This window comes from Jiella pacifica (assembly GCF_010500815.1).
Taxonomy (GTDB): domain Bacteria; phylum Pseudomonadota; class Alphaproteobacteria; order Rhizobiales; family Rhizobiaceae; genus Jiella; species Jiella pacifica.
Genome location: NZ_JAAAMG010000017.1, coordinates 1 through 57,249, shown reverse-complemented (window position 1 = coordinate 57,249; position 57,249 = coordinate 1). Strand labels below are relative to the sequence as shown.

The 57,249-nt window shown below is 66.2% G+C and carries 51 protein-coding genes (1 of these 51 only partly in view); 23 read left to right on the top strand and 28 right to left on the bottom strand.

Annotation, left to right across the window (positions count from 1 at the left end; all coding sequences use genetic code 11):
• Window positions 1–42: the end of an EAL domain-containing protein gene (locus GTK09_RS18730; protein ID WP_163465014.1), read on the top strand. Its footprint begins 2,847 nt before the window's first position; the window shows 42 of its 2,889 coding nt (coding positions 2,848–2,889); the start codon falls outside the window, past its left edge; it ends in the stop codon at window positions 40–42.
• A 247-nt stretch (window positions 43–289) separates the two neighbouring features.
• On the opposite strand, the gene GTK09_RS18725 is transcribed toward GTK09_RS18730, so the two are convergent.
• Window positions 290–904, bottom strand: a complete 615-nt coding sequence (locus tag GTK09_RS18725) for a YqgE/AlgH family protein (protein WP_163464961.1) — start codon at window positions 902–904, stop codon at window positions 290–292.
• Between the two features lie 287 nt (window positions 905–1,191).
• Here GTK09_RS18725 and GTK09_RS18720 point away from each other — a divergent pair, with 287 nt between their 5' ends.
• Together GTK09_RS18720 and GTK09_RS18715 are read left to right on the top strand one after the other, a co-directional pair.
• Window positions 1,192–2,076, top strand: coding sequence for a protein-disulfide reductase DsbD domain-containing protein (locus GTK09_RS18720; protein ID WP_163464960.1), 885 nt, complete (start codon window positions 1,192–1,194; stop codon window positions 2,074–2,076).
• Between the two features lie 151 nt (window positions 2,077–2,227).
• A complete protein-coding gene (locus GTK09_RS18715; protein ID WP_163464959.1) occupies window positions 2,228–2,713 on the top strand; it encodes a peroxiredoxin in 486 nt (161 codons plus the stop codon).
• A gap of 383 nt (window positions 2,714–3,096) precedes the next feature.
• On the opposite strand, the gene GTK09_RS18710 is transcribed toward GTK09_RS18715, so the two are convergent.
• The 13 genes from GTK09_RS18710 to coxB form a co-directional block, all read right to left on the bottom strand.
• Window positions 3,097–4,134 (bottom strand): M42 family metallopeptidase, encoded by a 1,038-nt coding sequence (locus GTK09_RS18710; RefSeq protein WP_163464958.1) that lies wholly within the window; start codon window positions 4,132–4,134, stop codon window positions 3,097–3,099.
• A 338-nt stretch (window positions 4,135–4,472) separates the two neighbouring features.
• Complete coding sequence (locus GTK09_RS18705) at window positions 4,473–4,754, bottom strand: hypothetical protein (RefSeq protein WP_163464957.1); 282 nt, start codon at window positions 4,752–4,754, stop codon at window positions 4,473–4,475.
• Between the two features lie 16 nt (window positions 4,755–4,770).
• Entirely contained in the window at window positions 4,771–5,235 is a 465-nt protein-coding gene (rnhA, locus tag GTK09_RS18700; protein ID WP_163464956.1) for a ribonuclease HI, read from the bottom strand.
• Entirely contained in the window at window positions 5,232–6,221 is a 990-nt protein-coding gene (locus GTK09_RS18695; RefSeq protein WP_163464955.1) for a homoserine kinase, read from the bottom strand. Before GTK09_RS18695 ends, rnhA begins: the two co-directional genes overlap by 4 nt.
• A gap of 5 nt (window positions 6,222–6,226) precedes the next feature.
• On the bottom strand, window positions 6,227–7,228 hold the full coding sequence (gene ispH, locus GTK09_RS18690; protein ID WP_312869925.1) for a 4-hydroxy-3-methylbut-2-enyl diphosphate reductase: 1,002 nt from the start codon (window positions 7,226–7,228) through the stop codon (window positions 6,227–6,229).
• Window positions 7,229–7,334: 106 nt separating this feature from the next.
• Window positions 7,335–8,105: an SURF1 family protein gene (locus GTK09_RS18685; protein ID WP_163464954.1), complete on the bottom strand. Its 771-nt coding sequence runs from the start codon at window positions 8,103–8,105 to the stop codon at window positions 7,335–7,337.
• Window positions 8,106–8,166: 61 nt separating this feature from the next.
• Window positions 8,167–8,565: a DUF983 domain-containing protein gene (locus GTK09_RS18680; protein ID WP_163464953.1), complete on the bottom strand. Its 399-nt coding sequence runs from the start codon at window positions 8,563–8,565 to the stop codon at window positions 8,167–8,169.
• 100 nt (window positions 8,566–8,665) lie between these two features.
• On the bottom strand, window positions 8,666–9,544 hold the full coding sequence (locus GTK09_RS18675; RefSeq protein WP_163464952.1) for a cytochrome c oxidase subunit 3: 879 nt from the start codon (window positions 9,542–9,544) through the stop codon (window positions 8,666–8,668).
• 137 nt (window positions 9,545–9,681) lie between these two features.
• Window positions 9,682–10,320 (bottom strand): cytochrome c oxidase assembly protein, encoded by a 639-nt coding sequence (locus GTK09_RS18670; protein ID WP_163464951.1) that lies wholly within the window; start codon window positions 10,318–10,320, stop codon window positions 9,682–9,684.
• The gene (locus GTK09_RS27215) at window positions 10,317–10,454 is read right to left on the bottom strand and encodes a cytochrome c oxidase system small membrane protein (RefSeq protein WP_203561105.1); all 138 of its coding nucleotides are present in this window, start codon (window positions 10,452–10,454) and stop codon (window positions 10,317–10,319) included. The genes GTK09_RS18670 and GTK09_RS27215 overlap by 4 nt, the downstream gene beginning before the upstream one ends.
• Window positions 10,455–10,456: 2 nt before the next feature.
• Entirely contained in the window at window positions 10,457–11,392 is a 936-nt protein-coding gene (locus GTK09_RS18665; RefSeq protein WP_376768014.1) for a heme o synthase, read from the bottom strand.
• 192 nt (window positions 11,393–11,584) lie between these two features.
• Complete coding sequence (ctaD, locus tag GTK09_RS18660; RefSeq protein WP_163464950.1) at window positions 11,585–13,186, bottom strand: cytochrome c oxidase subunit I; 1,602 nt, start codon at window positions 13,184–13,186, stop codon at window positions 11,585–11,587.
• A 26-nt stretch (window positions 13,187–13,212) separates the two neighbouring features.
• Window positions 13,213–14,148 (bottom strand): cytochrome c oxidase subunit II, encoded by a 936-nt coding sequence (coxB, locus tag GTK09_RS18655; RefSeq protein WP_163465011.1) that lies wholly within the window; start codon window positions 14,146–14,148, stop codon window positions 13,213–13,215.
• A gap of 392 nt (window positions 14,149–14,540) precedes the next feature.
• Between coxB and GTK09_RS18650 the strand changes: the two genes are divergently transcribed.
• Complete coding sequence (locus GTK09_RS18650) at window positions 14,541–15,089, top strand: invasion associated locus B family protein (RefSeq protein ID WP_163464949.1); 549 nt, start codon at window positions 14,541–14,543, stop codon at window positions 15,087–15,089.
• 166 nt (window positions 15,090–15,255) lie between these two features.
• Window positions 15,256–16,674, top strand: coding sequence for a metalloprotease TldD (tldD, locus tag GTK09_RS18645; RefSeq protein WP_163464948.1), 1,419 nt, complete (start codon window positions 15,256–15,258; stop codon window positions 16,672–16,674).
• 178 nt (window positions 16,675–16,852) lie between these two features.
• Here tldD and GTK09_RS18640 read toward each other — a convergent pair whose 3' ends face one another.
• Window positions 16,853–18,130, bottom strand: coding sequence for a D-tagatose-bisphosphate aldolase, class II, non-catalytic subunit (locus tag GTK09_RS18640; protein WP_163464947.1), 1,278 nt, complete (start codon window positions 18,128–18,130; stop codon window positions 16,853–16,855).
• Window positions 18,131–18,223: 93 nt separating this feature from the next.
• Between GTK09_RS18640 and GTK09_RS18635 the strand changes: the two genes are divergently transcribed.
• From GTK09_RS18635 to GTK09_RS18605, 7 genes are read left to right on the top strand one after another with little or no spacing between them, the layout of a single operon-like run.
• Window positions 18,224–19,036: a DeoR/GlpR family DNA-binding transcription regulator gene (locus GTK09_RS18635; protein WP_376768013.1), complete on the top strand. Its 813-nt coding sequence runs from the start codon at window positions 18,224–18,226 to the stop codon at window positions 19,034–19,036.
• On the top strand, window positions 19,033–20,001 hold the full coding sequence (locus tag GTK09_RS18630; protein ID WP_163464945.1) for an N-acetylglucosamine kinase: 969 nt from the start codon (window positions 19,033–19,035) through the stop codon (window positions 19,999–20,001). The genes GTK09_RS18635 and GTK09_RS18630 overlap by 4 nt, the downstream gene beginning before the upstream one ends.
• Window positions 20,002–20,003: 2 nt before the next feature.
• Window positions 20,004–21,263 (top strand): ABC transporter substrate-binding protein, encoded by a 1,260-nt coding sequence (locus tag GTK09_RS18625; RefSeq protein WP_163464944.1) that lies wholly within the window; start codon window positions 20,004–20,006, stop codon window positions 21,261–21,263.
• 17 nt (window positions 21,264–21,280) lie between these two features.
• Window positions 21,281–22,189, top strand: a complete 909-nt coding sequence (locus GTK09_RS18620) for a carbohydrate ABC transporter permease (RefSeq protein ID WP_163464943.1) — start codon at window positions 21,281–21,283, stop codon at window positions 22,187–22,189.
• Window positions 22,189–23,073 carry a carbohydrate ABC transporter permease gene (locus GTK09_RS18615; RefSeq protein WP_163464942.1) on the top strand — a complete coding sequence of 295 codons (885 nt, stop codon included), beginning with the start codon at window positions 22,189–22,191 and terminating at the stop codon, window positions 23,071–23,073. Before GTK09_RS18620 ends, GTK09_RS18615 begins: the two co-directional genes overlap by 1 nt.
• A gap of 29 nt (window positions 23,074–23,102) precedes the next feature.
• On the top strand, window positions 23,103–24,056 hold the full coding sequence (locus GTK09_RS18610) for an SIS domain-containing protein (protein ID WP_163464941.1): 954 nt from the start codon (window positions 23,103–23,105) through the stop codon (window positions 24,054–24,056).
• A 56-nt stretch (window positions 24,057–24,112) separates the two neighbouring features.
• A complete protein-coding gene (locus GTK09_RS18605) occupies window positions 24,113–25,192 on the top strand; it encodes an ABC transporter ATP-binding protein (RefSeq protein ID WP_163464940.1) in 1,080 nt (359 codons plus the stop codon).
• 105 nt (window positions 25,193–25,297) lie between these two features.
• Here the strand turns inward: GTK09_RS18605 and GTK09_RS18600 are convergent, their stop codons facing one another.
• From GTK09_RS18600 to GTK09_RS18575, 6 genes are all read right to left on the bottom strand, one after another.
• Window positions 25,298–26,299 carry a GntR family transcriptional regulator gene (locus tag GTK09_RS18600; RefSeq protein WP_163464939.1) on the bottom strand — a complete coding sequence of 334 codons (1,002 nt, stop codon included), beginning with the start codon at window positions 26,297–26,299 and terminating at the stop codon, window positions 25,298–25,300.
• A gap of 8 nt (window positions 26,300–26,307) precedes the next feature.
• The gene (locus GTK09_RS18595) at window positions 26,308–27,621 is read right to left on the bottom strand and encodes a TRAP transporter large permease (RefSeq protein ID WP_163464938.1); all 1,314 of its coding nucleotides are present in this window, start codon (window positions 27,619–27,621) and stop codon (window positions 26,308–26,310) included.
• Window positions 27,611–28,165, bottom strand: a complete 555-nt coding sequence (locus GTK09_RS18590; protein ID WP_163464937.1) for a TRAP transporter small permease subunit — start codon at window positions 28,163–28,165, stop codon at window positions 27,611–27,613. Before GTK09_RS18590 ends, GTK09_RS18595 begins: the two co-directional genes overlap by 11 nt.
• 21 nt (window positions 28,166–28,186) lie before the next feature.
• Window positions 28,187–29,212 (bottom strand): TRAP transporter substrate-binding protein, encoded by a 1,026-nt coding sequence (locus tag GTK09_RS18585; protein WP_163464936.1) that lies wholly within the window; start codon window positions 29,210–29,212, stop codon window positions 28,187–28,189.
• Between the two features lie 124 nt (window positions 29,213–29,336).
• A complete protein-coding gene (locus GTK09_RS18580) occupies window positions 29,337–30,188 on the bottom strand; it encodes a fumarylacetoacetate hydrolase family protein (protein ID WP_163464935.1) in 852 nt (283 codons plus the stop codon).
• Window positions 30,189–30,210: 22 nt separating this feature from the next.
• Window positions 30,211–30,960, bottom strand: coding sequence for an SDR family NAD(P)-dependent oxidoreductase (locus tag GTK09_RS18575; protein WP_163464934.1), 750 nt, complete (start codon window positions 30,958–30,960; stop codon window positions 30,211–30,213).
• 248 nt (window positions 30,961–31,208) lie between these two features.
• On the opposite strand from GTK09_RS18575, the gene GTK09_RS18570 reads away from it, so the two are divergent.
• The 3 genes from GTK09_RS18570 to GTK09_RS18560 all read left to right on the top strand — a co-directional run bounded on the left by GTK09_RS18570 (window position 31,209) and on the right by GTK09_RS18560 (window position 34,162).
• Window positions 31,209–32,360: an alpha-hydroxy acid oxidase gene (locus GTK09_RS18570; RefSeq protein ID WP_203561102.1), complete on the top strand. Its 1,152-nt coding sequence runs from the start codon at window positions 31,209–31,211 to the stop codon at window positions 32,358–32,360.
• Window positions 32,361–32,383: 23 nt separating this feature from the next.
• Window positions 32,384–33,148, top strand: a complete 765-nt coding sequence (locus GTK09_RS18565) for an acetoacetate decarboxylase family protein (protein ID WP_163464933.1) — start codon at window positions 32,384–32,386, stop codon at window positions 33,146–33,148.
• Window positions 33,149–33,250: 102 nt separating this feature from the next.
• On the top strand, window positions 33,251–34,162 hold the full coding sequence (locus GTK09_RS18560; RefSeq protein WP_163464932.1) for an NAD-dependent epimerase/dehydratase family protein: 912 nt from the start codon (window positions 33,251–33,253) through the stop codon (window positions 34,160–34,162).
• A gap of 239 nt (window positions 34,163–34,401) precedes the next feature.
• Here GTK09_RS18560 and GTK09_RS18555 read toward each other — a convergent pair whose 3' ends face one another.
• Entirely contained in the window at window positions 34,402–35,649 is a 1,248-nt protein-coding gene (locus tag GTK09_RS18555; RefSeq protein ID WP_163464931.1) for a putative DNA modification/repair radical SAM protein, read from the bottom strand.
• A 255-nt stretch (window positions 35,650–35,904) separates the two neighbouring features.
• On the opposite strand from GTK09_RS18555, the gene GTK09_RS18550 reads away from it, so the two are divergent.
• Together GTK09_RS18550 and GTK09_RS18545 are read left to right on the top strand one after the other, a co-directional pair.
• On the top strand, window positions 35,905–36,357 hold the full coding sequence (locus tag GTK09_RS18550; protein WP_246217995.1) for a BA14K family protein: 453 nt from the start codon (window positions 35,905–35,907) through the stop codon (window positions 36,355–36,357).
• A 309-nt stretch (window positions 36,358–36,666) separates the two neighbouring features.
• Window positions 36,667–37,143: a BA14K family protein gene (locus GTK09_RS18545; RefSeq protein ID WP_163464930.1), complete on the top strand. Its 477-nt coding sequence runs from the start codon at window positions 36,667–36,669 to the stop codon at window positions 37,141–37,143.
• 117 nt (window positions 37,144–37,260) lie between these two features.
• On the opposite strand, the gene GTK09_RS18540 is transcribed toward GTK09_RS18545, so the two are convergent.
• The 3 genes from GTK09_RS18540 to GTK09_RS18530 all read right to left on the bottom strand — a co-directional run bounded on the left by GTK09_RS18540 (window position 37,261) and on the right by GTK09_RS18530 (window position 41,150).
• On the bottom strand, window positions 37,261–38,067 hold the full coding sequence (locus GTK09_RS18540) for an FAD binding domain-containing protein (protein WP_163464929.1): 807 nt from the start codon (window positions 38,065–38,067) through the stop codon (window positions 37,261–37,263).
• 136 nt (window positions 38,068–38,203) lie between these two features.
• Window positions 38,204–40,549 (bottom strand): xanthine dehydrogenase family protein molybdopterin-binding subunit, encoded by a 2,346-nt coding sequence (locus GTK09_RS18535; protein WP_163464928.1) that lies wholly within the window; start codon window positions 40,547–40,549, stop codon window positions 38,204–38,206.
• A gap of 112 nt (window positions 40,550–40,661) precedes the next feature.
• Window positions 40,662–41,150: a (2Fe-2S)-binding protein gene (locus GTK09_RS18530; protein ID WP_163464927.1), complete on the bottom strand. Its 489-nt coding sequence runs from the start codon at window positions 41,148–41,150 to the stop codon at window positions 40,662–40,664.
• A gap of 584 nt (window positions 41,151–41,734) precedes the next feature.
• On the opposite strand from GTK09_RS18530, the gene GTK09_RS18525 reads away from it, so the two are divergent.
• The 3 genes from GTK09_RS18525 (at window position 41,735) to GTK09_RS18515 (ending at window position 50,638) form a co-directional block, all read left to right on the top strand.
• Window positions 41,735–43,684: an autotransporter assembly complex protein TamA gene (locus GTK09_RS18525; protein WP_246217994.1), complete on the top strand. Its 1,950-nt coding sequence runs from the start codon at window positions 41,735–41,737 to the stop codon at window positions 43,682–43,684.
• Window positions 43,684–50,250, top strand: a complete 6,567-nt coding sequence (locus GTK09_RS18520) for a translocation/assembly module TamB domain-containing protein (RefSeq protein WP_163464926.1) — start codon at window positions 43,684–43,686, stop codon at window positions 50,248–50,250. Before GTK09_RS18525 ends, GTK09_RS18520 begins: the two co-directional genes overlap by 1 nt.
• Window positions 50,251–50,428: 178 nt before the next feature.
• The gene (locus GTK09_RS18515) at window positions 50,429–50,638 is read left to right on the top strand and encodes a type II toxin-antitoxin system VapB family antitoxin (protein ID WP_163464925.1); all 210 of its coding nucleotides are present in this window, start codon (window positions 50,429–50,431) and stop codon (window positions 50,636–50,638) included.
• A 556-nt stretch (window positions 50,639–51,194) separates the two neighbouring features.
• On the opposite strand, the gene GTK09_RS18510 is transcribed toward GTK09_RS18515, so the two are convergent.
• The gene (locus tag GTK09_RS18510; protein WP_163464924.1) at window positions 51,195–52,067 is read right to left on the bottom strand and encodes a D-alanyl-D-alanine carboxypeptidase family protein; all 873 of its coding nucleotides are present in this window, start codon (window positions 52,065–52,067) and stop codon (window positions 51,195–51,197) included.
• Between the two features lie 312 nt (window positions 52,068–52,379).
• Here GTK09_RS18510 and GTK09_RS18505 point away from each other — a divergent pair, with 312 nt between their 5' ends.
• Window positions 52,380–53,051 carry a DUF1045 domain-containing protein gene (locus GTK09_RS18505; protein ID WP_163464923.1) on the top strand — a complete coding sequence of 224 codons (672 nt, stop codon included), beginning with the start codon at window positions 52,380–52,382 and terminating at the stop codon, window positions 53,049–53,051.
• A 226-nt stretch (window positions 53,052–53,277) separates the two neighbouring features.
• On the opposite strand, the gene GTK09_RS18500 is transcribed toward GTK09_RS18505, so the two are convergent.
• Entirely contained in the window at window positions 53,278–54,234 is a 957-nt protein-coding gene (locus GTK09_RS18500; protein WP_163464922.1) for a hypothetical protein, read from the bottom strand.
• A 238-nt stretch (window positions 54,235–54,472) separates the two neighbouring features.
• Between GTK09_RS18500 and GTK09_RS18495 the strand changes: the two genes are divergently transcribed.
• Together GTK09_RS18495 and GTK09_RS18490 are read left to right on the top strand one after the other, a co-directional pair.
• A complete protein-coding gene (locus tag GTK09_RS18495; protein WP_163464921.1) occupies window positions 54,473–55,210 on the top strand; it encodes a response regulator transcription factor in 738 nt (245 codons plus the stop codon).
• Window positions 55,207–56,463, top strand: a complete 1,257-nt coding sequence (locus GTK09_RS18490; RefSeq protein WP_163464920.1) for an ATP-binding protein — start codon at window positions 55,207–55,209, stop codon at window positions 56,461–56,463. Before GTK09_RS18495 ends, GTK09_RS18490 begins: the two co-directional genes overlap by 4 nt.
• Window positions 56,464–56,731: 268 nt before the next feature.
• On the opposite strand, the gene GTK09_RS18485 is transcribed toward GTK09_RS18490, so the two are convergent.
• Window positions 56,732–57,249, bottom strand: a 518-nt coding sequence (locus GTK09_RS18485; RefSeq protein WP_163464919.1) for a transposase, incomplete at its 5' end; no start/stop codon positions are given.

Genomic DNA, 57,249 nt, shown 5'->3' with positions numbered 1-57,249 from the left:
CTTCTGGTCGACCGGGCGGCGAGCTTGAAGCGGGCGAGCTGAGAGGCGCGGGCGCGATTTGCCCATAAGGCGGCATAGAAGGCCGGTCGCCTTGAGTTCGCTCAAGCGCTTGATTTTAATGCGTTCCCTCACCCGCGGCGTCATCCTCGGGCTTGTCCCGAGGATCTACCGCCGCGTCGGGGATAAGCGCCTAAAACTTCAGACGTTCGGGCGTTCAGACAGCTGTCGTGATCGGGTTCGGCGAGCGGCCTCGACCAAATGTGTACGCGCCGGCGCGCGGCGACACCGCTCAGGCGTGCCCCGCCTCGCCCGCCAAAAACGCCGGCTCGATGCCGAGGAGGCCGAGGGCGCGCTTGTATTTGGCGTCGAGATCGGTGTCGAAGACGATGCCGAGATCGGCCTTGCAGGTCAGCCAGCCATTGGCGGCGATCTCGTCCTCCAACTGCCCCGGCGCCCAGCCGGAATAGCCGAGCGCCATGATCGCCGTCGTCGGGCCGATGCCCTCCGAAATCGCCCTGAGGATGTCGACCGTCGGGGTCAGCGCGATCTTGTCGGCGACATGGACGGTGGATTCGGAATCGTAGTCGTCCGAATGCAGGACGAAGCCCCGCCCCTTTTCCACCGGACCGCCGATGCAGACCGACACTTCACGCCCACCGGACGGCAGGCGGATGTCGTCCTCGCTCTCGACGATGCCGAGTTGGGTGAGGAGGGCCGGGAAGCTCATCGGCTGCGGCTTGTTGATGATGAAGCCCATCGCGCCATTCGGCGAATGGGCGCAGACATAGATGACGGTCCGGGCAAAGGGCTCGTCTGCGACCGCCGGCATGGCGATCAGAAAATGCCCCTCGAGCGAATGGGAGACGTCACCGTCGACGGGGTCGAGATCGAGATCGAGCTTCATTCTTCCTCACCGCGGAGTTTGCGACAGCGAAACCTCATGATGATGCGCCATCTCGGCGGCGACCGGTCCGGCCGGTAGAACCCCGAGCCGGTCCCGCTTCGCGCCGCGGGGTGATCCATGAGGAAACGTCGAGGCGACAACCTTTCTTCGATCGGACTTTCGGCACACCATCCGGAAACGAAAGTGGCATCCACCTCGAACTATGGCCAGAGCAGAATTGTCACGAGCTTTCCAAAATCGACAAAAAGCCGTTATCTCCCCTCTGGAACCACGAGAAGACGTCGGCTATGCAAATCCGTGAACTGGCCTTTGGCCATGCCCCTGCGGCAAATTCTTCCGACCTTGCCGCGACGGCGCGCCTGGCACTCGCCGGCCTCGCCGCGCTGTTCTGCGGCGGCCTCGGCCCAGTGCTGGCGGCGGAGGAGAACCCCGGCGTCTTTCGCAACGACGAGGTGACGCTGCGTCTCGTCCGGGCGAAGGAGCCGGTCGACGGCGCGATCAGGGCGGCGCTCCTGATCGATCTCGCCCCCGGCTGGAAGACCTACTGGAGGGATCCCGGTGCCTCGGGTGTCCCGCCACTGGTCGATCTGTCGAAGACCAGGGGGTTCCAGACGATCTACCAGCATTTCCCGCCGCCCCACCGCTTCGGCGAGGGGGTGACGCGGGCCAATGGCTATGAGGGCGACGTCGCCTTCGCCTTCGAGCTCGCCGTCGAGCCCGGCGAGGCGATCGACACCGTCGCAGCGTCGGTGTTTCTGGGCGTGTGCAAGGACATCTGCATTCCCGTCCAGGCAGAGCTCGTCGCCGAAGGCCCGGGCGCAACGGACGATGCGGCGGTTGCCGACGCCTTCGCCGCGCTTCCGGCAGAGGCGCTGGACGAAACCTTCGCGGTTTCGAGCAGCGACGACGGGAAGAGCCTGCGCGTCGCCGTCATGGCGCCGCGAGGAGCCGGCCAGGATGAGGCACCGGATCTTTTCGTCACCTCCGGCGACGGCTGGTATTTCGACGAGCCGGACAAGATCACCCGGGCGGACGGGCACATCCTCTTCGACGTGCCGATCGCCGAGCGTCCTGCCGGCGTCGAAGGCCCACCGGAGGCCGTCGACCTGCTCTTCACCAGCGGCAGCCAAGGGCTCACGGCGACTTACGTTCCGGTGGCGCCGACGGGCTGAGCCTGCTCCGCACGCTTTGGCCGGGACCGAAGTCCGGCGAGACCACCATTTCGCGCTGGACAGCATGGTCCGGCGCGCCACATCGCTCATCTGAAGTCGGCGGCCGGATGATCCGTCCGCCCTGGCCTTCCGCCCGAGGGGAGTATCGACCATGACCATCGCCATCGGCGACACCATTCCGAACGCCACCGTCAAGACCCGCACCGGCGACGGCCCGGCCGACCTTTCGACCGGCGACATCTTCTCCGGCAAGAAGGTCGTCTTGTTCGGCGTTCCCGGCGCCTTCACCCCGACCTGCTCGATGAACCACCTGCCGGGCTTCATCACCCACAACGACGAGTTCCGCCAGAAAGGCGTCGACACCATCGCTGTCGTCGCGGTCAACGACATCTTCGTCATGGGCGCCTGGGAGAAGTCGAGCGACGCCTCCGGCAAGATTCTCTTCCTCTCCGACGGCAACGGCGAGTTCACCAAGGCCCTCGGCCTCGACATCGACCTCTCGGTCGCGGGCCTCGGCGTCCGCTCGAAGCGCTATTCCATGCTGGTCGAGGACGGCGTGGTGAAGCAGCTCAACATCGAGGAGAGCCCCGGCCAGGCCGACAAGTCCAGCGCCGAGGCTTTGCTCGAGCAGATGTGAGGCTGCCGAGTCCAAGGCTTCGTCGTCCTCGTGCGTCAGCGCTGCAGCATTCACACATCTCGCCGGATCGCTCGATGCGGATGCTGACTTCCGCCCAATCAAACTGCTAAGGCGTTTGATATTTCAGGCACTTACATCACAGCGTCGTCATCCTCGGGCTTGTCCCGAGGATCTACTGCGGGTTGATTGTCAGGCGCTTTGAGGTCGAGGAGCTTTTCTGCGAGGATTCTGGTTTGAAAGCGGCAGCAGATCCTCGGCACAAGGCCGAGGATGACGCAATTTCAACGGTTTCTGCCGATTTCCGCTCCGCCCGCCTGAGCACGCGGCTTGGCTGCGACTGACTGCGGACTGCCTTCAGCGGCAGTGGAGCCAATGCCCGCCGCTCAATGCGTCGCGATGAACGCCGTCAGGATCTCGCGCGCCGCCTGAAGATCGCGCTTGTCGATCATTTCGGCCACGGTGTGGATGTAGCGCGTGCCGACGGCGATGCCGATCGCCCGCGCGCCGATGCCGGCCTGCTGGGCCGCTGCGCCGTCCTGGCCGCCTTTGGCGAGGATCGTGCGCTGGCAGGCGATATCGCGCTCTCGCGCCAGCGTCTCGATCTCCTTGACGAGACCGTAGTCGGCAATGAACGAGCCGTCCTTCATGTGCAGGCCGAAACCGGCGCCCTGAACCGTCGTGCGGTCCTTCTCGGGAACCCCCGGCGTGTCGCAGGCAAGCGTCGTGTCGACGCCGATGGCGATGTCCGGCGCGACGCCGAAGGAGGCGGTCTTGGCACCGCGCAGGCCGACCTCCTCCTGAGCCGTGAAGGCGACGGTCAGTTCGCAGTCGTGGGAATGGCCGTCTTCCACCAGCTTTCGCACGGCTTCCAGCCCGAGCCAGCAGGCGATGCGGTTGTCGAGGGCCTTGGAGACGATCTTCTCGCCCATCTCCTCGAAGGGCTCGTTCATCACGACATAGTCGCCGACCTGGATCCTGTCCTTCGCCGCCGCGCCGAGGCCGGTGTCAACGACGAACTCGTTCGGCTCCGGCATCTTCTTGCGCTCGTCCGGCGACTGGATGTGGATCGGCTTGCCCTCGGCGTTCATCACGCCCTTGATGTCACCCTCGTCGGTGCAGACGAGGACGCGGCGCGAGAACAGGTTGCGCGGGTCGAAGCCGCCCACCGGATCGACATGGACGAAGCCCTTGTCGGTGACGTGGGAGACGAGGAAGCCGATCTCGTCCATGTGGCAGAGGAGAAGAAGCTTCTCGGGCTTGTCGCCCCTGCCCTTTCGCCGGCAGATCAGCGAACCGAGGGCGTCGACGCGCATGTCGTCGAAGAGACCGGCCGCCTCCGCCTCGATCAGCGCGCGGACGCGGGTTTCGCGGCCGGGCACGCCGGGGGTCTCGCAGAGGCGTTTGAGAAGGTCGAGATTCATGGAAGGTCCTGTGATGTTTCCTTGGCGCCACCGCAGTGGAGTCGTCTGGTTCTAGCGGGATTTGATCGGGAAAATCGACATGGCATCAAACGTTCATCCGCAACGCTGCGCCGATTGAGCGCTGTAGTCATCATGTAACGGCTGAACGATCGCGATTTGCGAACAAGCGGTTAGAAGGGCAACGACGAAATCGGCGACGAGCCTCGAAATGCGGTCATCGGAAAGACGGATTTGTCATCGCTGCACTCAGCGCGAACTGCTGGCGAAGTAGATCGTGACGAGCCCGACAGCGAGGATGCCGAGCGGCGCCAGAAACATCAGCAGAAAATTGGGATCGGTCATTTCCGCAGCTCTCTCGTGAGATATGATCTCCCACAGAGATGTAAGGCGACGGACACCGCAAAGCAAACGACGCTGACGAGGCCGAGCTGCCATCCTGCGACCGGGAACTCTCCCGCAACGTACATCGAATGGAAGATCGGGGCGAACGCACCCACCGCGGAAAGACTGACAGCCAATCCATTCAAGAACGTCGCCGTAAGCTTGGCAGCCTCGATATCGGCATCGGTCGGCTGCTTCCGGCCTTCCTTTTCCAGGCCCTCATTCGTCGGCAGCGTCATCCCCGTTCGCCCTGCCTCAGCCGCCGCGCTTCCGCTTGAACGGCTCCATCCCCGCCCTTGCCAGTTCGTCGGCCCGTTCGTTCTCGGCGTGGCCGGCATGGCCGCGGACCCAGTGGAAGGTGACGTCGTGGCGGCCCTTTTCGGCTTCCAGCTGCTGCCAGAGCTCGACGTTCTTCACCGGCTTGCCGTCGGCCGTCCGCCAGCCCTTCTTCTTCCAGCCGAAGATCCACTTGGTGATGCCGTCGCGCATGTAGTTCGAGTCGGAATACAGATCGACGGCGCAGGCGCGGTTGAGCGCCTTCAGCGCGGAAATTGCCGCCAAAAGCTCCATGCGGTTGTTGGTGGTGTCCGCCTCGCCCCCCTTCAGCTCCTTCTCGTTTCCCTTGTAGCGCAGGATGGCGCCCCAGCCGCCGGGCCCCGGATTGCCCGAACAGGCGCCGTCGGTGAAGATCTCGACCCGCTCGCCGCCGCTGTCGCTCATGCCATTCCCTTCGTGACTGCCGCCTTCTCGAGCCCGTATTCCGAAGCCTCGCGCACGCCGCGGTGAAAGCGCAGTTTCTTCAGATATTCGCGCGGGTCCTTCTTGGTGACGAAGCTGTCGTCCGGCACGTTGAGCCAGTCATAGAGCCGGGTCAGCATGAAGCGCATCGCCGCGCCGCGGCAGAGCATCGGCAGGTTTTCGTATTCCGCCTCGTCGAGCGGGCGCACCGAGGCGTAGCCGGCGATCAGCGCCCGGCCCTTGGTGACGTTGTAGCTGCCGTCCTGTTCGAAGCACCAGGCCGAGAGCGTGATGGCAAGGTCATAGGCAAGGAGATCGTTGCAGGCGAAATAGAAGTCGATCAACCCGGAGAGTTCGCCGGCGAGGAAGAAGACGTTGTCGGGGAAGAGGTCGGCATGGATGACGCCTTTCGGTAGATGGCCCGGCCAGTTCGCCTCGAAGTCCGCCAGTTCGGCTTCGATCTCGGCGGAGAGGCCAGGCTCGACCTCGTCGGCCCGGCCCGCGCAGCTTTCATAGAGCGGGCGCCAGTCCGGCGGTGCGAGCCCGTTCGGACGGGTGAGCGGAAAATCCCGGGCGCTTTCGTGCATGCGGGCGAGCGCTACGCCGACGGCGCGGCAATGTTCCGGGCTCGGCCGCCGCGTCCACATGCCGTCGAGAAAGGTGAAGATCGCGGCAGGCCGCCCGGAAAGTTCGCCGAGGGCATTGCCGTCCCGGTCGTGGACCGGCAGCGGGCAGGACAGCCCCCGACCGGCGAGATGCTCCATCAGCCCGACGAAGAACGGCAGATCGCCGCGGTTCACCCGCTTTTCATACAGCGTCAGAATGTAGGTGCCGCCGGTGGTGCGCAGGAGGAAGTTGGAGTTCTCCACCCCCTCGGCGATCCCCTTGTAGCTCGACAGGCTGCCGAGATCATAGCGATCGAGGAATTCGGCGAGTTGCGGCTCGGTGACGTCGGTGTAGACGGCCACGGTGGTCAGGCCCCGCCATTGACGAAGGCCATGTCGGCCACCGTCAGGGGTGTGTCGCGGAGACTGCGCATCACCGGAAAATTCTCGGTCTCCTCGGCCGTCCGGACGAGTTCGATCGCCACGTCGAAGCGCTCTCTCAACGCGGCGATGATCGCGTCGACCAGCACCTCCGGCGCCGAGGCGCCAGCCGACATGCCGACGACGGGATGGTTGCCGCCCAACACTTCGAAGGGAATCTCCTGCGGCCCCTGGACGAGCACGCCCTTTGCCGAGCCGGCGCGTTCGGCCACCTCGACGAGCCGCTTGGAGTTCGACGAGTTGGGCGCCCCGACGATGAGGAAGAGGTCTGTCTGCGGCGCGGACGCCTTCACCGCCTCCTGGCGGTTGGTGGTCGCATAGCAGATCGATTCCGAGGACGGCGCGGTCATCGCCGGAAACTTCGCCTGAAGGGCGGCAACGATGTCGGCGGTATCGTCGAGTGACAGCGTCGTCTGGGTGACGAAGCCAAGGGCCGACGGATCTTCGGGCGCGAAGGCCGCGACGTCCGCGACGGTCTCGATCAGGCTGACGGTCCCGGGCTGAAGCTGGCCCATGGTGCCGACCACTTCCGGGTGGCCGCGATGGCCGATCAGGACGACGTGGCGGCCGCGCTTGACGTGCAGCATCGCCTGCTTATGGACCTTGGAGACCAGCGGGCAGGTCGCGTCGAGATAGAGCATTTCCCTTTCGCTGGCCGCCGCGGGGACAGACTTCGGCACGCCATGGGCGGAAAACACCACCGGCTGGCCGTCGTCGGGGATTTCGTCGAGTTCCCGGACGAACACCGCCCCCATCCCGCGCAGGCCGTCCACCACATATTTGTTATGGACGATCTCGTGTCGGACATAGACCGGCGCGCCGTATTTCTTCAGCGCCAGCACGACGATCTGGATCGCCCGGTCGACGCCGGCGCAAAAGCCGCGTGGCTCGCACAGGCGCAGGGTCAGCTTCGGCTTGGTCGGCGCGATAAAGGACACGATCTCTCCAACGTCGATGGGCGGATGCCCGTCCGCTTCGCTCCGCGGACGACGGCCCGAATGAAGGCATCCGACCTCGGCCTGTCAAGCCGGGCCGTCAGGCGGGGCGGCGATATCGCCTCGCCACCATCATTCCCGTCATCACCACGAGGGCGAGACCGATCCCGTACCAGGTGACGGCGTATTGCAGGTGGTCGTTGGGCAGCGAAACCACCGTCGTCCCGCCGACCGGCCAGCCGCCTTCGGCCCGGCCGGGACCCGCGTCGACGAAGAGCGGCAAGAGCCTCGTGCCCTCGGGCAGATCGACGCCGGCGGCCATCGCCGGAAGATCCTGCCAGAAGAAGATGTCCTTGGCGGGTTCGTTGTCCGGCGTGAAGTAGCCGGGCTTTTCCGATGGCGGGACTCGGGCAAGGCCGGTGACGGTGACGTCCCCCGAAGGCTGACCGGCGCGGCGCAAAGCCGGGTCGCGCAGGTCGTAGGGGACGAAACCGCGATTGACGAAGACGAGGTCTCCGGCCTCCGTGACCAGCGGCACATAGACGTTCCAGCCCGCCTGGCCCTCGAATGTCGACAGGAAATACCGCTCCTCCGCATTGAGGAACCGGCCCGTCAGAGTCACCGGCGTGTACTGGACCGCCTCCCCCGCCGCGAAGCGCCGCTCCAGCGTCGAAAGATCGATCGGCTCGGCATGGATGCGGCCCTCGATCTCCGCCATCAGGCTCTGCTTCCAGAAGAGCCGCTCGACCTGCCAGGTGCCGAGTGAGAACAGGATGGCGATGCCGAGGAGGCAAAAGGCAAGGGCGGTGAGGAAGCGGCCCCGGCTCATCGGTGCTTCGGCGAGTGCGCGCTCGGCTTCCTGATCAGGCATGTGCTCGTCTGAGCTCCGCCCTCGGCCAGAGCCGCCGGCCTTCCTTTCGCTGCCCGCCACCTCAGGCGCTCCCGTCGCCGTCGTCCGAGAGCCGGCCCTCGGCCGCGTGGTTCTTGTACTGCAGGCCGATCATCGTGCCCTTCAGAACCCGAAGCAGTGGCAGGCTGAGGATCAGGGTCAGGGGAACCCACAGGAGAAAATGCACCCAGAGCGGCGGCGCGAGCGAAACCTCCATCCACAGCGCCACGCCGCAGACGACGAAACCGATGATCAGGATCACGAAGACCGCCGGGCCGTCACCGGAATCGGCAAACTCGTAATCGAGGCCGCAGGCCGAACAGCGCTTCTGGAGCGTCAGGAAGCCCGCGAACAGCTTGCCCTCGCCGCAACGCGGGCAGCGGCCGCGCGTCGCCGCCTTCACGGGGTCGGCCTCGGCGTGAAGTGCGCGATCCTCGGCCATCAGACCATCCTTGAAAAACGCCGAAGGCGGCGCAACGCCGCCTTCGTGATCTTAGCTAGCGTCCGTCGGCCGAAGACCTCGCCGGAACATCCCTTGGGTCTCAGGCGTCGAAGACCGGTGCGCCCCAGCCGCCCCAGACATAGATGCAGAAGAACAGGAACAGCCAGACGACGTCGACGAAGTGCCAGTACCAGGCAGCGGCCTCGAAGCCGAAGTGCTTCTGCGGCGTGAACTGGCCGGCCATAGCCCGGATCAGACAGACGATCAGGAAGATCGTGCCGATGATCACGTGAAAGCCGTGGAAGCCCGTCGCCATGTAGAAGGTCGAGCCGTAGATCGAGCCCGAGAAGGCGAAGGGGGCGTGGGCATATTCGAAGTACTGGACGTAGGAGAAGATGACGCCGAGCACGACAGTGAGCGCCAAGCCGAGCTTCAGGCTCTTGCGGTCGTTGTGGAGCAGCGCGTGATGCGCCCAGGTGACCGTCGTGCCGGACAGAAGCAGGGTGATCGTGTTGAAGAGCGGCAGGTGCAGCGGGTCGAGCACCTCGATGCCGACAGGCGGCCACTGACCGCCGAGCACCTGGGTGCGGGCGGCCTGCACGGCCTCGTTCGGAAACAGGCTGGCATCGAAGAACGCCCAGAACCAGGCGACGAAGAACATCACCTCCGAGGCGATGAACATGATCATGCCGTAGCGCAGATGCATCGACACGACGGGAGTGTGGGCGCCCTCCTGACCCTCCTTCACCGTGTCCGACCACCAGGCGAACATGGTGTAGAGCACCACCGCCAAGCCGAGGAAAAAGATCCACGGCGTCGCGAGGTTGAGGCCGAGAAGGTTGAAGTCGAGGCCGCCATGCCAGCGCATGAAGCCGACGGCGCCGATCATCATGATCAACGCGCCCATCGAGGCGACGAACGGCCACGGGCTCGGATCGATGATGTGATAATCGTGTTTCTTCGCGTGCGCGTCCACCATGGCTCTCCCCGCTCAGTCCCCTTGTCGGCTAACCGGCCACTCGCCGACCCAGCCAGCCCTTGCTGCCGAGCCGGTCTGTATCGCACCGGCACGGCATACTCCAGCACTCTCGTCGGCGCGGCAAAGCCGCGCCGTATTCAACCCTCAACGCCCTTTGCCGTCTCGTCCTCGCTGCTCGGCGCGGTTGCCACCGGCGCCGGATCGTCGACGGGAAAGAAGGTGTAGGACAAAGTGATTGCCAGAAGATTCTTCAGTTCTTCCGAATCGGCCATGTCCGGATCGACATAGAAGACGATCGGCATTTCCACCTTTTCGCCCGGCTGCAGTGTCTGGTTCGAAAAGCAGAAGCAGGCGATCTTGTTGAAGTACAGCCCCGCAGCATCGGGCGTGACGTTGAACAGCGCCTGGCCGGTGATCGGGCGGTCCGACTTGTTCTCGACGTGGTAGGAAACCTGCGTCTTTTCGCCGAGATGGACACGCACTTCCCGCTGGTTCGGCCGGAAGGTCCAGGGCAGGCCCTCGGCGACGTTCCCGTCGAATCGCACCGTCACCTGCTTGTCGCTCACCGTCGTCGGCGCAGCTTCCGCCCGCTGGGTGGTGCCGCCATAACCGGTGACCTGGCAGAACAGTTGGTAGAGCGGCACCGAGGCGAAGGCCGCGCCGACCATGCCGGCGGCGAAGGCGGCGCAGGCCACGGCGATGATGATACCCCGCCTGCCGGCGTCGCGTTGCCGTGAGCCCGTCGGCTGTGGGGCTGAAGTGCTGTCCTCGGTCATGACGCCATCTTTGCCAGAGTGACGAGATAGAACACCACCACCAGCGCCACCAACACGACGCCAATGGCGATCGAGCGGTTGCGCCGCGCCTTCTGCTCGGCCTGTGTCAACCTGATGCGATCCTCACGCTCCACGATCAGCCTCCGACCGCCAGGGTGATCGCCGCATCGACGAGCAACATGGCGAAGAGACCGAAGAGATAGAGGATCGAGAAGCCGAAGAGCTTCTTGGCCGGGATCATCTTTTCGTCGCCATCGGCCATCTTCAGCACGGCGATGGCGTGGCGCAGGAAGTTGAGGCCGAGGAGGATCGAAACGACGCCATAGGCCGGGCCGGCATAGCCGAGGAAGAACGGGGCGGCGCCGACAGGCGCAAGCACGACGGAGTAGGCGAAGATCTGGATCCGGGTCGCCCGTTCCCCGGCGACGTTCGGCAGCATCGGCACGTTCGCCGTGCCGTAATCACGCAACTTGAACAGCGCCAGCGCCCAGAAATGCGGCGGCGTCCAGAGAAAGATGATGAGGAAGAGGATGGTCGATTCGAGCGACACCGTGCCGGTGGCAGCGGCATAGCCGATCATCGGCGGGAAGGCGCCCGCGGCGCCGCCGATGACGATGTTCTGCGGCGTGAAACGCTTCAGCCCCATCGTATAGATCACGGCGTAGAAGAAGATCGTGAAGGCGAGGAAGCCGGCCGCGAACCAGTTGGAGGCCAGGCCGAGGAGGCAGACGGAAAGCAGGGAGAGCGCCAGGCCGAAGGTCAGCGCCGCTTCGCCGCTGACCCGGCCGGTCGGCACCGGGCGCTTTGCCGTGCGGCTCATCAACGCGTCGATGTCGGCATCGTACCACATGTTGAGGGCACCAGCGGCGCCGGCTCCGACGGCAATCGCGAGGATCGAGATGATCGCCAGCGTCGGGTTCATCTGCGCCGGCGCGACGACGAGGCCGGTCACCGCCGTCAGGACGACGAGCGACATCACCCGCGGCTTCAGGAGGGCGATGAAATCCTTCGGCTCCGAAAGGCTGATCGCCTCGCGCGCTGCCATGGGAGCCTGGGTATCGATCAACGTCAAAGCGATCCTCGATCATCGTAGCCGGGGCGATGGCCCCGAAATCCGGCGCTACGCCGAGGTCGATCCCTCCGCGCCACCCCGGCTTTGCGTCGCAGACCTGACGCCGTCGGCGTCGATCCAGCCCGGGAGTCGGCCCTACCGCGAAGCGCACCCCGACGTGGGAGCGCGCCTCGGTTTTCTCTTTCTTGCGGATCAGCGGATCCGCGGCAGTTCTTCCCACTGATGGAAAGGCGGCGGTGACGGCAGCTGCCACTCGAGCGTCGTCGCACCCTCGCCCCAGGGGTTGGCTCCGGCGACGCGCTTCTTCGAGAAGGCTTCCCAGACACCATAGAGGAAGACCAGAACGGCGAAGCCGGAGATATAGGAGCCCATCGAGGAGACGAAGTTCCAGCCGGCAAAGGCGTCCGGATAGTCGACGTAGCGACGCGGCATGCCGGCGGCACCGAGGAAGTGCTGCGGGAAGAAGACGAGGTTCACGCCGACGAAGGTGAGCCAGAAGTGAACCTGCCCGACCCGCTCGTTGTACATGTAGCCGGTCATCTTCGGGAACCAGTAGTACCAGGCCGCGAAGATCGCGAAGACCGCGCCGAGCGACAGGACGTAATGGAAGTGGGCGACGACATAGTAGGTGTCGTGCAGCACCCGGTCCATGCCGGCATTGGCGAGCTTGACGCCCGTGACGCCGCCGACGGTGAACAGGAAGATGAAGCCCACGGCCCAGAGCATCGGCACCCGGAAGGAGATCGAGCCGCCCCACATCGTCGCGATCCAGGAGAAGATCTTGATGCCGGTGGGCACCGCGATCACCATCGTCGCGAAGACGAAATAGCGCTGCGTGTTGAGCGACAGGCCGGTGGTGTACATGTGGTGCGCCCACACGACGAAGCCGACGACGCCGATCGCCACCATCGCATAGGCCATGCCGAGATAGCCGAAGACCGGCTTCCTGGAGAAGGTCGAGATGATGTGGCTGATGATGCCGAAGGCCGGCAGGATCAGGATGTAGACCTCGGGGTGACCGAAGAACCAGAACAGGTGCTGGAACAGGATCGGATCACCGCCCCCGGACGGATCGAAGAAGGTCGTGCCGAAATTGCGGTCGGTCAGGAGCATGGTGATCGCGCCGGCGAGAACCGGCAGCGAGAGCAGAAGCAGGAAGGCAGTCACCAGCACCGACCAGGCGAACAGCGGCATCTTGTGCAGCGTCATGCCCGGGGCGCGCATGTTGAGGATGGTTGTGATGAAGTTGATCGCGCCGAGGATCGACGAGGCGCCGGCGATGTGCAGCGCGAAGATCGCCAGATCCACCGCCGGGCCGGGATGGCCGCTGGTCGACAGCGGCGGATACATGGTCCAGCCGGTGCCGGCGCCGTTGGCGCCCGCGCCACCGTCGACGAACATCGACAGGATCAGCAGCGGAAAGGCAGCGGCGAGCAGCCAGAAGGAAATGTTGTTCAGCCGCGGGAACGCCATGTCCGGCGCACCGATCATGATCGGCACCATCCAGTTGGCGAAACCGCCGATCAGCGCCGGCATGACCATGAAGAAGATCATGATCAGGCCGTGGCCGGTGGTGAAGACGTTGTAGACTTCGGGATTGCCGAAGATCTGGAGCCCCGGCTCCTGCAGCTCCATGCGCATCACGACCGACAGCGCGCCGCCGATGACGCCGGCGCAGATCGCGAAGATCAGATAGAGCGTGCCGATGTCCTTGTGGTTGGTCGAATAGACCCAACGCGTCCAGCCATGCGGCTTGTGATCGTCATGGGCCTCGTGGGCGGCACCATATGCCATGATCTTGTCCCTCTAACCCGAAAGTTTCAGCGCGACGCGACTTCGGCGCCGGTCTTGGCGGCGATCGCGGCGCTCAGCGCCTGATTGGCCCCTTCGACATCCGACGCGGCAGCCGCATACCAGGTAGCGAACTGCTCCTTGGAAACGACGCGCAACCCGATCGGCATGTTCGCATGATTGGTACCACAGAGCTCCGAGCACTGGCCGTAGAACATGCCTTCGCGCGTCGCCTCGAACCAGTATTCGTTGATCCGCCCGGGCACCGCGTCGACCTTCACGCCCATCGACGGCAAAGCGAAGGAATGGATCACGTCGCCGGAGGTGGAGAGGATACGGATCACCGTATCGACAGGCACGACCATCTCGTTGTCGACGGCCAGAAGCCGCGGATATTCGGAAAGATCGCCCTTCGCCGCGGCGGCGGCATTCTGGTCGGCGAGCGAGTCGGTCAGCTGCGCCAAGGGATAGGAACTGAACGACACCGGCTCGGCCTGCGCCTGCGGAGAGGTGTTGCTCGGCTGATATTCATAACCCCAATACCACTGGTAGCCGGTGGCCTTGACCGTCAGCTCCGGTTCGCTCGGCGGATTGTACTGGGCCGTGAGAAGCTGGAACGAAGGAATCGCCAGGAACAGAAGGACGATCACCGGAGCCAGCGTCCAGATCACCTCGATGGTGGTGTTGTGGCTGGTGCGCGACGGCGTCGGGTTCTTGTCGGCGCGGAACCGGTAGATGCACCACGCGAGCAGCGCGGCGACGAGAATGGTGATCGGAATGATGAAAGCGAGCGTATAGTCGCTGAACCAGTGGATCTGCTCCTCGATCGGCGACAGTGCCTCCTGGAGCGTGATCTGCCAGTTGTGCGGCTGGCCCGGCAGCACCGATGCCCCATCCTGTGCCATGACGGCGCCTGCCGACGAGAGCAATGCCGCCGCGGCAATGGTCGATCGTCTCACTTGCATGTTCTCCCCTCGCAGCACGTCCGGCACCGAAGTCCGCAGTGCCGACGCACTATGCCAACACGCGACCGGTTTCCCGTGTTGAATCGTCCTAAACTTCGGTGACCCGAACGCTTCAAACCACGAAACCCGGCAAACCGCAACTCCATATGCGCAGCGAAAGCTTGCGGCGAATTCGCCCGCCAGCGAGCCGAAACGTCTTGATTTCAAGAGCAAAGCCGGCGTTCGGCAATGACGCTCCGTGGTATGCCCGAAGCGGCGGGGGCTTTCGGTCGCAACGCCGGCATCGTAAGCTTGATCCGGCAGTAGGACGGGCGGTCGTCGTCGACCGTCGCCACCTTGACCCCGGCCGTGCTTCGGTTGAACCCATCCACGCAACTGATTCGGATTTCGACATGATCACAGCGCCGCGACCGCTCGCCCTCGCCGTCTGGACGGCAGCCTGCTTCGTCTTCCTCGCGAGCTCGTTGCTCGCCGGCCCCGCCGCGGCCCAGGCCGGCGCCACCGGCACCGTGAAGTCCCGGCATGGCAGCTGGGCGGTGGTCTGCGACCATCCCGCCGGGGCGAGCGACGATCAATGCGCGCTGCTCCAGAACGTCGTCTCCGACGAGCGGCCCGAGCTCAACCTGTCCGTCGTCGCGCTGAAGACGGCGGACGGCAAGGCTCGTATCCTCAGGGTGCTGGCTCCGCTCGGGGTACTCCTTCCCCTGCCCGACTACGGCCTTGGCCTGATCATCGACGGCAAGAGCGTTGGCCGCACCCAGTTCACCCGCTGCTTCGCCGACGGCTGCTACGCCGAAGTGCCCCTCGACGACACGCTCTTGAAGCTCATGACGGACGGCAAGGAGGCGGTGTTCACCTTCTTTCAGTCGGCCGAGCCGAACGGCGGCATCGGCATCTCGGTCGATCTGAAGGGATTTCGCGAAGGTTTCGACGCCTTGTGATCTGGGCGGCTCTTCGTCTTGGATCTACCGGATGCGCCGGCCGGGCTGACCAGGGCGAGACTCCGCCAGCCTGTCATTGGCACGGCGCCGGCCGGGACCCTATCTGGCAGAAAGACGACAGACGAAATTGCCGCGCGCTGAACCCGTGGCCGAGAAAGATGAGCCGATGTCCGCTTCCCTGCTCGAACGCTTCGACCTTTCCCGCGAAGGCGTCGAGGCCGTCCTCGCCGACACGCTGAACGGTGCCGACGACGGCGAGTTGTTCCTCGAATACCGCGAATCGGAATCGCTGGCCTTCGACAACGGCCGGCTGAAATCCGGCAACTTCTCGATCGACCAGGGCTTCGGCCTCAGAGCCGTCGCCGGCGAAGCGGTCGGTTACGCCCATGCCGGCGACTTTTCGGCCTCGGCCCTGAAGCGCGCCGCCGACGCCGTCGCCGCGGTGAAGACCGGCCACAGCGGCACCGTCGCCGAGCCCCCTGCCGGTACCAACGCCAAGCTCTATGGCGACGAGAATCCCATCCCCTCGCCCGGCTTCGAGGCCAAGGTGAAGCTGCTCACCGAGATCGACGCCTATCTCCGCGCCAAGGGCGACGACGTCCGCCAGGTCTCCGCCACCCTCGGCGCCACCTGGCAGACCGTCGAGATCCTCCGGGCCGACGGGCGGCTGGTGAAGGACGTCCGCCCCCTCGTCAGGGTCAACGTCTCGGTGGTCTGCGGCAAGGGCGATCGCCAGGAGAGCGGCTCCTACGGCGCCGGCGGCCGGCGCGGCTTCGGCGAGTTCCTCGCCGACGGCTCATGGCAGCACATCGCCGACGAGGCGCTGCGCCAGGCGCGGGTCAATCTCGAGGCGGTGCCGGCGCCGGCCGGCAGCTTCGACATCGTTCTCGGCGCCGGCTGGCCGGGGGTGATGCTGCACGAGGCGGTCGGCCATGGGCTGGAAGGCGACTTCAACCGCAAGAAGACCTCCGCCTTCGCCGGCCTGATGGGCCAACAGGTGGCCGCCAAGGGCGTCACCGTCATCGACGACGGCACCATCGCCGAGCGGCGCGGCTCGCTGACCATCGACGACGAGGGCACGCCGACCAACCGCACCGTACTCATCGAGGACGGCAAGCTCGTCGGCTACATGCAGGACCGGCAGAACGCCCGGCTGATGGGCATGGCCGCAACCGGCAACGGCCGGCGCCAATCCTACGCCCATGTCCCGATGCCGCGCATGACCAACACGATGATGCTTGAGGGCCCACATACCAAGGAAGAGATCCTCGGCTCGGTGAAGGACGGCATCTATGCCGTCTCCTTCGGCGGCGGCCAGGTCGACATCACCAGCGGAAAATTCGTCTTCGGCTGCACCGAGGCCTACCGGATCCGCAACGGCAAGATCGCCGAGCCGCTGAAGGGCGCCATGCTGATCGGCAACGGCCCGGAGGCGATGCACCGCGTCTCGATGGTCGGCAACGACGTTGCCCTGGACACCGGCATCGGCATGTGTGGCAAGGCCGGCCAGGGCGTCCCCGTCGGCGTCGGCCAGCCGCATTTGCGGATGGATCAGGTGACGGTGGGGGGAACCGAGGCGGGTTGAGAGGCACCAAGCAGCCGACGAAGCTGCCTACTGCCTCCGAAGCTCCGCGCCCTGGACGGTCGGTCCGTTAGCTGTGGGGCATTCCCGGATGCCGACATTCGGCCAGTTGCGGCTCGATCCGTGGCTTCACCGACACACGAAAGCCGGTGTCGGTTATGGATGGCCGCATGGACGCCGATCAGACGTGACTGACGGCGCGATTGTATTGTCCGATCACCTGTCTGATTGAGTGAGTGACGAGCGCTTGGGGATGCGCTGGGCAGTTGCCGTCCCTGACGTCCCGATAGAGCCAGCTCAGATACTGGCTGATCAGCGTCTTGGGTATTGGCTGCGAGCCGAACCGTGCGATCAGCCGCTCGACGGCTCGTTGCGCTTCCGGATGTGGCCAGTAGTAACGGATCCGGTCGCTATAGCTGTAGTGCCGCTGCCGGCGCATCTCCGCCTCGTCGCCATGATAATGGCCCCGCCAGTTCTGTGGGTCGGCCAGCATCAGCCGTTCCATCGCCGTCCGCAGGCCTTCATCCTCGGGCACGCCATGAAGCGCGGCGCTGATGGCGTCGAGGCCATAGAGCGCTTCGCGCAGGGCGAAGGTCAGGCCGGGTCCGACCTTGAGGATTGCAAATCCATCCCCAACCAGCTCGGCGAGGGCGCTCTCCGGCTGATAGTCCGTCGAATGAGCCTCGAAAACGAACTGCAGCAGGGTCTTAAGCGAGGCGGCGAGCGACCGCGCCGCCGCCCGGTCGTAGACGTGGACGCTTTCCGACCCGAACTCGACACCCGGTTGGACGACGAGCCCGACCGCCCGGTCGAAGGCGGCCGCCATCCCGGCCTCCGCAAAGGCAGCGCGATGCACCTCCACCGTCTGCAGGACCGCTTCGGGCGGGGTCGGCTGCAGCGATGACAGCGTCTCGGTGGCGCCGCCCGGCGTCGGGACCTCCGTGCCGATGACATAGCGCGGCACCGCGCCGCAGCGCTCCGCTGCCGCCTCGGCGGCCCGGGCAAGCCGCGCCGCCCGCACCGCCGTCACCTCGTCAGGCAGCGCCGCAGCCTCGCCGGCGCAGCCCATGCTCGTGTCGAGATGGATCTTGGAAAAGCCGGCTTCGACATAGGCGCCAACCATGACCTCGGCCCGCCGCAGCGCGTCTTCCGCGGGAAGATGCTTCCAGGGGTTCGGCCCGAGATGATCGCCGCCGAAGATGATCCTCGACGTGTCGAACCCCGTCCGTCCGGCGATCGCCTCGACGAAATGCCGGAAGTCCGACGGCGTCATGCCGGTATAGCCGCCGTCCTGGTTCACCTGATTGCAGGTCGCCTCGATCAGCACCGGCCAATTGCCCTCCGCGGCCTCGAGAAGCGCCGCTTCGACGACGCGCGGATGGGCCGAGCAGATCGAGACGATGCCTTCACCTCGCGTCCGGTTGGCGTCTGGCAAATTGGCAAGGATGTCCGCAGTCATCGCATTCTCCGGTTCGGCCTATGGCGACGATCAATCAATACCAATCAAAAAAATGATTGACAATGATCATAATGGCTGTGAACTTGATGCAACTTGAATGGAGCCCCATTGATGAAGCGCGACCGGCTCTCGGCGATCAGGCAGATCCTCTATAGTTCCGGCAGCTCCTCCATCGAGGAGATCGCCGAAGCGGTGGGGGCATCTCCCGCGACCGTGCGCCGCGATCTCGTGACGCTGGAGTCGGCCGGGGCGATCACCCGGACCCGCGGCGGCGCCCGCATCGCCGACAGCGCCGGGATCGAGGTCGCGTTCCAGCATCGCGAGCAGCAGAACCTCGCCGCCAAACGCGCGATCGCCGAGGCGGCCTTCGAGACGCTTGCGCCCCATTGCTCGCTCTTCCTCGATGCCGGCACGACGGCGCTGCAACTGGCGCGCTGCATCCGCCTCAATCCGATGCCGCTCTCGGTGTTCACCAACTGCCTGGTGACCGCTCAGCACCTGATGGACGTTGCGGGCATCAAGGTGACGGTGATCGGCGGGGTATTGCGGACGGAAAACGCCTCGATGGTCGGAAGCCTCGCCGAGGAATTGCTCGACCGGCTGTGGTTCGACCACCTGTTCCTGGGCGCCGGCGCGATCGCCGAGGATCTGAGCATCTACAGTCTTGACGAGGCTGAAGCGCGGCTCAACGAAAAGATGCTCACGCGGGCGACGCTGAAGACGCTTTTGGTCGATCACTCGAAGTTCGGCCGCAGGCTCACCTACCGCGTTGCGGCGCTCGCGCCTGAGATCGAGATCATCACGGACGACGGGCTCGAGGCTTCCTGGCGCCAGCGCCTCGCGGATATCGGCTGCGCACCGCGCATCGTGGCGGTTCCCAAGGGCGCAAGCGAGGGCTTGGAATGAGCCTGGTCCTCGGCCTCGACAGCGGCGGGACGAAGACGCTCGCAGCGCTCGCCGACGAGAGCGGCCGGGTGGTCTCGCTCATCGGTCGCGCGAGCCTCGATCCTTCGGCCGGGGACGGATGGAAGTCCACTCTGGCCAAGCTTCTCAAGGACATTCCCGAGCTGCCGTCGGTGCGGTCTGCGGTGTTCGGGCTGCCGTTTCACGGCGAGATCGATGCCATCTCGGCCGAGCAGATCCGGGTCGCGCGCGACTTGATGCCGATCGATCCGGTCGTCGACAACGACGTGCGCATCGCCTTCGACGGAGCCTTTGCGGGCGAGGCGGGCGCGCTGATCCTGGCAGGGACTGGCTCGATGGCCTGGGCCAGTCTCGCAGGGCCGGGCGATCCGCATGTGCGGGTCGGCGGCTGGGGCGACGCCTTCGGCGACGAGGGCAGCGCCTACTGGATCGGACGCGAGGCCCTAGCCGCGACGTCCCGCGAACTCGACGGGCGCTCCCCGACGACTGGCTTCTCGCAGGCCGTCTTGTGCCGTCTCGGAGTCACGCCTTCTGGCTTGCTGGCCTGGTGCTACGGCATGGCGAGCCGCCGCGGGGCCTTCGCGTCCCTGGCCGTGCTGGTGTCCGAACTCGCCGACGTCGGCGACACGACGGCCCGAACGATCCTCGACGAGGCGGCAACGGATCTGGCCGACGCCCTCATCGCCGCCTGGCGCCAGGCCGCCGGCGAGCGGCCGCTTCGCTGGAGCTGTGCCGGTGGTGCGACGGCAAGCTCGTTTCTCATGCAATGCCTGCGCCAGCGGGTGGGGTGCGAACCGGCCCGCCGCCGGCTGCCGCCGATCGGCGGTGCGCTTCTTCGGGCGGCGGTCGACGCCGGCTGGGCGGTCGGCCCGGCCTTTCTGAAGCGCCTCGACCGCTCGCTGAGCGAATTTCCGACATCCACCGAAATCGACAACCAGGAGGCATGAAGATGAAGAGACGTAATTTCCTGTCACTCATGGCGGCCGCCAACGCCGCGTTCATCGTTCCCTCGCTGACGCGGGCTTTCGCCGCTTCCGGCGATACGCTGACGGTGCTGCTGCCGCCCTGGGGCACCATCCCCAAGCAGATGACCGATCGCTTCGCCAAGGAGACCGGCATCACGCTGAACATCCAGACCATGGGCTGGGACGACATCCGCACCAAGATCGTCACCTCCATGGTCGCCCAGACGGCACCGGCGCAGGCGACGGAAGTCGACTGGTCCTGGGTTGGCCAGTTCGGTGCGGCGGGATGGTACGCGCCACTCGACGAGATCTCGGCCGACACCGTCGCCGACATCCCGACGGCGGAGATCTTCAAATATGACGGCAAGCTCCTGGCGCTGCCCTACAACAACGATTTCCGCATCCTGATCTACAACAAGGCCCATCTCGAAAAGGCCGGCATCAAGGCGGCTCCGAAGAGCCCCGAAGAGCTGATGGACCAGGCCAAGGCCATCAAGTCCGCCGGCGTCGTCGACTATCCGATCGGCCTGCCGATGTCGGCGACGGAAGGCACCGCGACCGCCTGGTACCTCCTCACCATGGCCTTCGGCGGCGATCTCTTCGACGCGGACTTCAAGCCGCTGTTCACCGACAAGGATTCCGGCGGCTACAAGGCTCTGCAGTTCGAGGCGGAGGCCCTGAAGGCCGGCCTGATCGACCCGGCGGCGACAGGCCTGAAGGACGTCGAGATCCAGGAGCTGTTCAAGAGCGGCAGCGTCACCTTCGACGTCGCCGGCTGGGCGGGCAATCTCGCCGTCTACTCAGACAAGGACAAGTCCAAGGTCTCCGGAGACGTCGACGCCGCGCTGATGCCGTCGACGAGCGGCAAATCGCGCACCTTCGGCCTGCCGGAGGCGATCGGCGTGCCGACGTCGGCGGACAATCACGAGGCCGCCGTGACGTTCATCGAATGGATGGCGAAGCCCGAGAACGAGATCGAGATCTACAACACGCTCGGCGACCTGCCGCCGCGGCTGAGCGTTCTCGAGCAGCTCAACGAGGAGGGCAAGCTGTTTGCCGGCGACAAGCTCCTGGCTCAGGCGAAGACCGTCGAGCCCCTGTTCAAGCAGGGCACGCCGGGCTGGTATCCGGAGTTCTCCAGCGCCGTCGCCAGCGCCATCAATCAGGTGGCGAAGGAGCAGATTTCGGTGGACGAGGCCGTCGCCCAGATGGCCGACCGGGCCGAAGCCGCGAAGAACCGCTGAGAAAGGGCGTCGGCCGCATGGCAACGGAACAATCGACAGCCGGGCGGCTGGGCTTCGGCAACGGCGAGGCGGCCCTCGGGCTCGCCTTCGTCGTGCCGATCGTGGTGATCATGGGGGGCCTGGTGTTCATGCCCCTCGTCACGACGATCGTCGACAGCCTGTATCGCGTCGATCCGATGCGGGCCGGCGAGCCCTTCGTCGGCCTGAAGAACTACACCGACCTTGCGGCCGACTCCAACGTCCAGACGGCCTGGGCGAACACGCTCGCCTATGTCGCCATGGCGGTAATCCTCGAGACGGTGGGCGGTCTTGCCGCCGCGCTGCTGCTCAATTCGGTCCGCCATGGCCGGCAGTGGCTGCTGGCGGCAGTCGTCCTGCCCTGGTGTCTGCCCCCCGTCGTCAACGCCATCGTCTGGATGTGGATCTACAATCCGAGCTACGGCCTCCTCAACCACGCGTTGATGTCGCTCGGCGTCATCGACACGCCGCAGGTCTGGTTCAACGACCGGGGGACCGGGCTCTTCCTCATCACGCTCGTCCATGTCTGGCGGATGATGCCGCTGACGGCGATCATCCTTCTCGCGGCGCTGCAGAGCATCCCGAAGGAGCTCTACGAGGCTGCGAAACTCGACGGAGCCGGCGCCGTCAAATCCTTCCAGATGGTGACGCTGCCGCTGATCTCCGGGGGCCTCGCGATCGCGCTCAGCCAGTCGACGGTCTTTGCCTTCAATCTCTTCGACGAAGCGTGGATCATGGGCGGATCGGGCCTCGGAACGCGGTCGGTGATCATCCAGGTCTATATGTCGGCCTTCCAGAACCTGCGGTTTTCCTACGGCATGGCCCTGTCGCTCCTGGCGATGATCGCCTCGCTGGTCGTCTCCCTGATCTACGTCCTTAGGGTCTATCGCGAGACGAGGATGGATTGATGAGCGCTCAGACACCTGATCGCGGCGGTCTCCTCCGCCTGCTGGCCAAGGCCTTCGCCATCCTCGTCCTGGTGCTGTGGTCGCTCGGTCCCATCTACTGGGCGCTGGCGACCAGCCTGACGCGGCCCGACGAGCTGGTTTCGCGCACGCCGCACTTCTTCCCGCCGAACGTGACCTTCCAGCATTATGCCCGGCTCTTCGGCGGATCGAGTGTTTCGCAGGGCAACACCGTGCAATCGGTCTGGCCGGAGTTCTCCGCCGCGCTTTTGAACAGCCTCGTCACCTCGGTCGGCGCGACGATCCTCACCGTCGCGATCGCCGCCTTCGGCGCCTATGCCTTCGTGCGCCTGCGCTTTCCCGGCCGCAACATCCTCTTCATCCTCGTCGTGGCGACGATGGCGATCCCCGCCTATACGGTGATGATCCCGCTCTACCGGCTGATGATCCAGCTCGGCCTGATCGACACCTATGTCGGCATCACGCTGATCTACACCTCGGCCTTTCTGCCCCTGGCGCTCTGGCTGATGCGCACGGTCTACCAAGCCATGCCCATCGCGCTCGAAGAGGCCGCCTGGCTCGACGGCGCGGGCCGGATCTATACCCTCGTGCGGATCGTCCTGCCGCTTGCAGCCCCGGGGCTGATCGCCGCCGCGCTGCTGACGTTCCTCAATGCCTGGGGCCAGTTCATTGTGCCGCTGGTGTTCTCGCCGACACTCGCGACCAAGCCGCTCACCGTCCTCATCCCGGAATTCGTCACCCGCAACTATGTCGACTACGGGCTGATGAACGCCGCCGGCATTCTGGCGATCATTCCGCCGATCGTCCTGGTCATCTTCCTGAACCGCTATCTCGTCAGCGGGCTGATGGCCGGCGCCCAAAAATAACAATCAGAAAACTCGATAAGGAGCAGGTGATGAGTGTCACCGAGCGCGTCATCCACGAACAGTTCCCGTTCTGGAAAAAGGCCCTGGCATTGGAACTGCCGGAACTTGGGAACCGGACGATCGTATTCGTCGGCTGCGGCACCTCCTACTACCTGGCGCAGACGCTCGCCGCCGCCTTCAATTTGAACGGAAAGACCGCTCTCGCCGTCGCAGGCGCCGAATGGATCCTGCATCGGGCCGCCTATGTCGGGAACCGGACGGATCTGACCGTCGTCGGCCTGTCGCGGAGCGGTGAATCCACCGAGACGGTGCGGGCCCTTCGCGAGAGCGCGGCTGCCGGCATGGACACGCTGGCGATCACCTGCGCCGAAGACAGCGCCGTGACCAGAGCGGCCGCCAAGTCGGTCTTCATCGAAACCCATGCGGAAGAGGGGGTCGTCATGACGTCCTCGGCCAGCCTGATGCTGCTCGCCGGCTTGCGGATGGCGGGCGTTGATCTCGACGAAAGCGTCATCACCGACGCGAAAACTGCCCTTCAGAAGATCGAGGCGGACGGCCCGCGCCTGATCGATGGCCGCTCGCACTTCGTCTATCTCGGCGCGGCGGCGCTCTACGGGATCGCCGCCGAAGGTGCGCTAAAGCTGCAGGAGATGAGCCTCAGCTACTCGCAATTCTTCCACCCGCTCGAGTACCGGCACGGCCCCATCAGCCTCGTCGATGATCACACGCTGGTGGTGCTGCTCTACACGCCGGCAACGCGCGAAGAGGAAGAGCGCGTCGCCCGCGACGTTTCGGACAAGGGCGCTGCGGTGATCGGCTTCGGCGGAGCGGGCGATCTGAGCATTCCCGTCGGCGGCGAGGGCCTTGCCCGCGCACTGGTGATGCTCCCGGCCCTGCAGCTCTTCGGCGAGCAGGTCGCGGCGACGAAGAACATCGACACGACGGCGCCGCGGCACCTGACCAAGGTCGTCACGCTCGCCTGAACGGCCGCCGCGATCCTGCGGATAGCTGCAACCACCCACTACCCCGGAGGGCGCCGATGGCCACCGTCGAAATCAGTCGCCTCAAAAAGGCCTATGGCAAGGTCGAGGTCATCCACGACGTCGACCTGTCGATTGCCGAAGGCGAATTCGTCTCGCTGATCGGCGCGTCGGGCTGCGGCAAATCCACCCTGTTGCGGATGATCGCCGGGCTCGAGCCGATCACCGGCGGCGAGATCTCGCTCGACGGACGGGTCATCAATGCCGTCGCGCCGAAGGACCGGGACATCGCCATGGTCTTTCAGAACTACGCGCTCTATCCGCATCTGACCGTGGCCGAGAACATGGGTTTCAGCCTGCGCCTCAGAAACGTGGCGAAGGCCGACATCGCGCCCGCCGTTCGCCAGGCCGCCGACCTGCTCGGCCTGGCGCCGTATCTCGGCCGCTATCCCAAGGAGCTATCGGGCGGCCAACGCCAGCGCGTCGCGATGGGCCGCGCGATCGTCCGGCAGCCCCAGGTCTTCCTATTCGACGAGCCGCTCTCCAATCTCGACGCCAAGCTGCGCGTCCAGATGCGCAGCGAAATCCGCACGCTGCAAAAACGTCTCGGAACGACCCTGATCTACGTGACCCACGACCAGATCGAGGCGATGACCATGTCCGACAAGGTGGTGGTGCTCAACGCCGGGCGCATTGAGCAGGTGGGAGCGCCGCTCGACGTCTACGATCGTCCGGCGAATGTCTTCGTCGCCTCCTTCATCGGTTCCCCCGCGATGAACATGTTCGACGCGACGCTCGAAACCTCGGGCGGCAAGAGCGTGGTCCGGATCGATGACCTCGTCGTCCCGCTGCCGGTTCGAAGCGCTGCCACGGCGGGTACGAAGGTCGTCTTCGGTGTCAGACCCGAGCATCTCGAACTCGCCTCGGACGGCGACGGGTCCGCACGCTTCCCGTTTCATGTCGACCTGGTCGAGCCGACGGGCGCAGAGCTGCAGATGCACGGTCGGATCGGCTCGACACCCGCCGTCGCGACCTTCCGCGGACGGCCGGGTGTGCGCGAGGGAGACCTCATCCATCTCACCGCCGATCCTCGCGATTTCCACCTGTTCGACAAGTCGAGCGGAGAGCGCCTGGTTTAGATATCCGGTTGCGAACTCCCACAATCCCGGTTTTCCGCGGAGAGGAAGGTCTGGAGAGGAATGGCGGGTTTGCTCCAGCACACTTCCCGTTCAGGCGAATGACGGTCAGGCCCGAGAAATACTCAGATAGCTCGGCATCTTCGAGTGTGCGGCCTTGGCGGCGATCTCGAAACGCTGCAGCCAGCGCCCCTGCGCGACCTTCAGGTGGTCCACGAGATATTGCGCGGCCTTCTCCGGTTGCCCTTCGAGGAGGCATTGCAGGATGTGCAGATGCTCTTTCAGCGCGTCCTCGATCAGCTCCATCGGGATCGCCAGGAGCGGGTCGGTGAGATAGCGGGTCGGCACGAAGAGGACCTGTGTGCGCTGCAAGGCCGCGAGAATCTCGGAGTTCGGACAGAAGGAGAGCAGCGTCCCATGGAGATAGACCTCCACCCGGTCGAACTCGGCGCTGGCAATCGGTGAACGGCTCAGGACATCGACCGTATGCTCATGGGCGCGGTCGATCTCCCCGGTCGGCATCAGCGGGTAGGCCTGCAGCAGAGCCTGCGGCTCGAGGATCCAGCGCAACTCGTAGAGATAGCCGATCCGCTCGGGCGTCACTTCGTGGGCGTGCCAATGACCGGCACGGTCCTTCCCGACGAGGCCGACGCCGCTCATTCGCGCCAGGACATCGCGCGTGACCGTGCGGCTGACACCGAAATGCTCCCCCAGCGTCTGCTCGTTGATCCGCACCGAGCCGAAGAGGACGCGCATCGCGATCTCCTTCTCGAGCTCGGTATACATGCGCTCCCATTGGCGCGTGGTGTCGAGGGGCAGGCTGTCGAGCCCGGCGGGCTCGCCCGGCCGCGGGGACGCCATGGCACTGACGATGGTGTAGCCTTGGCCGCCCTCGATCTCCTCCAGAAGCCCGTCATGGCAGAGGTCCATCAGCGCGGCACGTGCCGGCGAGCGGCTGACGGAGAAAGCCTTGGCGACCTGTGTCTCCATCAATCGTTCGCCGCCCTTGATGCGGCCGTTCTCGATCATCGTCTTCAGCAGCGTGTAGATCCGCTGGCTGAGCGAACGACCCCTTGCTTGACCTCGGAAGGTTGCGGTTCTTTCCGTCATGAACCCGATCAGCCCATCATCGCTGGCAGGAACTGGGTCAGCTGAGGGAACAACAGCACGATGGCAAGGCCCAGGACCTGAAGCAGCACGAATGGAACGACCGATCGGAAGATTTCCCCAAGCGTCACATCCGGCGGCGCCACGGCCTTCAGATAGAAGGCTGCCGGGCCGAAGGGCGGCGTCAGATAGGAGATCTGCATGTTCATCGTGAACAAGATGCCGAACCAGATCGGATCGTAGCCCAGCTCCCTGATGATCGGAACGAAGATCGGCATGGTGAGCAAGGTGATGCCGATCCAGTCGATGAAGGCGCCAAGAACGATCAGGATCAGCATCATCACCACGACGATGCCGAGCGGCGGCAGCGGAAGGTCGGTGATCATTCCCTGAAGGAACGAGGTCCCTCCCCCGAGCGTGTAGATGCCGACGAGCGCCGATGCGCCGAAGAACACCCAGGTCAGCATCGCGACCGTGCTGCCCGTCTGCTTGAGGACGTCGCCCATCATGCCGAACGAAAACTTGCCGTTGACGAAGACCAGGATAAGCGCACCGAGAACGCCGATGCCGGCCGTCTCCGTCGGCGTCGCGATCCCGGTGTAGAGCGAGCCGAGCACCACGCCGATGAGGAGAAGTGGCAGGATCAGCGCCCTGCCGAGGGCGACCTTTTCGCCGATCGGCATGTCGAGATCGGCCGCATCGGCGAGCGGACCCTTCTCGGGATGGAGGTAGCAGATCACCACCACATAAGCGATGTAGAGACCGGCAAGCAGCAGCCCAGGCAGCACCGCGGCGAGGAAGAGCTCGCCGATCGAGACCTGCGCCACCAGCCCGTAGACGATCAGGACGATGCTCGGCGGCAACAGCGTGCCGAGCGAACCGCCGCTGCAGATGACGCCGAGCGCGAGCCCGCGGTCGTATTTGCGCGCCAGCATCGCCGGCAGGCAGACGAGGCCGAGGACGACGATCTCGGCGCCGATGATGCCGACCATCGCCGCGAGGATGGTCGAGGTCAGAAGCGTGCCGACGGCGAGACCGCCCCGAAGCCTCCCCGACCAGACATGCAGGGCATGGAACAGGCGCTCGACGATGCCGGCCTTTTCGAGAAGGCAGCCCATCAGCACGAACATCGGCACGGCGATCAGGGCGTAATTGCCCATCAGCGTCAGCATCCGGCTCGGAATGAGGTAGAGCGCGTTCGGCCCGAAGGTCGAGAGCGTCAGGATGACGGCGGTCAGACCGGTCGCAAACGCGAGCGGCATGCCGGTGACGAGCAGGACGAGGAGAAGGCCCAGCGTCAGAAGGCTCAGCCACTCACCACTCATGGGAAAGCCTCCCGACGGCGAGTTTCAGGCGGCTGATACATTCGAGGATCATCAACGTGGCGCCGCAGGGGATCGCCGCCTTCATGATCATCGGAGCGTGGGAGTTCCATCCGCCACCCGACGTCTCACCGCTGCGGATGGCCGGAAGCGCCTGCTTGGCGCCGTAGTAGGCGACGACGGCGAGAAAGATCATCGACAGCACGATGGCCACGACGTCGAGAACCATCTGCGCCCTCTGGGGCAGCGTCTGGTAGATCACGTCGATCCGCACATGCTTGTCCTCGCCGAGGACATATGCGCCGGCGAGAACGTAGTGCACGGCGGCGATCGCGATGACGAGTTCCAGCCCCCAGACCGTAGGCGCCTGGAAGAAATATCGCATCGCGACATCGTAAACCGTGATGACGAAGACTGCGAAGTAAGCGGCTATGGAGCCGTACTCGCCGAGCTTTCGGTTGAAGAGGCTGATATATTCCACCGCGGCGACCTTGGATGATGCGAGTTCGAGGTTCGAAAGGCCGGCTCGCCGAAGCGAACGGGCCAACGAGGGATTGCCTCGCGAAGATTACTCGTCGATCAGGCCGATCTTCTTCATGTAGGCGAGCTGGCTATCGAGAGCCTTCTGGGCGAACGGGCTGCGCGTGGCGTAAGCCTTCCAGACGTCGATGGCCGCGGCGCGGAACGCCTTCTTGTCCTCGTCGCTCCAGTCGATGAGGGTGACGCCCTCCGCCCGCAGCTTCTCGGCAGCTTCGGCGTCCTTCTTTGCCATGGTCTCGGCCATGTCGTCGGCGAAGGCGCGCACCGCCTCCTTCAGCGTCTTCTGCAGTTCGGGCGTGAGCCCATCCCAGACTTCCTTGCGGATCGCGACGTCGGCGATCGACATCGAATGGACGCTCGGATAGATCGCGTATTTCGCGATGTCGTGGAAGCCGAGTTCCTCGTTCATCGACAGCGTGCCCCAGTCGGCGCCGTCGACCACGCCCTTGTCGAGCGCGCTGTAGACTTCGGTGCCCGCCATCTCGATCGGAACCGCGCCGAAGCTCGCGAAGACGTCCGAGAACATGCCCTTCGACATCCTGAGCTTCATGCCCTTGAAGTCGCTCGGATGCTCGACGGGCTTGAGCAGAGGCAGCGATTCCGCGCCCCAGGTGGTAACGCCGATCGGATAGAGACCGAACGGCTCGTAGGCCTCCTGAAGGAGCTCCAGGCCACCATTGTCGTAGTGATAATCGAGGAGCTGCTGGGTCGTCTGGTAGGCGCCGACGAGACCGCCGAGGATCGCGAAGCCGGGCTCGCGGCCGGTCCAGTAGGCTGGCGCGTTGTGTTCGCCGTCGAGGACGCCCATCTGCACCGCTTCGAGGGTCTCGGCAGTTCCGACGACCGCGTCGGCCGGCAGGGCGCGGATCTTGATCTGGCCGTCGGTCCGTTTGGCGACGTCCTCGGCAAAGCGCTCGAAGCTCTGCTGCGTGGCGGTGCCGGCCTGCCACAGGCTCTGGATCGACCAGTTGTAGTCCTGCGCCACGGCAGGTCCCGCGAGCGGAGCGGCGGCGATCAGTGCGGCGGCCGCGATGGTCCTCAAGGCTTTCGTCATTTCGTTTCCTCCTCTTGGTCAGATTGCGACCGCCATGTCGCTCCCGGCGGCCGTTGCATTTCGTTGGAACCGCAAGTGGCGAGGCCCCGCTCCTGCCGGTGCCCGACTCCCTCACATGAGCCCATCACATGGGCGGGGTCGCCACCACGGTCTGCCGTTGCTGCCCGAGCCCAGCGATGCCGAGTTCGACGACGTCGCCGGGCTTCAGCCAGACGGGCTCGGGCTTGATGCCCATCCCGACGCCGGGCGGGGTGCCGGTGGCGATCACGTCGCCGGGCAGCAGCGTCATGCAGCGGCTGAGATCGGCGATGAGCGCGGCAACGGGGAAGACCATCTTGTCGGTATTGCCGGTCTGCATCCGCACGCCGTTGACGTCGAGCCACAGGTCCAGCTTCCCCGGATCGACGATCTCGTCCGGCGTCACCAGCCAGGGGCCGATCGGGCCGAAGGTGTCGCAACCCTTGCCCTTCGCCCACTGCGTCGTCTCCATCTGGAAGGCACGCTCGGAAACGTCGTTGAGGACGCAGTAGCCGGCGATGAAGTCCGCAGCCCGCTCCTCGGAGACGTTGCGGGCCGTGCGGCCGATCACCACGCCGAGTTCGACCTCCCAGTCGAGTTTCGTCGAGCCGACAGGCTGCAGGGTGTCGTCATTGGGGCCGCAGATCGCCGACGGCGCCTTCAGGAACACGATAGGCCGCTGCGGAAGCGGCATCCCGGCCTCGGCGGCATGGTCGGAATAGTTGAGCCCGATGCAGATATATTTGGAGATCCCCTCCCAGGGCACGCCGAGCCGACCGGGCGCCGTAACCACGGGGAACTCGGCCAGGTCGAGACCTGCAAGTTCGTCGAGGAGCCCGCCCTCGAACTTCGCGGAATCGAGAGCATGGACCTTTCCCGAAAGGTCCCGGACCGCGCCATCGGCGTCGATCGCGCCGACCTTTTCCTTGCCGGGCTCGCCGAATCGCAAGAGTTTCATCGCAAAAGTCCTCGTTCGTTCATCAAATCAGCGTGGAGCCGCCATCGACGACGAAGGCGGCGCCGTTGACGTGACGTGCCTCGGGCGACGCCAGGAAGGCGATCGTCGATGCGATATCCTCGGGACGCGCGAGCGCGGCAGGGTTTGCCCGTCGCACGCCGCCCTCGCTCCGGCGCTCGATACTCTCGATCATCCGCCCCGCGATCGGCCCAGGAAGCACCGCGTTCACGCGCACGCCGCTCCCACCGACGTCGAGCGCGGCAACCTTCGTCAGGCCGAGGACGGCGTGCTTGCTCGCGACATAGCCGGCGAGCCCGCCGCGCCCGCGGATCGCCGAGGTGGAGGCGACATTGACGACGCTGCCGCCGCCGCGGGCGATCATCCGCGGCAGGACGGCCTGCATGGCGAGGAAGACGCCTTTGACGTTGACCGCCATGACGCGATCGAACGTGTCCTCCGGATAGGTGCCGATCGGCTCGACGGCGCCTTCGATGCCGGCGCTGCTGACCAGGATCGTCACTTTTCCAAGGGCGCTCTCGACCGTGTCGATCGCGGCCGCGAGCGTTTCGGCGCGGGTCACGTCGACCGCCAGGGCGAGGCCGCGCCCGCCATTCGCCTCGATCTCGGCCAGCGTCCGCCGAGCCGCGTCGAGGCTCGTGTCGAGCAGCGCCACCGCGATGCCGCCTGCCGCAAACCGAAGCGCAGTGGCGCGGCCGAGATCGCCGCCCCCGCCGGTGACGACCGCTATGGCTGGATCGCCCTGCAGCTGCATCCTCTCCTCCCGTCGCCGCATCCACCCTGCGGCAATAATGTATTTTGCATATCCTGTACGCTGGCGGCGGCGCCGTCAAGTCCATCCTTTTTCGATGGTGTGGAGCCCTACAGTGCCTACCGGAGATGAGGCTAAGGGCATTCCTAACAGACAGGTTGTGGTCTCGGTTTTGCCGTCGCTTGACAGTGCGCCAAAACGTACTTTAGATCCAAAAGACATTCGAAATGCAGAACTGGCGATGACTGCCCATGAATATCGACCGAACCGTCACAGCGGTTGAGGACTTGAGGATCCTGGCGCGCCGCCGCGTACCGCGCATGTTCTACGACTATGTCGATTGCGGCTCCTGGAGCGAGGCGACCTATCGGGCGAACTCCCGCGACATGGCGGAGTGGAATTTCAGGCAGCGCGTCGCGGTCAACATCGAGGGGCGATCGAGCGAAACCACGCTGCTGGGTGAACCCGTCGCCATGCCGCTGGCCCTCGCCCCGGCTGGGCTTGCCGGAATGCAATGCGCCGACGGAGAGATTCTCGCCGCCCGGGCCGCCGCGGCGTTCGGCGTTCCCTTCACCATGTCGACGATGAGCGTGTGTTCCATCGAAGATGTGGCGGCGGCGACCAAGCGCCCCTTCTGGTTCCAGCTCTACATGATGAAGGACCGCACCTTCATGGGCGATCTGATCGATCGCGCCAAGGCGGCCGGGTGCTCGGCGCTCGTCCTTACCCTCGACCTGCAGGTCCAGGGACAACGCCACAAGGACATCAAGAACGGCCTGTCGACCCCGCCCAAGCTGACCCTCGCCAATCTCGCCAACCTCATGACCAAACCGCGCTGGTGCTGGGGCATGCTGCGCACCAAACGGCGCAGCTTCGGCAACATCGTCGGCCATGCGCCGGATATCGACGACACCAGCTCGATGGCGCTCTGGGTCAGCGAGCAGTTCGACCAGACGCTCGACTGGGCGGCCGTCGATTGGGTGAAGGCGCGCTGGGGCGGCAAGCTGATCCTCAAGGGCATCATGGACCCCGAGGACGCGCGCCATGCCGTGTCTGCCGGCGCCGATGCCATCGTCGTCTCCAACCATGGTGGCCGCCAACTCGACGGAGCGCCCGCCAGCATCCACGCTCTGCCCGCCATCGTCGACGCCGTGGGCAATGAGACGGAGGTCCATTTCGACAGCGGCGTGCGCTCCGGCCAGGATGTCTTCCGGGCGCTCGCGCTCGGTGCCAAGGCGGCGCATATCGGCCGGGCCTACATGTACGGTCTCGGCGCCCTCGGCGAGGATGGCGTCGCGCGCTGCCTCAGCATCATCAGGAAAGAGCTCGATCTCACCATGGCCTTGTGCGGCGTGCGCAAGGTCGAGGAGATCACCCGCGACACGCTCGTGCCGCGAAACTGAGACGTCGAAGAAGGAGGAACGCTATGTTCGGCAATTTCAAGCTTTACCCCAAGAGCGGGGTGAACCCCCACCATTCCCCGGCCTATCCGCTCGAATGGGACTGCACGCTGCGCACCGTCGAGGTGGTGACTCGTGTCGACCCGGCAAAGATCGATGCCATGCTCGAGGGAAGCGGTTTCGAGCGCATCAACGATCGCGTCGCCTTTCGCTTCATGCTGTCGCCCGGCCACACGCTCTCGGTGCACAAGGGCGCGATGTTCGACCTGATGATCACCGTCGCGGTGCGTTATCAGGATCTGTTCACCCAGACCCATATCTACATGTATTGCAGCGATCCGATCGGCATGGTCGCCGGGCGCGAGCTGTTCGGCTACACCAAGAAGGATTGCACCTACCAGTTCGACGAGGACGCCTTCGGCGCAACCCGCGGCTGGGTCAATCGCCGCGGCTTCCAGCTCGCCGAATTCACCTTCAAGCCGGATGATTCGGCTCCCATCGTGCGTCTCGTCGACGGCGACGAGCAGCCGGGCGGCGAAATCCACGTGCGCCGCCTGCCCCATCCCGAGCGCCCCGAGCCGGCCTATGAGGACGTCGTCTACCGTCTAACGCCGCTCGAATACTCCGCTCCGCTCGCCGGCAAGGTCGACCTCAAGCTCTACCCGTCGGAATTCGACCCGATCGCAGACCTCGAGCCCGAGGTCCTCGGCGCCCATTTCATGGCATCGCGGGTCTATGCCGGCGGCTTCGAGCTCGAGGATCGCCGCCTCTTGAAGCGTCTGACGCCCTGATCGAACGGTGGAGCGTCCTGCGTCCAATTTGGAGACGCGAACGACGCTCCGGTTCCTTGGCTCGATGGATCGCGCGCCAATGCACGAAGAGGACGACGGCGGATGAAGGTTCTGGTGTTCGGCGCGGGGGGCTTCGTTGGCCGCCGGCTCGTCGAGGTCCTCACGGAGGCTGAGATTGCGGTCGTCGGCGCCGATGTCGCCGCGGCTCGCGATCCGGTGTCCCCATCCCTTCACGCGATCGATGTGGGCGACCGCGAGGCCGTGGCCTCGCTGGTCGCCGAGACGCGGCCAAACGTGATCGTGAACCTTGCCTATGTCACCGGCGACGCCATCGAGGCCGATCTCGACCGCTCGACGCGGATCAACGTCAACGGTCATCTTCACGTTCTCGATGCCGCGCGCAGCTCGGGGGTCGGCCGCGTCGTCTATTCGAGCTCGATCGCCGCCTACGGCCCCGACCAGTCCGGCTATGGCGATCGCGCGATAACCGAAGCCGATTCCTGCCCGCTCGAAGAACACGGCACGACCTATGGCGCGATGAAGGCCTTCAACGACTTTATCGCCCTGCGCATACGCGCGGAGGGCGCGGTCGAGACCTGCGGCGTGCGCCTCAGCATCGTCTTCGGCCCCGGTCGCCGCCACGGCTTCACGGCCTGGACTTCGCATATGCTCGATCCAGCCCGCGAAGATGCGATCGAGGCCCCGCTTGCCCCGGACGATCCGTTGAGCCTCATCTCGGCCGGAGATGCCGCCCGCCTTCTCGCACTTGCGGTCCGCAGCCCGGCCACGCTGCCGCCGGTTCTGAATTCAGGCGGCTATCGCGTCGCTGCACGGGTGCTCGCCGACGAAATAGCGAAGCTCAACCCGCGCGCGCGCTTCACCTTCAGCGATTCGCCTGTGCCGCCACTCTTCGTCGACCACGTCTCGGGCGCTCTTGCCGAAAAGGCTCTCGGCTTCCGACTCCAGCCTCTTTCCGCCGCGCTGAGGGCGGAAATGGCCAAACATCCGCTTTAACCTCAGCCGCGCCCGCAACGACTTTCTGGATTTCGGTTTCCGACTGGTCCTGCTGGTAAGGCCTTCCCAATCTCGGCAGATCCAGTTGCTGGCCCGAGGGAAGCTCGGCATAGCCGGGGGGCCAACAGGATCGGGAGGTCCGCAGACAGGGCGCGCGTTGCCCCGGCAAGCTCGGCCCCGTTCATCCGGGGAATCGAAACCGTCCCTGGGTTGATTCCAGGCGAACCCTCCCTCCTCCTTCAGAAAAGCTCCAGCTGGCGTCCCTGGCGCTTTGCCTTCGGCGCGAGGCTCTGCTTCAGCCCCTCCCCGTCGGTCAGCCCGCCGGGCGACCAGTCGAGCGCGACGACGAAGGGGCGGACCTTGTCGATCGACTGGCAGAGGCGGGCGAGGTCGGCCAGCCGCAGCGTCCGGTGCCGGCGAGTCGAAAGGATGCGCTTCACCGCCCTCGTGCCGAGGCCGGGTACGCGCAGCAGCATCTCGCGCTCGGCGCGGTTGACGTCGACGGGAAAGCTCGCGCGGTTCTTCAGCGCCCAGGCGAGCTTCGGATCGAGCGACAGGTCGAGCATGCCGCCCTCTCCGCCGGAGACGATCTCGGCGCGCTGGAAGCCATAGAAGCGCATCAGCCAGTCGGCCTGGTAGAGGCGGTGCTCGCGCATCAGCGGCGGCTTGGCGAGCGGCAGGCGGCTTGAGGAATCCGGGATCGGCGAAAAGGCCGAATAATAGACCCGGCTGAGACGGTAGTTGCCGTAGAGGTTTTCCGAGCGGGTGAGGACGTCGTCGTCGTTCGAGGCATCGGCGCCGACGATCATCTGGGTCGACTGGCCGCCGGCGGAAAATCGCTCCGGCTTCGTCCGGTCGCGCTTCTCGCCCCTGTGTTCCTCGATCTTCGCCCTCAGATGGCCCATCGCACGGCGGATGTCGCGCGCGTCCTTCTCCGGCGCGAGAGCCGAAAGCGTCGCGTCGGTCGGCAGTTCGATGTTGACCGACAGCCGGTCGGCGAAGCGCCCCGCCTCCTCCAGCAGCGCCGGCGAAGCGTCGGGAATGGTCTTCAGATGGATGTATCCGGAGAAGTTCTCCTCCAGCCGCAGCTTCCTCGCCACCCGCACCATTTCCTCCATCGTATAGTCCGAGCTGCGGATGATGCCCGAGGAGAGGAACAGCCCTTCGATGTAGTTGCGGCGGTAGAAGTTCATGGTCAGCGCCACGACCTCCTCGACCGAGAACCGTGCTCGGCCGACGTTCGAGGAAGAGCGGTTGATGCAGTAAACGCAGTCGTAGATGCAGAAATTGGTCAGGAGGATCTTGAGAAGCGAGATGCAGCGCCCGTCCGGTGCATAGGCATGGCAGATGCCGGAGCCCTCCGTCGAGCCGATGCCCTTCGATTTGACGGAATTGCGCCCCGCCGCCCCGCTGGAAGCGCAGGAGGCGTCGTATTTCGCGGCGTCGGACAGGACGGCGAGCTTGGTGCGGAGATCGAGCGTGGGCATCCGGTCCACATAACGTTCACGGAACGTTCGCGCCAGCCGCAGAAGCTGATTTCTCCCGTTACCTTTTGTCGCGCCACCTGTCCCGGCCCGCTAAGTTGCGGATTCTCAATCTGTTTTGATTGGACGATGAACCAAAAGCCATAACGGCGCGTTATATTCGTCACGGGGACGATCCGACGGCGAGAGCTTGCAGGGTGTCGATCTCGTTCTTGGAAAGTTTGACATTGCGACACGCCCTTCGACTAGGAGCATCTCATGCGTAAACTCATATCGATGGCCTTGGCGGCCGTTCTGGCGCTCGGCACCCTCAGCACCACCACCGTCAGTGCCAGCGCCGATCCGCTGTGGCGGAGCCACAATGGTGGCCATCACTGGAATCGTGGCCACCGCTGGAACGGCCCGCGCCATTTTCGCGGCGGGCGTCACTATCGCGGGGGTCGCTATTATCGCGGCGGCCGCTACTACGGCCGGCGTCATCACGATAACGGCGCGGCGATCGGGGCTGGCATTGCGGGTCTTGCGATCGGTGCGATCGTCGGCGGTGCGCTCGCCGACCGCGGTGGCCCGGTCCCGGTTCAGCGGGTCTATCCGAATCGCGGCTATGGCGGCGGACACATCGCGCGCTGCGAGGCCCGCTACCGATCCTATGACAGGCGGACGGACACCTTCCTCGGCTATGACGGCTATCGTCACCGCTGCAAGTACTGATCGTCCAGCCTTGCGCTGCCGAGACATCGAAGAGGCTTGGCGGTCGGTCCGCCGGGCCTCTTTTCACATGTTCCGACCGCCGCCCCGATGCGGAGGTCGGTTGACGCATTCAGACGCATCATCAAGCAACGGATTATCGCAAACGTGACCGCCCCCTGGCGCAACCAGACGGGGGCAGAAGAGTTTGATCGGACAGCCAGGCCAACAGCCCATCAAGGGCGATAGCCTGACGAAGGGACAGACGGGCTCCCTCGACCATTCCCGAACAGGGATTTCGGCCGCTCGGCCCGGAGCGATCGGAGAATGACCATGAACAGATTCGTTTCCGCGGCTCTTGCAGCCGTCATTGCAGCTGGCGCCGTGAGCGCTGGAACGTCGGCGGCAAGCGCCGATCCATGGCGCCATGGTGGCGGATACCACCATGGTGGTGGCTGGAACCATGGCGGCGGCTGGTACCACGGCGGCGGTTATCGCCACGATCACTATCGTGGCGGTTGGCATCATCATGACAATGGCGCGGCCGTGGCGGCCGGAATCGGCGGCCTCGCTCTCGGCGCGATCGTCGGCAGCGCCCTTGCCTCCCCCGGCTATGACGAGCCGGCCTATTACGATCGACCGGTGCCGGTAGAGCGGGTCTATCCGGTCCGGCGGGCCTACCGGGTCGAACCGCGCTCGGTCTATTACGGCAACCACGCCACGGTCTGCGCCGAGCACTACAAGTCCTACGACCCGAGGACGGACACGTTCCTCGGCTATGACGGCTACCGTCACCGCTGCAATCTCTGACGGACAGAGGCAGCGTCTCGAACTGCGAAGGCCGGTGGATCGCTCCACCGGCCTTCGTCATTTGATGCAGGTTTTTTCGACCGCGGTCGGCCGACAATCGCGCGCCGAAGCAAGGCCTCAGTGGCTGTGCGCCTTCTTCACCGCCCGCTTGGTGACGACTTTCACGAGGTTCGCCCGATAGGCCGACGAGCCGTGGATGTCGGAAACCATGTCGCCTTCCGGCACGGTCAGTCCATCGACGGCTTCGGGCGCAAAATTGCCCGACAGCGCCTGTTCGCCGTCGCTCCAGCGGAAGGCTCCGCTGGCGCCAGCCCCGGTGACGCCGACCTTCACGCCGTCGGCGCGCTTGGCGACGAAGACGCCGCACATGGCGTAGCGCGAGGCCGGATTGCGGAACTTCTCATAGGCGCACTGGTCCGGCGCATCGAAGGAGACAGCGGTGACGATCTCGCCCTCGTCCAGCGCCGTCTCGAACAAACCCTGGAAGAACTCGTCGGCCGGGATCTCCCGCTTGTCGGTATGGATCGTCCCGCCGAGCGCCAAAAGCGCCGCCGGATAGTCGGCCGCCGGATCGAAATTGGCGACCGAACCGCCGACCGTTCCCATGTGGCGCACCGCCGGGTCGCCGATCAGCCCGGCAAGCGCCGCGAAGCCGGGGCAGACGGACTTGATCTCTTCATTCGTCGCCACCTCGGCATGGGTGGTACCGCCGCCGATGCGGATCGACCGGCCATTCACCGAAATGCCCTTGAGTTCGCCGACATGGCGCAGGTCGATCAGCGCCTCGGGCGCGGCCAGCCGCTGCTTCATGGTCGGGATCAGCGTCATGCCGCCCGACAGATATTTCGCCTCGTCGCCCTTTTCCGCGGCGAGCTGCGTTGCCTCTGCCAGCGAGGACGGGCGGTGGTAGCTTGTCTCGTACATGGGTTCTCTTCTCCCTCGGGCGCCGGGCTAGCGGTCCTTCGCCAGCCGCGCGGCGCGATCGTCGAAAATGTCGAGCCGGACGAACCGGCACCGCCGGCCGCGCCCCGAAGGACACGGCCGATCGTCATCGTCAGGCCTAGCGGACGGCGTTCAGTGCCTTCCAGACCTTTTCGGGCGTTGCCGGCATGGTCAGGTCGTTGTTGCCGATCGCGTCGGTGATGGCGTTGATCACCGCCGGCGGCGAGCCGATGGCGCCGGCCTCGCCGCAGCCCTTCATGCCGAGCGGGTTGCCCGGGCAGAGGGTCTCGGTGGTGGACACCTTGAAGTTCGGCAGGTCCCAGGCCCGCGGCATGGCATAGTCCATGTAGGACGCCGTCGTCAGCTGGCCGCTGTCGTCGTAATGGGTGCTCTCCAGAATGGCCTGGCCGATGCCCTGGGCAAGCCCGCCATGAACCTGGCCCTCGACGATCATCGGATTGATCACCCGGCCGAAATCGTCGGCGGCGACGAACTGGATGATCTCGGTGGTCCCGGTTTCGGGATCGACCTCGACCTCGCAGATGTAGCAGCCGGCCGGGAAGGTGAAGTTGGTCGGGTCGTAGAACGCCCCCTCCTTCAGCCCCGGCTCCATGCCGTCCGGCAGATTGTGGCCGGTATAGGCGCCGAGGCAGACCTCGTGCCAGCCGAGCTTCTTGTCGGTTCCGGCGACCTTCACCTCGCCGTTCTCGATGACGATGTCGCCTTCGTCGGCCTCGAGCACGTGGGCGGCGATCTTCTTGGCCTTCGCCTCGACTTTGTCCAAGGCCTTGTGGATCGCCGACATGCCGACGGCGCCGGAGCGCGAGCCGTAGGTGCCCATGCCGAACTGCACCTTGTCGGTGTCGCCATGGATGACCTGGACGTTGTCGACAGGCAGGCCGAAGCGTTCGGCGACGAGCTGGGCGAAGGTCGTTTCGTGGCCCTGGCCGTGGCTGTGCGAGCCGGTGAGGATCTCGATCGTACCGACCGGATTGACCCTGACTTCCGCCGATTCCCACAGGCCGACGCCGGCGCCGAGGGAGCCGACAGCCTTCGACGGCGCGATGCCGCAGGCCTCGATGTAGCAGCTCATGCCGAGGCCGCGCAGCTTGCCGCGGGATTTCGCCTCCGCGCGCCGACCCTCGAAGCCGCTGACGTCGGCGGCTTCCATGCCGGCATTCAGGCAGGCTTCGAAATCGCCGGCATCGTAGTTCATGATCACCGGGGTCTGGTGCGGAAACGAACGGATGAAGTTCTTGCGGCGGAACTCGGCCGGCGAAATGCCCAGCTCGCGCGCCGCCGTCTCCATCGTCCGCTCGATGACGTAGGTCGCCTCCGGCCGCCCGGCGCCGCGATAGGCGTCGACCGGCACCGTGTTGGTGTAGACCGCCTTGACGTTGGCGTGGATCGCCGGGATGTCGTACTGGCCCGAAAGCAGCGTCGCATAGAGGTATGTCGGCACCGACGACGAGAACAGCGACATGTAGGCGCCGAGATTGGCGGTCGTCTCGACCTTCAGGCCGAGGATCCTGTTGTCGGCGTCGAGGGCGAGTTCGACGTCCGTCTCGTGATCGCGGCCATGGGCGTCCGTCAGGAACGCCTCGGTGCGGTCGGACGTCCACTTCACCGGGACGCCGGTGCGCTTGGAGGCCCACAGGCAGACGATCTCTTCGGGATAGATGTAGATCTTCGAGCCGAAGCCGCCGCCGACGTCCGGCGCGATGACCCTCAGCTTGTGCTCGGGCGCGACGTTGTAGAAGGCGCTCATCACCAGGCGGGCGACATGCGGGTTCTGCGACGTCGTCCAGCAGGTATAGTGATCCTCGGCCGGATCGTAGAGGCCGAGCGCGGCGCGCGGCTCCATCGGGTTGGGTACGAGGCGATTGTTGTGGATGTGCAGCTTGGTGACGTGGGCGGCCTTGGAGAAGGCCTCGTCCGTCGCCGCCTTGTCGCCGAGCTCCCAGTCGAAGATCAGGTTGCCGGGGGCCTCGGGATGGAGCTGCGGCGCGCCGTCCTTCAGCGCTTCGACCGCCTTGGTGACGACGGGCAGCTCCTCGTAGTCGATCACCACCGCCTCGGCCGCGTCGCGGGCCTTGGCCTGGGTGTCGGCGACGACGATCGCCACTGCCTGCCCGACATAGCGCACGGTCTGCGACGCCAGCGCCGGCCAGGCGCCCATCTTCATCGGCGTGCCGTCCTTGGAATTGACCGCCCAGCCGCAGATCAGATTGCCGATACCGTCGCCCTGCAGCTGTTGGCCGTTCAGGATGCCGATGACGCCGGGCATGGCTTCTGCCGCGCTGGTGTCGATGCCGTTGATCTTCGCATGTGCATGCGGCGAGCGCACGAACGCGGCATATTTCATGCCCGGCACGCTCATGTCGTCGACATAGCGGCCGCGCCCGGTGATGAAGCGGCGGTCCTCCTTGCGAAGAACCTTCGCACCGATACCCTCAACGCCCATAAATCAAACCTCCCTGAGCTCGATCGAGGCTCCCATGCGCCAGGGCGCACCCGCGATCGATGAAACCGTTCGAAGACCGCGGCGCCCGGCGGGGCCGCGGCAGCCCGTCACGTCATTCGGCCGCCATGGCCGGGGCCTGCGAGGCGCCCGCCGCCGCAAGGATCGCCTTGACGATGTTGTGGTAGCCGGTGCAGCGGCAGATGTTGCCGTCGAGTTCCTCGCGCACCGTCTCCTCGTCGAGCGACGAGCCGTGCCGCTCGATCATGTCGACCGCGGTCATGATCATGCCGGGGGTGCAGTAGCCGCACTGCAGGCCGTGATGCTCGCGGAAGGCCGCCTGCACGGGATGCAGTTCCTGGCCGTTGGCGAGACCCTCGATCGTCGTGACGGAAGAGCCCGAGGCCTGGACGGCGAGCATGGTGCAGGACTTCACCGCCTTGCCGTCGACATGAACCACACAGGCGCCGCATTGCGATGTGTCGCAGCCGACATGGGTGCCGGTGAGGCCGAGATTTTCGCGCAGGAACTGGACGAGCAGGGTGCGGTCCTCGACCGATCCCTTCATCTCGCGCCCGTTCACGGTGATGGTGACGTCCGTCATGAAACTCCTCCCAAACTCGCCGGCTCGATCGGCCGGTCATGTCGCTGGTCCCCGTTCCACTCGGCACCCGCTTCGTCGGCGAAGCAGGCAGGGCGGGACGCTCGCGGGGGAGATTGCCCCTTTGTGGTCTGGGCTTCAAGCGCTTTTCAGAATCGTTCCACGCAAGGCGCCCTCGCCCGGCGGATCACGCATCGCCGGATGGCGAAAGGCCACGGCGCACCAAGGCACCACGCCGGCCGGCCCGCGCCGGCACGGTCGCGTTTGGTCATCTGGCCGGGAGGCGTTGCCCATCGGCAACGCGCAAGCAAATTGCAACCGCCGGGCGCTGCCTGCGACAGTCGGTCCGAGTTTGAAGGCCGTGCTGTGGTCGCATCGGCACAGCGCGGGTCCAATCGACGTTCGCGGGGCGTCGGCAGGCCGGTTCGACAGGCGTTCGTAGTTGTTATTTCACGATTTCCGGGCATGCTTACTCTCACCTGAAGGGGGGAGCGAAACTTTTCGGGAAGGGCCGACCGGCTCTGCCACGCCATGACGGCGGGCACTCTTACCCTCCGCATGATCGTTGGTTCAGGGGATTGAAGCGTTTGCCCGAATTTGACCGCCTGCCTGCAATCTGCGTTTCGATTGCCCTGGCGATCTCCCTGGCCTCGCCGGCCGGCGCGTTCGAGATCTTCGGCTTGAAGTTCTTCGAGAGCACCGACGCCGACGTCGAGGTGATCGATCCCCTGAACTACACCGTGACTCTGACCGTCGAGCCCGCTCCGGGAAACGAGGACGGATCGCTCGAAGACGCCCTGCGCACCGCCTCCGGCCTGATCGGCGACGAGGAAAAGCCGGTCTCCGGCTCGCTCGGCCTTCTGTCCAAGGCCAAGACCGACCGCAAGCGGCTCGTCGCCGCCCTGTTCGAACAGGCGCGCTACGACGGTCTCGTGGACGTCTTCATCGAGGGCCGCGACATCACCACCCTGCAGCCGGATGCGACCTTCTCCGCCCGGCCGGTACCGGTGACCATCCGGGTGCGGCCGGGGCCGAAATACACGCTCGGCCGCATCGCCGTCAGCTCCGGTGGCATTCCCGTCGATCCGGCCGAATACGGCCTCGAGGCCGGTGGCGACGCCGGCTCGGCCAAGGTGCTGGAAGCCGAAGCCAAGATGTTCAATGCGCTGCGCGAGGACGGCCGCCCCTTCGTCGCGGTCACGGGCCGCGACATCATCGCCGACGCCGCGACCGACCGTCTGGAATATCAGGCCGCCCTCGATCCCGGCCCGCGGGTGCCCTTCGGCGACGTCTATGTCGAGGGCGCCAAGGACGTCGATCCCGGCTTCATCGCCTATATGACCGGGCTGAAGGCCGGCGAGGTGTTCTCGCCGCAGGAACTCGCCGATGCGAGGGCCCGGCTTCTGAAGCTCGGCGTCTTCTCCTCGGTCACCGTCAAGGAAGGCAAGGCCCAGGATCCGGACGGCTCGCTGCCGGTGCAGGTCGAGGTCGGCGAACGCAAGTTCGGCTATTACGGCGTCGGGGCGACCTATTCCAACACCGAGGGCGCCGGCGCCAACGGCTATGTCGGCTATCGCAACCTCTTTGGCCGGGCCGAGTCACTGCGCTTCGACGCCTCGGTGTCGCGCATCGGCGCGACCGCCGTTTCCGGCGAGGCGCGCGAGACCGACGGCTTCGACTATTCGAGCTCGCTGGTCTTCAAGAAGCCCGGCGTCCTCGGCCCCGATTCGGTCTATATCGGCTCGCTCGAAATCAAGAAGGAGCAGCCGCTCGCCTACGACCGCCAGAGCTATGCGGCGACCAGCGGCGTCGAATACGAGATCGATCGCCAGCAGACGCTGAACGTCACCTTGCGCGGGGAATACGAAGAGATCACGGACTATCTCGGCACCCGCGACTACTTCATCGCCTCGCTGCCGATCACCTACACCTATGACGGCCGCAACAACGAGCTGAACCCCACCGACGGCTTCTATTTCCAGGCCCTCGCCGAGCCGTCCTACGGCTTCAACACCTCGACGCCCTTCGTCAAGACCAGGCTCGACGGCCGGGCCTATCTGTCGCTGACGGAAAGCGACCGGCTGATCCTCGCCGGCCGGCTCGGTTACGGCACGATCTTTGGCGCCGACGTTGCGGACATTCCCAACGACCGCCGCTTCTTCGCCGGCGGCGGCGGTTCGGTCCGCGGCTACGAGTTCCAGTCGGTCGGCCCCTATTTCCCCGGAAACGTGCCGCCCGGCTCGGGCTTCAACGACCGCTTCACCGACACGCCGACCGGCGGCCTGTCGCTGTTCGAGGGCTCGGTCGAGGCGCGCATCGGCATCACCGAGAACATCCAGGTCGTGCCCTTCCTCGACTTCGGCACGGTCTCCGACGAACTCGTCCCCGACTTTTCGAACTTCAAGCTCGGCGCCGGCGTCGGCGCCCGCTATCTCACCAGCTTCGGCCCGATCCGCATCGACGTCGGCATTCCCCTCGACCCGGGGCCAAGGGACGCCGGGTACCAGATCTACGCCGGAATCGGACAGGCCTTCTGATGATCAACGAACGCCTCGCCGCTCTCGCTCTGACGCTGTTCCTGGCACTCGTCGCGCTCGTTCCGACGAGCCGGCCGGCGCATGCCCAGCAGTTCATCGCCAGCCAGATCGAGAACCTGATCTCCACCGACACGATGAAGGTGAAGATCGACGGTCTGTCCGGCGCGCTGAGCGGGGCGATCCGCATCGAGAAGGTCACCGTCTCCGACCCTGAGGGCGTCTTCCTGACGGCCAGCGATCTCGCCATGGACTGGTCGCCGCTGGCGCTGGTGCGCTCCAACGTCGCGATCGAGAACCTCTCCGCCGGCCAGATCGTGCTGGAGCGCCTGCCGGCCGGCCAGCCGGCCAGCGAAGGCGGCGGCGGCTTTTCACTGCCCTCGATCACCGCCGACATCCAACAGATCGCCATCGAGGAATTCATTCTCGGCGAGGCGATCGCCGGCACGCGCGCCCGGCTGAAGGCGAATGCCAGCCTCGCCCTCGAAGACGATCCGACGCAGCTCTCGGCGCAGGCGACCGTCGAGCGGCTCGACCAGCCGGGGCGCATCGCCTTCAAGATCGAGTTCGCGCCGGACGACAACAGGCTGGTGGTCGATGTCGACGCCAGCGAGCCGCAGGGCGGCCTCGTCGCGACGCTGCTCGGCATTCCCGGCGCCCCGCCGGTGCAGCTGACGGTCAACGGCTCCGGCCCGCTCTCCGGCTTCATGGCAAACGGCGCGCTCACCGTCGACAACGAACAGGCCGCCACCCTGACCGCCCGCGTCGACCGGCAGGACGCCGCCTATCGCGCAGCCCTGTCGCTCAACGTCGCGGCCGAGCGCTTCGTGTCGGAGGCCTATCAGCGCTATGTCGAAGGCGGCGCCAATCTCGACGCCACCGTCGAGATCCGCGACGACGGCACCTACCGGATCGAGCAGGGCACCCTCGCCTCCCAGGCGGTCCAGCTCTCGGCCACCGGCACGGTCGACCCCTCCGGCTCCGGCAACGACCTCTCCGTCCAGCTGAGCGCGCCCGGCGGCGGCCCGCTCGCCCTCTCCTTCGGCACGCCGGAGACGCCGATCGACCTGTCCGTCGCGAGCCTCGAGGCTTCGCTGCAAGGGGCGCTGGCGAATGCCGCCGTCTCGGTGAACGCCTCCCTCCCGCAGCTCGTCTACGGCGAATACGCCGCCAACAATCTCGGCGCCGAACTGACCAGCCAGAGCTTCGACGTCACCGGCCTCACCGGCCCATTCCAGCTTTCGGCCAGCGCCGCCTCGGCCAAGGCGCCGGAAGGCGTCCAGCAACGCTTCCTCGACGGCCCGATCAAGCTGTCCGGCAGCGGCGCGCTCGACCAGAACGGCATCCGCCTCGATCCGGCGACGCTTGCCACCGACACGGCCAATCTGAACGTCACCGGCTCGGCGGCGCTGAATTTCTCGACCTTCGACCTGACGCTCGATTCCAGCTTCAAGACCGTCGCGCTGTCCGCCGGGCTCGCCCCGATCGCCGGCGAGACGATCGCCGTTTCGGGCGATTTCGCGCGGAGCCAGGACGGTTCGCTCGCGGCCAGACAGCTGAGGGTGAACGGCGACAACCTGTCGATCGAGGGCCAGGCAGGGCTTTCCGACGAGACGGTCTCGGCCGACATTTCCGGCAAGCTTGCCAATGCCGGCAATGTCAGCCAGCAGCTTTCCGGCGGGGCGAGCTTCCAGTTGACCGCGAACGGGCCGGTCGCCGCCCCCGACATCGACCTCACCGTCGACGGCAACGGCCTGTCGATCAACGGCCGCGAACTCGCCAGCCTCAGCGTGAAGGTGGAAGGAACGCTGCAATCCGGCGCCCCGGAAGGCAGCGTCGACATTTCCGGCGTCATCGACGGCCAGCCCCTCGAAGGCAAGGCGGACCTCGCCGGCCTGCCGAACGGCGAAGCGAAGGTTTCCGGCCTCGTCATCCGCCAGGGCACCAACAGCATCACCGGCGATCTGACGCTCACGCCGAATTTTCTGCCGATCGGCACGCTCGACGTGAAGCTCGACGATCTCGCGGCCCTTGCCGCCCTCGGCGGCCTCACCGCCAGCGGCGACGTGACCGGCACCCTCGGCTTCGACGTGTTGTCCGACGGGACACCCGTCGCCAAGCCCGACCTCACCGGCGAGAGCGTCTCGGTATCCGGCAACACGCTTTCGGGCGCGAAGATCGACCTGTCGGTCTATGACTATCTCGGCATTCCGATCCCGCAGGGCACCGTCACCGCCAGCGCGATCAGCGCCGGCGGCGTCGACGTCTCGGAACTTTCCGTCGCCTTTTCCAGGCAGGCGGCCGAGACGGCCGGCGTCGAGGCGTCCGCGCGGATGAACGGCGTTCCGCTCGCGCTTGCGGGCGATGCCACCTTCCGACCGAACGAAATCGTGGTCGCGCTCCAGCGGCTGACCGCGGCAATCCCGGATGCCGCGGTGGCGCTGCAGGACCCGGCGCGGATCCGCATCGCGGGCGGCACCACGACTCTCTCCGATCTCACCCTGACGGTCGGCGAGGGGCGGCTCTCGGCCTCCGGCTCGGCCGGCGAGACGCTCGATCTTTCGGCCGATCTGACCAACGTCCCCGCCGCCGTCGCCAATCCCTTCGTCGAAAATCTGTCGCTCGCCGGCACGATCGACGGCACCGCCGAAGTCAGCGGCCAGGCGAGCGATCCGGCCGCCCGCTTCGACCTCCGTGCCCGGCAGGTCGTCGCCACCCGCTCGGGCGGCACGGCGACGCCGCCGGTCGACGGTACCGTCTCCGGCAGCTATTCCGGCGGCACGCTGCAGCTCCAGACGGCCCGCCTCGATCTCGGCGACGGCTCGCTGACCGCGACCGGCTCGCTCGGCGAGACGATCGACCTCGACGTCGATCTCACCCAGGCCCCCGTCGCCATCGCCAACGCCTTCGTCGAAGGACTCGACGCATCGGGCACCCTTTCCGGCAACGCGCAGCTTTCCGGCACGACGAGCAATCCCGCCGCGACCTTCTCGCTCACCGGCCGCCAGATTACCGCCAAGGCCATTGCCAACGCCGGAATCGCGCCCCTGTCGCTCGACGCTTCCGGCTCCTACGACGACCAGACGCTGACGCTTGCCAATGCGGAAATCGAGGTCGGCTCGGCCTCGCTCACCGCCTCGGGCACGATCGGCGAAAACCTCGATGTCCGGGTGCGGGCGGAAAACCTGCCTGTCGGCCTCGTCAACGGCTTCGTGCCGGATCTCTCGGCCCAGGGCACGATCTCGGGCACCGCCAGCGCCACCGGCACACCGACGAACCCCGATGCCACCTTCGACATCCAGGGCAGCGGCATCACCACCGACGAGATCGCCAAATCCGGCATCAAGCCGCTCGATCTGCGCCTTGCCGGCAGCTATGCCGACGGCACGGCCGACATTCAGACGGGCGTCGTCAATGTCGGCGATGGCTCTCTGACAGTCTCCGGCAGCATTGGCGAAACCCTCGACGTCACCGCGGAAATGAGCCGCCTGCCGGTCGGCCTCGCCAACGGCTTCGTCGACGGCCTCGGCGCCGAGGGCACGATCTCCGGCACCGCGAAGGCGACGGGCACGCTCGAAAAGCCCGACGCCACCTTCGACCTGTCGGGTACCGGCATCACCACAGAGGCGATCGCGCAGGGCGGCGTCCCGCCGCTGTCGCTGGACGCCGACGGCAGCTATCAGGACGGCACGCTGAACCTTGCCACCGCAAGGCTCGACGTCGGCGAGGGCTCGCTCCGCGCGAGCGGCACTGTCGGCGACCAATTGAACCTCGATCTCGCCCTCGAGGCGCTTCCGGTGGGCCTTGCCAACGGCTTCGTCGAGGGGCTCAACGCGACGGGCACGATCTCCGGCACCGGCCGGGCAACCGGCTCGCTCTCCGATCCGAACGCAACGTTCCAGCTCTCCGGCACCGGGATCACCACCCAGCAGATCGCCAAATCCGGCGTCGCGCCGCTCGCCCTCGACGCCGCGGGCTCCTATGCCGGCGGCACCGCGACCATCGAGCGGGCCAACGTCACGGTCGGCGACGGCTCGCTGTCGGCTTCGGGCACTGTCGGCGAGAATCTCGATCTGACGCTGAACCTCTCGGAGCTGCCGGTCGGCCTCGCCAACGGCTTCGTCGAGGGCCTCGGCGCCCGCGGCACGGTCTCCGGCTCCGGCAAGGCAACGGGCTCGCTCTCCGACCCGCAGGCGACGTTCCAGCTTTCGGGCTCCGGCATCACCACCCGGCAGATCGCCGATTCCGGCATCGCGCCGCTCGGCCTCGATGCGGCGGGCTCCTATTCGGGCGGCACGGCGACGATCGAGCGGGCGAACCTTGCGGTCGGTTCCGGCAGCCTCTCGGCCTCCGGCACCGTCGGCCAGCAGCTAGACCTCGATGTCACCGCGACCGACATTCCCGCCGGCCTTGCCAACGGCTTCGTCGAGGGCCTCGGCGCCCGCGGCACGATCTCCGGCAACGCCACGGCGACCGGCTCGCTGTCCGATCCCTCGGCACAGTTCTCCCTGTCCGGCACGGGCATCACGACGGAACAGATCGCCCGCTCCGGCACGGCGCCGCTCACTCTCGACGTCGCCGGCACCTATGACGACGGCACCGTCAACCTCGCCAATGCCGAGGTCGTCGCCGGTGACGGCCGGCTGACGGCGCGCGGCACGGTGGGCCAGCAGCTCGACATCAACGTCGATCTCAGCCGGCTGCCGGTCGGCCTCGCCAACGGTTTCGTCGACGGCCTCGGGGCGCAGGGGACGGTCTCCGGTACGGCTTCTGCCACCGGCTCGCTCTCCAGCCCCAATGCCCGCTTCGATCTTTCCGCCGCCAACGTCTCCGTCGCCCAGAGCCGCGCCGCCGGCGCCCCTCCCCTCAGCGCCGATATCGCCGGCGCTTATCAGAACGGCAATCTTGCCCTCGATCAGGCGCTCGTGAGGGTCGGCGGCGGGACCATCCGCGTCACCGGCGGGGCAAGCCAGAGCAACCTCAATCTCACGGCCGAGATCCGCGATCTGCCCGCCTCGATCGCCAGCGCGGCCGCCGGCGACCTCGCGCCCCAGGGCACGATCAACGGCACCGTCCGGGCGACCGGCGCGCCGAGCAATCCGCAGGTGACCTACGACGTGACCGCCTCCGGCGTCTCGATCGCGCCCACCCGCAGCGCCGGCGTCGGCGCCCTGCAGATCACGACGCGGGGCCAGTATTCCGGCAACCGCGTCACCACCGACACGCAGCTTTCCGGCAGCGGCATCGACCTTGCCGTCAACGGTTCGGTCGGTCTTTCCGGCACGCCGACCCTCGATCTTGCGGCCAACGGCACGGCGCCGCTTTCCCTCGCCAATCCGATCCTCGCCGAGGGCGGTCGCTCCGTTCAGGGAACGGCCCGGGTCGACGTCCGGGCAACCGGCCCCGTCACCCAGCCGAACGTCAACGGCACTGTCACCGTCGCCGGCGCGCGGCTGGTCGACACCGGCTTCAACGTCGCCCTCAACGACATCAACACCACCATCGCCCTCAGCGGCACCACCGCGACGATCCAGAGCTTCACCGGCCAGATCTCCTCCGGCGGCACCGTCACGATCGGCGGCACCGTCGGCCTGACGGGCGATTTCCCGGCCGATCTGACGATCGACGCCAATCGCGCCCGCTACAATGACGGCGAACTGATCGCCGCGCGGCTTTCGGCCGATCTGACGTTGACCGGCCCGCTCGTCGCGACGCCGACCCTCGCCGGCACGATCGATGCCGAAGAGATCGACATCATCGTCCCGGACAATCTGCCGAGTTCGCTGGCGCGGATCGACGTCACCCATCGCAACGCCAGCGCGGCCGTCGTCGAGCAGCAGCGCGAGCTGTTTCCCAAGACAGCCGGCGGCACCAGCGGCGGCGGCATCGATCTCGACATCACCTTCAACGCCCCGAACCGCGTCTTCGTGCGCGGCCGCGGCCTCGATCTCGAACTCGGCGGCTCGCTGCAGATCACCGGGCCGGCCTCCAATCTCTCCATCATCGGCGGCTTCGAACTGGTGCGCGGGCGATTCCAGATCCTCTCCAAGGAACTGACCTTCCAGCGCGGCAATCTGAGCTTCACCGGCGACCTGATCCCGACCCTCGATCTCGAGGCGTCGTCCACCGTCGACGACGTCACCGTCTACGTGACGGTGACCGGGCCGGCGAACGACCCGTCGGTCAGCTTCTCCTCCAACCCGGCGCTACCGCAGGACGAGGTTCTGGCGCGGCTGATCTTCGGTCAGGGAACGTCGGACCTCTCGCCGCTGCAGATCGCCCAGCTGGCGGAAGCCGCCGCGACGCTCGCCGGCGTCGGCGGCTCGACAGGCCTTCTCGACAATCTGCGCTCCCAGCTCGGCGTCGACTCCCTCAACGTCACCACCACCTCGGACGGCCAGACCGCCGTCGGCGTCGGCAAATATCTCAATGAGAACACCTATCTCGGCGTCGATTCCACCGGCCGGGTGTCGCTGGAATTGAAACTCGGCGGCGGGCTGAAGGCCAAGGGCGCGGTCACCACGGAAGGCGGCGGCGAGGTCGGGGTCTTCTACGAGGGTGAGTTCTGAGGCCGGCACACGGGAGCGGCCGGCAAAGAGAGGCGCAAGCTTTCGAACGGCTCTGACGACCGGCAGAACCAGTCGGCCCGCGACTATCTCCAGAGGCAGCCCGAGCGGTGACGGCGGCACTTTTCCTGCTTCGGAAGAGCGCTTAGCTCGAGGGCATGGCGGTGTTCTGGAAAAGCCGATGCGAACGACCGTCACGCTCGACGACGAGCTTCTCCTGCGCGCCGTCGCCCTCACGGGAAACAAGGAGCGGACGACCTTGCTTCGCGAGGCGCTCACCGCCCTGATCGAACGTGAGAGCGGGCGTAAATTGGCCGTGCTCGGCGGCACGGAGCCGGACTTCGAGGCTCCTCCCCGACGATTTTTCCATAGCGACGATCGCCAAGGCTAGGCCGCTTCGTTTATGCCGGCAGATGAAGGTTCGTGTGAGGGTCAGCCTGACCCATTGAAACCGCCTCATCCTCGGGCCTGTCCCGACAAGAGTCACACATTTCAGAGGGCTTGATCGGTAAGCCGGTGCCGAGCGATGCCACCGTTGAAGGGGGTGGCGAAACTTCGCAGCTTCGTCATTCTCGGGCCCCGTCCCGAGAATCCAGGGCCAGCCGGCGCAACCTCGTCCGCTTCCGCCCTCTGCAGCTGAAGCCGATAGCGCCCGACGATCTCTAGCTTCTCGGGACCGGGCCCGAGAATGACGAAGCGTCGGGGCTGGCGCTTTCCTTTTCCCCGCTCCCGTCATCTCCAATCTCAATCGTAAGATGCTGTCCTAAAAGAGCTTTCCGAGATGTGTGAATGCTGTCGGGACAAGCCGAGGATGGCGTCCTGCAGTCAACGGCGCGCCGACTTTGCTGCATCTGCCCCCAATGACAGACTTACAAGAACACAGCATCGTGCCCGAAATCGCCGAGCGCTGTGCCCGCCCAGCCCCCGCCCCGCCGGCGGGTCGCCGCTCACATATACTTGTCGATCAGCGCCGTGACCTCGGCGTTGCGCTCGTTGCCGGTTCGCCCGCCCATGACGACGACGATCAGCCGCCGGCCGCCGCGCATGGCGGTCGCGACGAGATGGAAGCCGGAATCGCGGATGTAGCCGGTCTTCAGCCCGTCGACGCCCTCGACCTTGCCGAGCAGCTTGTTGGTGGCGCGGTAGGTCCGGCCCTTGAAGGAAAACTCGGTGACGCGGAACATCGGCATGTAGCGGGAAAAGCGCGAGATCAGCGTCCGGGCGAGGATCGCCATGTCGCGGGCGGTGGAGATCTGGCCGGGATCCGGCAGGCCGGATGCATTGACGAAGCGGGTATTGCGCATGCCGATCTGGCGGGCCCTCGCCGTCATCACGGCGGCGAAGTTGGCCTGCGTGCCGGCAAGGTTCTCGGCGATCACCACGGCGACGTCGTTGGCCGATTTCGTCGCCAGCGCCTGCGCCGCGTCGCGCACCGAGATCGTCTCGCCGGGTCTGAAGCCGAGCTTCGAGGGCGGCTCGGCCGCCGCCTCGGCGCTGACCGTCAGCTCGGTGTCGAGCGAAAGCTTGCCCGCATCCACGGCCTCGAAGAGGAGATACAGCGTCATCATCTTCGTCAGCGAGGCCGGATAGCGCAGCGCGTCGGGGTTCTCGGCCTCGAGAATGCGGGCGCTCTGATAGTCCATGACGAGGACGGAGTGGCCGCGGATCTCCGCGACGCTCTGGTCCGTCAGCGTCGTCAGCCCGAGCGATGCCGGCGTCAGCTCCGCCGTCTGGCAGCCGGCGAGCGCAAGCGCCGGGATCGCCAGCGCGAGGAAGCCGAAGAGCCGGGCGGATCGAAGCTGCTGGAACCAGTCGCGCATGGACAGCCGACCCTCTTGGCGTTGCGGGTCGCCGAGCTATGCGCAACCGGTCGGAATCCTGTCAAACGCCGAATAGTCCATTGAAAGACTTCGCGCTTCGCCTGTGCCGGCCGTGCCACAGGGCGCCTTTGGGCTGCGGCCGGATCCGGGCCCCTCGCGGCGGCATCACCGGTGCGAAACCGCCCGCGATCCGACATCGGATCGTCATCGAACGGGTCGCATGCTGCCGCAGCCCCTTGACGACGCCGATCGAGAGGCGTCTTGGCGGGGCCGATGGTCGGGGACGGCCGAAAGATCGAGAGGACGACCGGCATGCGCGCGGCGATCTATTTCACTCCGCCGGCGGGCTCGCCGCTGGCGATGACGGCCAACCGCTGGCTCGGCCGCAATCCGTTCGACGGCGAGGCGACCCGCGAGCCGGAATTGATCCGCGATCCTCTCGTCGCCTCCCCCGCCCGCTACGGTTTTCACGCGACGATCGTCGCGCCCTTCGCCCTCGCCGACGCCGTCGACCTTGCCGGGATCGATGCACGGCTGTCGCAGTTTTGTGCCGCGCAGCGCCCGTTCGCGATCACGGCCCGCGTTCCCGAAAGGCTCGGCGCGTTCTTCGCCCTGGTTCCAGACGAACAATCCGCGGAACTTTCGACCATGGAAGAAGCGGCCGTGCGGGCTTTCGCACCGTTCCGGGCCCCTTTGAGCAAAGAAGCCATCGCCCGCCGCCGCCCGGATCGGCTCACCGAGCGCCAGCGCGCCCACCTCGCGGAATGGGGCTATCCTTACGTCTTCGAGGACTTCCGCTTCCACATGACCCTGTCGGGCGCGCTCACGGACGAACAGGCCGAGGCGCTGCGCCCGGATCTCGACGAGACCTTCGCCGCCTTCGACGGGGAGACGCTTACGATCGACCAGCTGGCGATCTTCGTCGAGCCGGAGCCGGGCGCGCCGTTCCGCGTCCATTCGGTCCATCGTTTCGAAGCGCTCTGAGCGGCAAGCGGTCACGTTCGACGGGCGGACGCGGGGGTCTTTTCCCGGAAGGGTGAAAAAGCGAAAGCCGCCGTGACGCGATGCGCCACTGCGGCTTTCAACTGGCCGCGGAACCGGCGTGGACGGTCGCCGGTTCCGCGATCTGCGGCAAAGACCCGAGGGGGGTCGGTCTCCGCCGCATTCTCTCGAAGGCGGCCGCTCGCAACCGGGCCGCCCCCAACGCGTCTCAGCCCTGCTGCGGCTCATCCATTGCCGGCGTCTCCGGCTCCATGTCCGCCGGGCCATCGTCACCCGGCCCGTCGGAGCCGCCCGGCTCCATTTCCATGGCGCCCTGGGCCGGCATCGGGCCGCGCGGGCCAGGCCGGTGATGCCCCCTGGGACCCTTGAAATCGCCGCGATCGTGGCGGTCCCAACGGTCGCCGCGACGCTCCTGCCGCATGTCCCGCATCATCGAGCGGACGAGGCCGCGGGCCCGGTCGATCTGCTCCGGCGTCAGGGTGGATTCGAGGTCGGCCAGCGCCGACTTCAGCGCCTTGGCCTTTTCGCCGGCATCGATGGCACGATCGGCGAACCGGTCGAGCATGCGGAAGGCGAAGAGACCATTCTGCCCCCGATCGCCCGGCGCACCGGCGGTCTCGGAGCCCCCAGCGGCAACCTCGCTGTCGGCAGAGCCAGCCTGTGGTGGCTGCGGTGCCGGCGTTGCCCCCGGACCACCTCGCCCGGCGTCCATGCCGCGCGGACCCCGCGGCCCCGGCCCCATGCCTCGCGGACCATGCGGCGGCTGCGCCGCCTCGGCGAAGGCGACGAGCGCGCCGGTGAAGTTGCGCCAGGTGCCCATCTGGTCCGGCTGGATGCCGATGCCGGTCTCCAGCGCCGCCAGGGCGCCCGCCAGCTTCGCCGGCGACATCATGCCACCGTGGCGCGGGCCGTGATGGCGGTTATGGCGCCAGCCGTGATGGCCCCGCTCGAAGTCCTGGGCAAAGCGCATCGAACCGTCGCGCCCCGAGCCCATGTGCCCCGGCCCTTCGCCGGCCTGCATCCTCGCCGACGGCTGCTGCTCCTGCTGCGGCACGCCTTGCGCGAAGGCGCTGGTGCCGAGCAGTGCTGCCGCCAGCGCCGCGCCGGTCGTCATCTTGGCGCGGTTCCCGAACTTTCCGGTTTTTGCGTCTCGAATCGATCTCATCACTGATCTCCCTTGATTCAGGTGATGGGGGAGAACATAGGGTCGGCATGTTGCGAAGATGCGGCGGAAGATTGCCGAATGTCGCCGCGATCGGCCCGATTTGTTACACCGAGTAACGGCAGAGGGTGCTGCAACAGATGATTACAAAAGGGCTCTCGCCGAAATCTCCCCGCCGTCGCAAACCGGAAGCAGAGTGATGATCATGCTCGGCAAACACCGTGTTTCAGGAGCGACGTCGATGAATCAGCCCAACATTCTGGTGGTGGACGACGATCCGGAGATCTGCCGGCTGCTCGGGAAATATCTCGACGGCCAGGGCTTTCGCTGCCAGCTCGCGGCCAATCGCCGGCAATGCCTGCAACGGCTCGCCGATTCCAGGGTCGATCTGGTGGTGCTCGACGTCATGCTGCCCGACGGCTCCGGCCTCGACATCTGCCGGGAGATCAAGGACGAGAGGCCGGAGCTCGCGGTCATCCTGCTCACCGCGTTGAAGGAGGACGTCGACCGGATCATCGGGCTCGAGCTCGGCGCCGACGACTATCTCGGCAAGCCGTTCAACCCGCGCGAACTCGCCGCGCGGATCCGCGCGGTGCTGCGCCGTGGCAACGCTTCGACCCAAAAGGACGGCGGTGACGCGACGTCGCCCGCCTTCCGGTTCGAAGGCTTCACCGTCAGCCCCGAGCGGCGCAGCCTGAGCGGACCGGACGGCGAGGACGTCGCTCTCACCGGCGCGGAGTTCGATCTTCTGATGATCTTCCTCGAACGACCGGGCCGGGTCTTGTCCCGCGACATCCTCATGGACCTCCTGCATGGCCGCTCCGCCGATCCGTTCGACCGCTCGATCGACGTGACGATGAGCCGCCTCAGGCGCAAGCTCAACGACAACGGCGTCTTCCGGCTGTTCAAGACGGTGCGCAACGGCGGCTACCAGTTCGCCGCGCGGGTCGATCGGGACGAGGAGGAGGCGAAGCCGTGAAGTCGCTGCGGTTTCGCCTCGCTTTGCTTCTCCTCGCCTCCGTCCTCGGCGTCGTCGCCCTGGCGGCGCTGGTTTCGCTGACCATGCTCGACCGGCCCGATCGCGACAGCTTCCGCACCACCTTCGCCGAGGAAGTGCGCATCGTCGCGGCCATCCTGCGGGAAGATCCCGCCGCGGCCGAGCGCCTCGGCATCACCATCGACGCGATGCCGACGAACGAGCCGGACGTCTTCGTCCGCGACAGCCACGGCATCAGCGAGGCCCTCGCCGCCAGGGGTCTCAGCATCCCGGTGCGGATCGTCGGCGACCCGCAGGCGCGCACCCGCCAGATCGCCTTCGAGATCGCGCCCGGGCGCTGGGCGTATCTTCCCTATCCCGGTTTTCCTCCCCGGGGTCTGCTCGGCTTCGTGACATACATGACCGTGCTGGCGATCGGCGTCGCCGCGATCTCGATCTTCGCGGCAACCAAGATGACCCGGCCTCTCGTCATCCTCGACGAAGCCGTCTCGAACGTCGGCCCGGACGGCCTGCCCGCCCATGTCCCCGAGGACGGCCCGGCCGAGGTGCGCGCCACGGCCTCGGCGCTGAACCGCCTGACGACGCGGGTGCGCGACGCCGTCGAAAGCCGCATGCGCCTCGTCGCCGCCGCCGGCCACGACCTCAGGACGCCGATGACCCGCATGCGCCTCAGGGCCGAGTTCCTGCCGGACGACGAACGCGAAACCTGGCTGAAGGATCTGGAAGAACTCGACCGCATCGCCGACAGCGCCATCCGCCTCGTCCGCGAGGAGGTCGAGCCCCAGGCGAACGAGCCGGTCCGGCTGAAGCCACTGCTGATGGAGATCGTCGGCGAGTTGGCGGACCTCGGCCACACGGTCGCGCCGCCCGATCCCGCGACCATCGACCTTGCCGTGCAGGCGCGGCCGCTGGCACTGAAGCGGGCGCTGCGAAACCTGATGGAGAACGCCGCCGTGCATGGCGGCAAGGCGCGCCTGTCGCTGGCAAGGCATGGCGGCTTCGCCGAGATCCGCATTGTCGACGATGGTTCGGGCATCCCCGAAGAGCTGCTCGAACGGGCCTTCGAGCCGTTCTTCCGGGTCGATCGCGGCCGCCGCAAGCTGAAGCCCGGCGCCGGCCTCGGCATGGCGATCGCCAAGGAGATCGTCGATCAGGCCGGCGGCACGATCGCGATCGCCAACCGCCCGGAGGGCGGCCTCGAACAGGTGATCCGCCTGCCGCTGGCCGCCGCCTGAGGCCGGCGCGACCGCAAGCGGGGCGGCGGATCGACCCTACAGCATTTAGATGTCTCTAAACTCTCTTCTAAAACAATGCCTTATGATGGAATGAAAGATTTCGAGGCGGGGAAAAAGAAGGCGCCGGCCCCAACGCTTCGTCATTCTCGGGCCCCGTCCCGAGAATCCAGAGATCGTCGGGCGCGATCGGCTTCAGCTCTAGGAGGCGGCTTCATCTGCAGAAGGCGGAAGCGGTCGATGTTGCGGCGGGTGCCCCTGGCAACTGTGTTCATGCGAACGCCTTTTGGTCGCGTTGCATGGCATTGAGGACGACGAGCAGCTTGTGCGCGACGGCTACGAGAGCGAGCTTTTTCGAGCCGGAGCGGTTGGCGAGAGCCTGATAGAAATCGCTGAAGCGTTGGTTCGCCCGGACGGCCCCGAGGGCTGCCATGTAGAGAGCGCTGCGGACGCGCGCCCGGCCGCCCTTGATGTGGCGGCGGCCTTGGCGCGGCCCGCTGTCGTCGTTGTAAGGGGCAAGGCCGACGAGCGCGGTGATCCGCTTTGGCGAGGTGGTACCGAGTTCGGGCAGGGTCGCGGCCAGGAGGCTCGCGATGACCGGTCCGACGCCCGGCGCCGAACGCAGTCGATCGATCGTGCGGGCGACGTTCGTGTCGGACGCGGCCTGGCTTTTGATCTCGGCTGCAATCGCGGTGATCCGCTCGTCGAGGAAGGCACAGACGCTGGCAATGTCCTCGGCAACGACAGGATCGCCGGCTGCCTCGGCCTGCTGGCGCTGCTTGGACCGCA

Coding starts and splice junctions, on each gene's coding strand:
- GTK09_RS18725 (WP_163464961.1), bottom strand. CDS start 904: ATGAAGCTCGATCTCGATCTCGACCCCGTCGACGGTGACGTCTCCCAT.
- GTK09_RS18720 (WP_163464960.1), top strand. CDS start 1,192: ATGCAAATCCGTGAACTGGCCTTTGGCCATGCCCCTGCGGCAAATTCT.
- GTK09_RS18715 (WP_163464959.1), top strand. CDS start 2,228: ATGACCATCGCCATCGGCGACACCATTCCGAACGCCACCGTCAAGACC.
- GTK09_RS18710 (WP_163464958.1), bottom strand. CDS start 4,134: ATGAATCTCGACCTTCTCAAACGCCTCTGCGAGACCCCCGGCGTGCCC.
- GTK09_RS18705 (WP_163464957.1), bottom strand. CDS start 4,754: ATGACGCTGCCGACGAATGAGGGCCTGGAAAAGGAAGGCCGGAAGCAG.
- rnhA (WP_163464956.1), bottom strand. CDS start 5,235: ATGAGCGACAGCGGCGGCGAGCGGGTCGAGATCTTCACCGACGGCGCC.
- GTK09_RS18685 (WP_163464954.1), bottom strand. CDS start 8,105: ATGCCTGATCAGGAAGCCGAGCGCGCACTCGCCGAAGCACCGATGAGC.
- GTK09_RS18680 (WP_163464953.1), bottom strand. CDS start 8,565: ATGGCCGAGGATCGCGCACTTCACGCCGAGGCCGACCCCGTGAAGGCG.
- GTK09_RS18675 (WP_163464952.1), bottom strand. CDS start 9,544: ATGGTGGACGCGCACGCGAAGAAACACGATTATCACATCATCGATCCG.
- GTK09_RS18670 (WP_163464951.1), bottom strand. CDS start 10,320: ATGACCGAGGACAGCACTTCAGCCCCACAGCCGACGGGCTCACGGCAA.
- ctaD (WP_163464950.1), bottom strand. CDS start 13,186: ATGGCATATGGTGCCGCCCACGAGGCCCATGACGATCACAAGCCGCAT.
- coxB (WP_163465011.1), bottom strand. CDS start 14,148: ATGCAAGTGAGACGATCGACCATTGCCGCGGCGGCATTGCTCTCGTCG.
- GTK09_RS18650 (WP_163464949.1), top strand. CDS start 14,541: ATGATCACAGCGCCGCGACCGCTCGCCCTCGCCGTCTGGACGGCAGCC.
- tldD (WP_163464948.1), top strand. CDS start 15,256: ATGTCCGCTTCCCTGCTCGAACGCTTCGACCTTTCCCGCGAAGGCGTC.
- GTK09_RS18640 (WP_163464947.1), bottom strand. CDS start 18,130: ATGACTGCGGACATCCTTGCCAATTTGCCAGACGCCAACCGGACGCGA.
- GTK09_RS18630 (WP_163464945.1), top strand. CDS start 19,033: ATGAGCCTGGTCCTCGGCCTCGACAGCGGCGGGACGAAGACGCTCGCA.
- GTK09_RS18625 (WP_163464944.1), top strand. CDS start 20,004: ATGAAGAGACGTAATTTCCTGTCACTCATGGCGGCCGCCAACGCCGCG.
- GTK09_RS18620 (WP_163464943.1), top strand. CDS start 21,281: ATGGCAACGGAACAATCGACAGCCGGGCGGCTGGGCTTCGGCAACGGC.
- GTK09_RS18615 (WP_163464942.1), top strand. CDS start 22,189: ATGAGCGCTCAGACACCTGATCGCGGCGGTCTCCTCCGCCTGCTGGCC.
- GTK09_RS18610 (WP_163464941.1), top strand. CDS start 23,103: ATGAGTGTCACCGAGCGCGTCATCCACGAACAGTTCCCGTTCTGGAAA.
- GTK09_RS18605 (WP_163464940.1), top strand. CDS start 24,113: ATGGCCACCGTCGAAATCAGTCGCCTCAAAAAGGCCTATGGCAAGGTC.
- GTK09_RS18600 (WP_163464939.1), bottom strand. CDS start 26,299: ATGACGGAAAGAACCGCAACCTTCCGAGGTCAAGCAAGGGGTCGTTCG.
- GTK09_RS18595 (WP_163464938.1), bottom strand. CDS start 27,621: ATGAGTGGTGAGTGGCTGAGCCTTCTGACGCTGGGCCTTCTCCTCGTC.
- GTK09_RS18585 (WP_163464936.1), bottom strand. CDS start 29,212: ATGACGAAAGCCTTGAGGACCATCGCGGCCGCCGCACTGATCGCCGCC.
- GTK09_RS18580 (WP_163464935.1), bottom strand. CDS start 30,188: ATGAAACTCTTGCGATTCGGCGAGCCCGGCAAGGAAAAGGTCGGCGCG.
- GTK09_RS18575 (WP_163464934.1), bottom strand. CDS start 30,960: ATGCAGCTGCAGGGCGATCCAGCCATAGCGGTCGTCACCGGCGGGGGC.
- GTK09_RS18570 (WP_203561102.1), top strand. CDS start 31,209: ATGAATATCGACCGAACCGTCACAGCGGTTGAGGACTTGAGGATCCTG.
- GTK09_RS18565 (WP_163464933.1), top strand. CDS start 32,384: ATGTTCGGCAATTTCAAGCTTTACCCCAAGAGCGGGGTGAACCCCCAC.
- GTK09_RS18560 (WP_163464932.1), top strand. CDS start 33,251: ATGAAGGTTCTGGTGTTCGGCGCGGGGGGCTTCGTTGGCCGCCGGCTC.
- GTK09_RS18555 (WP_163464931.1), bottom strand. CDS start 35,649: ATGCCCACGCTCGATCTCCGCACCAAGCTCGCCGTCCTGTCCGACGCC.
- GTK09_RS18550 (WP_246217995.1), top strand. CDS start 35,905: ATGCGTAAACTCATATCGATGGCCTTGGCGGCCGTTCTGGCGCTCGGC.
- GTK09_RS18545 (WP_163464930.1), top strand. CDS start 36,667: ATGAACAGATTCGTTTCCGCGGCTCTTGCAGCCGTCATTGCAGCTGGC.
- GTK09_RS18540 (WP_163464929.1), bottom strand. CDS start 38,067: ATGTACGAGACAAGCTACCACCGCCCGTCCTCGCTGGCAGAGGCAACG.
- GTK09_RS18535 (WP_163464928.1), bottom strand. CDS start 40,549: ATGGGCGTTGAGGGTATCGGTGCGAAGGTTCTTCGCAAGGAGGACCGC.
- GTK09_RS18530 (WP_163464927.1), bottom strand. CDS start 41,150: ATGACGGACGTCACCATCACCGTGAACGGGCGCGAGATGAAGGGATCG.
- GTK09_RS18520 (WP_163464926.1), top strand. CDS start 43,684: ATGATCAACGAACGCCTCGCCGCTCTCGCTCTGACGCTGTTCCTGGCA.
- GTK09_RS18515 (WP_163464925.1), top strand. CDS start 50,429: ATGCGAACGACCGTCACGCTCGACGACGAGCTTCTCCTGCGCGCCGTC.
- GTK09_RS18510 (WP_163464924.1), bottom strand. CDS start 52,067: ATGCGCGACTGGTTCCAGCAGCTTCGATCCGCCCGGCTCTTCGGCTTC.
- GTK09_RS18505 (WP_163464923.1), top strand. CDS start 52,380: ATGCGCGCGGCGATCTATTTCACTCCGCCGGCGGGCTCGCCGCTGGCG.
- GTK09_RS18500 (WP_163464922.1), bottom strand. CDS start 54,234: ATGAGATCGATTCGAGACGCAAAAACCGGAAAGTTCGGGAACCGCGCC.
- GTK09_RS18495 (WP_163464921.1), top strand. CDS start 54,473: ATGAATCAGCCCAACATTCTGGTGGTGGACGACGATCCGGAGATCTGC.